Source organism: Parabacteroides sp. D25 (genome assembly GCF_000307475.1).
GTDB lineage: Bacteria > Bacteroidota > Bacteroidia > Bacteroidales > Tannerellaceae > Parabacteroides > Parabacteroides distasonis.
The window spans coordinates 403,701-461,371 of record NZ_JH976502.1; the positions used below are offsets into that span (position 1 = coordinate 403,701).

Here is a 57,671-nt window from a genome sequence, read left to right on the forward strand (position 1 = left end):
GTCGTAACCTCTCCTACGATATCCGATAAATGGAATATACACTCCCGTAAATCTTGCGAGATGAAATCCCCGGAAAGGCTGGAGTTCAAACCTTCTTGTACCCTATGTATAGCTTCCAGCGCATGCGTAAGCGCCTCGAAGTGGCGGGCATTCGTTACGATGATGTCGCTTTGGTGGAGGGTGGGGATGGAAGATACTTCCGTGAGGAGTTGTTGTAGCTCTGCGATATGCAGCTTGCCTTTGGCGGAAATAGCGATTTGATGCCAGCCTTCGGTGGGGAAAGAGAAGGTTGGGAGAGAGGATGTGGGTAATACATCGCATTTGTTCATCGCTAAGATAACAGACTTATTCGTTAATCTCGGAGCTATTTCTTGATAGAAAGCCTCGAAATCCTTGAGGTCACGGGTTAAGTCGTACATGAGGATGACGATTTGCGCTTGGTCTAGAGCCTTGAAACTACGTTCAATACCGAGAGCTTCGATCGCATCGCTTGTTTCACGGATACCGGCGGTGTCGATGAAACGGAAGAGCTGGCCGTTGATATTGATCGTATCCTCGATAACGTCACGGGTCGTTCCGTGGATGTCGCTGACGATCGCTTTATCCTCGTTCAACAAGGCGTTTAGTAAAGTAGATTTGCCGGCATTCGTCTCACCGATGATGGCGACGGGAATACCGTTTTTGATAGCGTTACCTACGCTGAAAGATTGGGCGAGTTTGGAGATGACCTGTTCGATATGATCCGCAAGCGTGCGAAGCTCGCTACGATCAGCGAACTCTAATTCCTCATGGTCACTGAAATCCAGTTCCAATTCCATGAGAGAGGTGAAATGGAGCAGTTGGTTTCGAAGTTCGGCGAGTTCCCTACTGAAACCACCTCGCATCTGGCTTAGAGCCAAACGATGTTGGCCGGTCGAAGTGGAGGCGATTAAATCCGCAACGGCCTCCGCTTGGCTAAGGTCCATCTTGCCATTCATGAAAGCACGTTGCGTATATTCACCCGGTTGCGCTATACGGCATCCGCTGGAGATAAGGGATTGCAGGATTTGTTGTTGGATATACGTCGAGCCGTGGCAGGTGATTTCCACCGTATCTTCCCCCGTGAAAGAATGGGGGGCACGGAAAACAGCGGCGATCACCTCATCTATGGTTTCGTCATTGTTACCGACGATGGAACCATACGTTAAGGTATAAGCCTTTTGGGTAGATAAACTCTTACCTGCCTTCTTCGGCCGGAATATCCGATCACAAATCTTGAAAGCATCCGGCCCGGAGACACGGACCACTGCGATTCCTCCTACTCCCGGAGCTGTAGATATAGCGCAAATTGTACTCATTCCGTCTATTAAACCGTTATTAATTCATACGCTTGAGAACCCAGTCCGATTTCCTCCGCATAACGTAGGCCGGCTTGCCAGTTCGTATCCGGATGAATCAAATGGAATTTATCCTCTCCCTCAAGGTGTTCGTGAGGATGAGTCTCGGCTAATTTATTACCTCCGATGATAGGAGCGTTGATAACCATATCGGCGCAAGCCTTATCCAAGGCCACCGGATCGAAAGACGCGGCGATCCCCAAATCAGGGATGATGGCGGCATCGTTATGATTCCAGCAATCGCATTCCGGAGATACGTTCATGATAAAACTAACATGGAAATGAGGCTTGTCTGCTAATACGGCTTTCGTGTACTCGTCGATCTTGTAATTCAATCGCTCGGAAGTATCACCTTCGCCCATTACGGCACCGTCGTACTGGCAAAGAGCCACACATTGCCCGCAACCTACACAACGCTCGTAATCAATTTCGGCCTTTCGGTTGTTATTCAAATGGATGGCATCGTGAGCGCAGTGCTTTACACAGATGTTACAGCCTTTACAAGCCTCCGTATCGATACGGGGTTGTGAGGCACAATGTAATTCCAGTTTACCGCCTACGCTGGCGCATCCCATCCCGAGGTTTTTCAGCGCACCGCCGAAACCGGCTTGCTCGTGACCTTTGAAATGGTTCATGGAAATGATGATATCGGCATCGGCGATAGCGGCACCTATTTTCGGGGCCTTGCAATATTGCCCGTCAATCTCGATTTCCCGGTAGTCCGTACCTTTCACGCCATCGGCGATGATAACGTTGCAACCGGCGGACATGGGATTGAACCCATTTTCCATGGCGCTTTGAAGATGATCGACAGCGTTGGAGCGGCGGCCCGAGTATAAGGTGTTGCAATCGGTAAGGAACGGTTTCGCGCCTAATTCACGTAACAGGCTCACCAAGCGAGCGGCGTAATTAGGACGAATGTATGCCAAATTCCCCGGTTCGCCAAAGTGGATCTTAATGGCTACAAATTGATTTTTGAAGTCGATATTGGCGATACCGGCACGTTTTACCAGACGTTCCATCTTATCCAGCAGGTTGCTGCTGGGGGTCGTGCGTAAATTAGTAAAGTAGACTTTGGATGTATTCATCTTTTTATTGGTTTAGTGTTGACAAAGGTACGAAAAACACGGAACATTTTTTATATTCGCGTAAAACAGATTTGTATATGGACTTGCTTCAGCGGAATCATCAGCTATTGTTGAAAGGAATAAATTGTACATTCCTGCGTTATTTGCATGCACGGATAGAGTGGGAGGATCGGTTAATCGGCATCTTCGGCTCTCGAGGGGTTGGTAAGACTACCTTGTTGTTACAGCATATTAAGTTGAAATTTGAAGATTCACGGGAAGCCCTGTATGTGAATCTGGATGATTTCTGGTTTGAGACACATTCATTGACCGATGCGGTTAAGGAGTTCCTGCAAGCCGGGGGGCATTATTTGTTTTTGGATGAGATCCATTTCTATTCGGGCTGGATGGAAGAGGTCTCAACTTTATTGGATGCCAACCCCGCCTTAAAGATTGTTTTCGCTACCACTTCTTTGTACTCGCAGACAGAGGTGCGGAACGGGTTAAGGCATGAGGCTGCTTTTTATACCATGCATCCGATGTCGTTCCGTGAATTCCTTTCTTACGAAAGCATTCTGGATAAAGATCCCATTCCGTTGGAGGATATCTTAGCGAACCATCATGATTTGGTGAAGGAGATCAATGCGGAGATGAATATTGTGCCGATTTACCGGAACTATCTGGAACATGGATGTTATCCTTTTTATTGGCAAGACCCGGATATGTATTATTTCCGTCTGCAAGAATTAGTGAGAAAAGAGATTTGCCGGGATTTGCCTTCGGTGGTTTCTATTTCGATGAGTAATCTGGAACGAGCTCAAAAATATTTTATGATGGTGGCTGAGTCGGCTCCTTTACGTCCGAAATCGATTGATGTAACCCGTAAGATAAATATGCTTCGTCAGCAAAGCGATAGCCTGTTGCGTTTCTTCCATGATATGAGGCTTATTTATTACTCGGCAGACCAACTGGGAACCACTCCGGCCAAGCAGAAAGTCTTTATGGGGGATACCAACTTGCTGATCTCTTTTTTCGGAGATAAGGAGAATCGGCAATTGATGTGTGAAACCTATTTCTTAAGCCAGATGCGTTCCGTGGCGAACGTGGAATTCATGGCGAACGGGGATTTCTTGATTGGCGGTAAATATATCTTCGCCGTAGGTGATCCCTTAAGGGGATATGATCGTCTCCGCTTCGTACCCGACGCTTATGCGGCTATCTACGGGTTACCGAAAAGCGTGTTTAACCGTATGCCGGCATGGATATTAGGATTTAGTTATTGAGAATTTAAAAATAGGATTGCTATGTTAGAATGCATGAAGAATAGAAGAAGTATCCGTAAATATACGGATCAGGATATCCCGGAGTCTTTGCTGAATGAATTATTGGAAGTGGCTACTCGTGCCTCGAATACAGGAAATATGCAATTGTATAGTGTCGTGGTTACCCGCGACCCTGCGAACAAGGAGAAACTGGCTCCGGCTCATTTTAACCAGCCGATGATTACGGGGGCGCCTGTCGTACTTACTTTTTGTGCGGACGCGAACCGTTTTGTTAAATGGGCGGAGTGCAGGAAAGCGGAGGCCGGATTCGACAATTTGCAAACGTTTATCGCTTCGACGATAGATGCGATGTTGTTCGCCCAGAGTTTCTGTAATGCCGCTGAGGAAAAAGGCTTAGGCATTTGCTATCTGGGTACGACGGCTTATAATGCGGACCAGATCATTGAGGCGCTTTCTCTTCCCCGTCTGGTTGTCCCGATCGTTACGGTTACGGTGGGTTATCCGGCAGAGCCTATACCCGCTCAAGTAGAACGTTTACCATTGGCGGCTGTGGTACAAAACGAGACTTATACGGACTTTACTCCGGCTTCCATCGATGCCTTGTATAGAGAGAAAGAGGCATTAGAGGTGAATAAGCAGTTTGTAAGGGAGAATAATAAGGAAACACTGGCGCAGGTCTTTACGGACGTACGCTATACGAAGAAAAATAGTGAACATTTCTCCGAGGTGCTCTTGAAGGTATTGAAACAACAAGGATTCATGAAGTAAGCCCTAATACTTCTACCTTATAGTTCATAAAGAGTCCACTCTCGAGTACGCCCGTAATCGACTTGAGAGTGGATTCTGTATTTTCAGGGATATAGTCCATCCATATGTCTAGGATCATATTGCCATTCTCGGTATTTTTATTTTATCTTCCTTATGGGAGATCTGATTCCCCCATTCCAACGTATTGATTAGCGAATGATCCCACTTCATAGTCTTGATATTATTATATACGGTCTAATACAGTTTCAATCAGTTTCTCCAAAGAACCTTTATAATCCGTATTCATATGATTATCCACACGTCCGGCGATAATACAGCATACGGTCATTGCCCGGTGTCCCATAAGGGCGGCCAGACCTGCTAAAGAGGAGCTCTCCATCTCGAAGTTCGTAATCTTTCGCCCGTTGTAATCGAAAGCCTCTATTTTCCGGTTCAATTCCGGATCGGTCAAGGGCAATCGGAGCTCACGTCCTTGCGGCCCGTAGAAGCCATTGGCTGCGATAGTCGTTCCCCGGATAATATCATTACGGGTGATTTGCTCGATCAACGATGGATCTGCCGATACGACATAAGGCCATATGCCGCTAAGCCGCCAATCAAGCTGCTTTATTAATTCAGACTCCAAGTCCGCGTCACGAACGGTATTACTATTTGCGTAGAAATAAATGACCCCGTCGAATCCGATCGATTTCTCCGCTGCCACATAAGTCCCGATCGGGACAAATGGCTGTAACCCTCCGGAAGTCCCGATACGAACCAGGGAAAGTTGCTTGAATTCCGGCTTGATCGTACGGGTTGAGAAGTCTATATTAGCGAGAGCGTCTAGCTCATTTAATACGATATCGATATTATCTGTGCCGATGCCATGGGATACAACCGTGATACGTTTTCCCTTGTACTGGCCCGTGATGGTATGAAACTCCCGGCTGGAAACCTCACATTCCTGAGAATCAAAATAGGAAGCGACGGTTGTAACCCGTGCGGGATCACCAACAAGTACCACACGATCCGCAAGTTGCTCCGGTTTTAAATGCAGATGGAAAACACTGCCATCTGAATGGATCGCTAATTCTGAAGCGGGGATTGTTCTCATATTCAATCAGATAATTAAGTTTATATTATAATCATGAAAGGGCAAGGTATGAACCCTGCCCTTGGAGATAGTTCTATTTATATAACTATTTTAGTCCTTTAATGGTTTTGATGGAGCACCGGTCGGTTTAGCTATCGCTTCACGCATAGAAGTGTCCGCCTCGATGTTCTTCATCTTGTAATAGTCCATTACGCCTAGGTTTCCTGTGCGGAAAGCGTCTGCCATTGCCTTGGGAACTTCCGCTTCTGCCTCGATCACCTTGGCACGGGCTTCTTGAGCTTTCGCCTTCATCTCTTGCTCGAGGGCGACAGCCATCGCACGACGTTCCTCGGCTTTCGCCTGAGCGATATTCTTATCCGCTTGAGCTTGGTCCATTTGCAAGAAAGCGCCGATGTTCTTACCTATATCGATATCGGCGATATCGATGGAAAGGATTTCGAAAGCTGTTCCGGCGTCAAGCCCTTTGCGAAGCACTAATTTTGAGATGGAATCCGGATTTTCCAATACAGTCTTATGGCTTTCGGATGAACCAATGGAAGATACGATACCTTCACCTACACGGGCTAAGATCGTCTCTTCTCCTGCACCACCCACTAATTGCTTGATATTCGCACGAACGGTGACACGTGCCTTGGCGATTAACTGGATTCCGTCTTTCGCAACCGCTGTTACCGGAGGGGTATCGATCACTTTCGGATTTACCGACATTTGTACAGCCTCGAATACGTCACGTCCGGCCAAGTCGATAGCGGTAGCCATCTGGAAAGGAAGGTCGATATTCGCTTTTGAAGCGGAAACCAGCGCATGCACTACTTTCTCGACATGTCCACCCGCTAAATAGTGCGCTTCCAGCTCGTCGCGTGTAAGCGTCTTTATTCCTGCCTTATGCGCTTCGATCATCGCACGAGTGATGATGTAGGGAGGAACTTTTCGGATACGCATCAAGAATAACTGGATCAAGGAGATATTGACTCCTGATACTTTGGCCGAGATCCATAACAGGAACGGCACATAATAGAAAAAGATTGCCAGCAGAAGTACTGCGGCCCCCAATAGGATAAGTGGCAAAAAGGTTATTTCCATATATAAAAAATTAAGCGTGAATATTTGTTTCTTCTTTAGGACGGACAATTACGTTGTAACTGTCTACCCTGATCACTACGATCGGCGTGTTCTCATCGATTAATTCGTCTTGAGATTTCGCTTCCACGTTAATACCTTTAATCCGGGCCTTGCCGATAGGGGCTAAGCGTGAGAGCGTGATCCCCTCGTCTCCGGGTTCTATTCCGAGATCCCTGCTGGATGTCAGCTTGGAATCGATATCTGTCTTTAAAGCGATCTTGTTAAAAGACCGGGAACGCAATAACCAAGCGAAGATTATTCCGAATGTAATGATTGATAAGGATAAAGTCAGATGCCCTACCCATATACCTACCGTATAAGCGAAAACGACTCCGCCGATAGCGAAAATAGCCCCGCCTATACCCGCAAGTGTTATTCCCGGAAGAAGGAATATCTCCGCCAGTATCAGTAGGATGGCCGCTACCATGAGGAAGACGATGATGGCTATGTCCAGTAGCATAGTTCTTCTTATTTATGGTTGTTTCTTAGGTATACGATCTCTGCGTTACGTGCCTTTTTCTCCCATTCGTCCGGTTGGCCGAGCAGGTTGTTTAATTTTTCTTCCGCATCAAGAATCGTAGGCTTCAGTTGTTCTCGCTTCGCCTTGTTCCCTTTGATGTAGCTGGCTCGTAAGCTCTCTAGTTTCTCATTTAACTCCTTGATCTGTTTATGGATGGAAACTACTTTCTCGTAGTAGTTCTTCGCTTCCGGACTTTGGATATCGTCCAAGGTGTAATAAACGATATCATTATGGATCGGGAACGTGAAATCTTTCTTTATCTCTATACGTCCGTAAGGAATCTCGGTATGAGCTAAATGAATAAGCTCTTCGTAATTCGATCCGGGTTTCCATGAATCCTTGATCGAGGCAATAGAGGCCCGGGCACGTTTTAGTTCGATATCCTCGCTATCTACTCGCTCGCGGTTGTCATTCGGAATGAATAGGTATACACAAACTTTTCCTTCCGGTTGATAGCGGTCGGAAACGAACCATCCCAATTGCTTAGCTTCGTCGATCACCATCATGTAATCGTTAAACGGGGAGTTATAGGGCATGCCCAATTGCTCCGGTGTAAGATAAGTATCGGAATTGATGTTGTAACGAGTGACGAATAAATCATATCCGCCCAGAGAGCCGTTCCCTTTGGATGCGTAATAAATCGTTACGCCATCGGATAGCACGAATGGATACCCATCGTCGGCGTCACTATTGATATTCATTGGTAACTGTTTCTCGTCTCCCCATTGATCCATGAGCTTGGATTGGGTAAAAAGACAATTGTGGTTACCGTCTGTCGAGTGGGCGTAATAAATCTTATCCCCCTTCTGGTTCATGTATACCGACGAGTTGCCCGGGTCGTTAGTCTGGAAGAAATCTTGGTAAGTGGTCAACGTACCGCTTTCCTCGCTTAAGGTATAGGCTGATAAGAAATCATCTTTATCAACGACCAAGCTATCGATAATCTGGACATTCTCTACCTTATCAAGCATACGGCTTGCTTTGTTCGCCAAGTCCATACGGATCTGGTAAGGTTCCACATCTTGTTTCTTTTTTGTTAGGAGGGTGATGTATTCGTCGAACATCTCCTCGGCTTCGTTAAAACGATAGGTCTGGTAGTATACTTCTCCAAGGTATCGATAAGCGTCTTGTACCCTACGCTTTACGGCGACCTTAAGATGTTTCTCCGCTCCTGCTAAATCTCCGGTCTCGAAACAGCAAACACCATACCATTGATTATAAGAGGCATTGCTTGGCGCTTGTTTCACTAGTTTCTCGAACACAGGTTTGGCTTCTGCGTATTTCCCGTCGTTATATAATTTTTTTGCCTGATCAAGACTTTGCGCATGTAGTTGCATTCCTCCGCATATGAGTGTAACTCCTAGCGTATAAAGCAGCTTTTTGGATAACCGTTTCATTTTGTCTATTCTAGATTATATATAGTTATGCAGTTTCAAAGATAAGAATATTTTTGTAGAGGCATACAAATCGAAAAGATAAATATATAATTTTGCGCCCGTAAAGGAAGTATATGGCAAAATTGACAGAGGACGAACGTTTGTTTCGCAAGATAGAGGATAAGATAAAGAGAGCGATTTTCGACTATGGCTTGATCAATGATGGCGACCGGATCTTGGTCGGGTTGTCCGGAGGAAAAGATTCCTTGGCCTTGGTGGATTTACTGGGGCGCAGGTCGAAAATCTATTGTCCTCGGTTTGAGGTCGTGGTAGCACATATCGTGATGACGAATATCCCTTATTGTTCGGATCGGGAATATCTTAGAAGTTGCGCAGAGGAGCATGATTTGCCTTTCATTGTCCATGAGACAAGTTTCGATCCTTCTACGGACACTCGCAAATCCCCCTGCTTTTTATGCTCTTGGACTCGCCGGAAAGCTTTGTTTGAGATCGCTAAGGCTCATAAATGCAATAAGATCGCTTTAGGCCATCATCAAGATGATATCCTTGAGACGCTGTTGATGAACCTGACCCACCAAGGGGCTTTCGGGACAATGCCTCCCCGGTTGAGAATGGATAAGTTTGATATGGAGATTATCCGTCCGATGTGTCTGGTGGAAGAGAGGGAGTTGATTCAGGTCGCCGCATGGAAAGGGTACCGGAAACAATTGAAGAACTGTCCTTATGAGTCGGGTTCCAGTCGTTCGGATATGAAAGAGCTGCTGAGAAGTCTGGAAGCGATCAATCCGGAGGCTCGTTACAGTCTTTGGGGGAGCATGACGAATATACAAGAAGATTATTTACCTCGAAAAATAAGATAATATGCAAAGTGTTTATACGATTTTATTGTTGATCGTGTCTAATATTTTTATGACATGCGCTTGGTATGGTCATTTGAAGATGAAGCAACAGTTTAGCTGGTTCGAGCATCTTCCTTTGTTTGGCGTAATCCTGTTTAGTTGGTTTCTCGCTTTTTTTGAGTATTGTTTCCAAGTACCGGCGAATCGCATCGGTTTCCGGGATAACGGGGGGCCGTTCAACTTGATTCAATTGAAAGTGATCCAAGAGGTGATTACGTTGGTGGTATTCGTGGCCTTCAGTACCATCGCTTTTAAGGGGGAGTCGTTTAAATGGAACCATGCGCTTGCTTTCGTATTCTTGGTAGCGGCGGTTTATCTGGTTTTCAAGAAATAAAGTCGTTGCGTTTGGCTTTGATAATCAGCGGAATACCTTGATGCCTATTGTAAGATGCTTACAATGCCTATTCAAGCATGTTTATAATGCCCATTGTAAACACCTTATAATGGGCATTGTTAAAACGCTACATGATCTGTTGGCTCAGATGTGTAAATATAGCTTCGGTCTCATCCGGATGGAACCATGTTATTTCTGGGTCCCGTTTAAACCAAGTCATTTGCTTCCGGGCGTAGACCCGGGAGTTTCGTTTGATTTTCTCCACGGCGAGGTCTAATGTCCATTCTCCGCTGAAGTAATTGAATAATTCTTTATAACCTACCGTGTTCAAGGAATTCAAATGACGGAAGGGATAAGCCCGGCGAGCCTCTTCCAATAATCCTTCGCTCATCATTTGATCTACACGTTGGTTGATGCGGTCGCATAATTCGTCGCGATCTCTATTAAGCCCTACTTTGATGATCCGGAACGGACGCTCTTTCTTAATGTTCGTGCGGAAGGAGGAGTAAGGCTTGCCTGTCATCCGGCAAATCTCTACGGCATGGATCACTCGTTTATAATTATCCCTGTCCACTTCCTCATAATGGACAGGGTCTGCTTCTTTTAATTCAGCGAGGATAGGGGCTAGTCCCTCGGTTTCAAATTGCATGTATAGGGCATCCCGGATCTCCGGTGTAACCGTCGGGATATCGTCAATACCTTTACATACGGCATCGATATACATCATAGAGCCTCCGGTCATTACGACGGTCGGGATCGTTTTATGTAATTCGGATAGGAGGGAGACCACGTCTTCCTCGAAGTTGCTGGCGCTGTAATAATCGGTAAGCGAGAGAGTGCCTACCATATAATGCTTGACACGAGCCATTTGTTCCGGTGTAGGGGCAGCCGTGCCGATCGGAAGGTCTTTATAGAGCTGACGAGAGTCGGAAGAGATAATCGGAGAGCCGAAACGTTCCGCCACTTGGAGGCTTAACTCGGTCTTTCCGACTCCTGTCGGCCCAAGTAATATAACGAGGGAATTCATCAAAAGCGCTCGTCGTCGTAAGGATTATCCATCGGGCCTTCGCCTAAACCGTCGAAGCCGCTTTTGTCTAATTCGTCCATATCGTATTCGGAATCCCCGTAAAAATCTTCTCCTACGTCCGTACTGCCGTTCTTAGCCTCGAACTCATCGAAAGAAACTATTTGGGCGGGAGGCGTACCTACCGATTTGCTGCAAATAGGAGCATCCAAGTCTTTTCCCGGAACGATCTCACGAAGTTCCATGAAGAAGGCACGTTCGGTCATATAATCGAAAACGAAAAGTAGTTTTTGGTGCTCGTCTTCCAACAATTCTTCCAGTTGAGTATCGGCCATGACATAGCTGTCTTCCTCGGAAGAGGTATCCATCTCCACTAATGTGATCTCTGTCTTTTTACTCCAGTCATCGTCACATATGAAGAAAGAGGTCATTTGATCCTTTGTATAACCTACAGAGTCGAGGATGGCGTTTTGCAAATCCAAGAAAGTAGACTCGGAATCAATCTTGATCTCGCGCTTGAAGTCATCTGCTTCATCTGATAGGATTAGAAATCTAAATAGCATAGTCGTTTAGTTTTATTATCGCCTCAAAAGTAGTAAAAATATGGATATACCCAATATACGTCGCTATAAATAATGAAAGAGGGTGTGCGTCTGATCCCTGTATGGGATTTTTGACGCACACCCTGCTTATACATCATCCTCGTTTGTTTATCGTACACTTACCTTCGTCGCGGCATGACGGCCATTGGCGGACAGCTCGATTAGGTAGATGCCTGCCGGGGCGGGTATGCGGGTGATATCGCTGACATTGCCGCTGTAGAGGCAATTACCGGTCACCGCGAAGATACGGATGGAAACCGGTGCGGTCGGTTCTACCATGACAGCCCCGTGGATACCATAGACACGTATGCCCTCGGCGATCTGTTCGATGCTTACCGTGGTGGATACGCTTACGTCGCAGGTGGCGGTCTTGTTACCGTCGTCGGTAGCGACCGTGATCTTGCAAGAACCCACCTTCAAGGCGGTGACGATTCCGTCGGCATCGACCGTGGCGACTGTCTCGTCGCTACTGCTCCAAGAGACGGACTGCATTGTGGCGTTACTCGGCGATACCGTGGCTTTCAAAACGAAAGACTCGCCTACGGCGATGCTCTTGGAGGTAACATTCAGTTTCACGCCTGTTACACGTACGTCGGGTACGACCGGAGTATCCGGGGTGGATTCCTTCATCGTGGCGATGATTGCCAAGGAGCCTTCCACGTTATCGATCTGTGCGGAGTTGCTCGTGTATGACTTTTCACCGATCTGCAAATTCTCCAGTTCATAGCCCTTAGCCGGTTCAACCTCCACGATCAGCTTGCTGCCCGGGGCAACGGCGGTGCCGCTGTTGATCTCGGTCTGCTCGCCGCTCTCGTCTACGGTGTAGACTTTCAGCGTTCCGTTCTCGGGTTGCTCGAAGGTGATGACAGAGGCGCCGGTGCTCTTCACTGTTACCTTGGCGTTTGTCTCGTTGTTCGAATAGTTCGGATCGTAAGAGGTGAACTCCACCTTGTAGGATTGATCGTCACCTACGCCCGGGATCTTGTTAGGCTCTGCCCATTCGAAGATACCGGCTACGGTCGTACCGTTTGTTGAAGCTGTTGAAGCCACGCCACCGGAAAGGATGGACGCGCTCAAAGGTTGTCCCTCGGTCAGCTCGGAAGCGGTAAGGGTGGTGAATGAGTTGATCGTAGCAGGCTTGATCACCAATTTAATATTCACGTCATAGAACTCTTTCCACTCATCGTTACCGGCGAAGCTTACATTGACCATATAAGTTCCTGCGTTCATCGGAGTGGCGGAAGATCCGTCAACATTCGCATATTTCAATACGATCTCATTCTCCGGAAGACCGGTCTCGTTGAACAATTCAGACAATGAGACTACTTGGATCGCACCATCGTAAGACTTTTCAATCAAACGGTTCTTAATGGAGAGTGTCTTTAGGGCCTCGAATACCGGAGTATATGTAGCGTCAGCATTCATGGTAACCTCACGCTCGATATTCGTGTCATTGTCTTCTTTCCACTTAACGAACCGTTGGCCTTCCGGAGCGATCGCTTTCAGCGTAAGTTTCGTACCTTTTGCTATCTCTGTGCTTGTTACCTCTAAGCCGCCGTTTGTTACATAGGTATCCTTAGTTGTCAACGTTACGGGCTCAACATCACCTACTGCAATATAGTAATCTACCGGCTCATAGTTGTTCTCGTCTTTCGGGGTGAAACGGATCACGTTCACTTTGTCGTTGTCAGGAGTACCTGTAGCTGCAGCTCTAAGTTTGGATAGAGTGCTTACAGATTTTGGATTCCAAGCTATACCAGCGATATCTTGTGTCAACTCAGCGGTCACATCATTGCCGTTTAACGTAGGAACACTCTTCAGTGCCATACCTGCCTTATTGATCACCAAGGTAGCGGTCTCGCTTACGGCCTTGTAAAGATCATCCTCCGGACGGGTGATGTTTACGGTGTAAGTACCTGCGTCTTGAGGCAAAGTCTCACCTAAGCTTACGCCATTCTTCGAGTAAGTTACCTGAAAGCCCTTGGCGGCGTGTCCACCTTTCACCTTCACTTCGTAGCTACGAGGTTGCTTGTTGTAGACCAAGGACTGCTGGGCAGTGTTGATCTCCAGCTTAGTCTTCCCGATATAGTTCGCCGCAATCGTCATCGGGCCGGATACCACCAAGGTATCGCCGTCCTTGATCTCGGAGGAGTTCGCGGTCATGCTCTTGAAGCGGTAGCCGCTGTTGGTCGTAACCGTGGCGACTAGTCTCGTCTGATAGTTTACATCTGAACCGGAGGTGACCGTAGCGTTGTCTTCAACCTTCGTCAAAGAGACGGAACCTGCGGTCGGGATATTAGCGGCGGCTGTCACCTTGAATTGAGTCAACCCAAAGTTTACCTTAACATTGGCATCGGCTGTACCTACCGTAAATGTATTGTCCGTAGAGCTATCGGCTGCGTTTTCTACGTTTACGCTGTTCAAGGCATATCCATAATCGGCCTTGCAGATTACTTTCACTATCACTCCTTCAGCGATAGCCGCACCCGGTGTGATCGGGGCTTTGCTCTTATTATCCAGCAAGGTCACGCTACCATGTCCCGAATTGCTTACGTTCACCAAGTGGGTAGCTGCCGGTTTCTCCTCGAAGGAGGCCTCTATCGTGGCGGCTTGGGCCAAGGTATAGGAACCGGTGTTCACCAAGGCTCCGTTCACCTTCACGGACTTAACCATCATATGCTTCTTGTCAGTTGGCGTGGCGTTGATGGTCAATAAAGTGCCTTGCAAGAGTGCCTCGCCATCCTTCACCTCTACACCGTTGGCGTAAACCTCGAGCGTGCCGTTAGCCGGGGTACCAATATTTACCTTGTGTAAGATAGAGTCGAAGCGGGCTACCAATTCCAGATCCTTCGTCGCGGTTAATGTACGAATGGCGGATGTGTTTCCATCGCTCCAGCCGGCGAACGTATAGTTCTTGTCGGCGATCGCCTCGGCTGCTAGCTCATAACCCTCGGCGTAGCGATCGTTTGCGGAACGTCCGGTCAACTTGACCGTACCGAAGTTGGCGGCGGTAACCTTCATCGTATAAACAGGGGTAACCTTTACATTAATAAATGTATCTTTTGCGAGATAAAGTATCGGATCATCCGGCATGAACGTGATACTGTATTTTGTCTTCGTCAAGGAAACCGTGTCGTTCGGGTTCGTCCACACGAACGATCCAGTGGTACCCTCGACGGAGCCACCTTGTAATACGGCTATAGACAACGGCTCGCCCTCCTCGATATATCCGGCGTCGGGTAACTTCGAGATACTTACCTCTTTCTTGCTCTCCACTACCAATGTTGCCGTATCGGAGAGGCTGCGATATGTCAAATCCTCCGGACGGGTAAAACGGGCCTTGTAGGAACCGGCTTTCAGTGTGGAAGGCAATTCCTTGATCCAATTCGTACCATTCACTTGATATTCGATCTCGATATCCTTGATATCGCTCGCTACCGTTACTTGCTTGATAGAGCCTTCCATCTGGGTCAGGTTGTTGGCCACGAACTTCACGGTGTCTTTCGAGATGAACACGAAGGTGTAGCCGGCTCCCGCCGTAAGTTCGGAGGTAGTGTACGTGTAAGAGGTCTTACCGTCGGCATACGTCCCCGCTATCTTGGAGATATCCACATCCGAAGAGCCTTGCTTGATAGCCCCCAGCTTATAATTTGAGTTCGACACGATCGAGAAGACGGCGGCTTTGCCATAAGCGATATCGCCACCACTAACCACGTCTTTACCATCCATCTTGGCAGTAACCGTACCATGTTCTCCCACCGCATAAACCAAGGCGTTGGCACCGGTTACCGTGAAGGTATTCGAGGAATCCGTCAAGGCGGCGTATTCCATCGTCTCCGGACTGATCAAGACAATCTTATAAACGCCTACTTCGGCGGGTAAATCCTTTGTCTCCTTACTATTGACGGCACGATACGTCACGGCTTGTCCGTTCATTTCCGGGGTAAACTTGATTACGGGCAGATTCTGTTTCGCTACCACTTGGTCCTTGGTAGCCGAGGAACCTGTCACCTTAGCGGTCACCTTCATCTTCTCCGTGAACACGACATTTATCGTGGCTGAAGCGGTCAGTTCTCCGGTCGTGTAGGTATAGGAGATCGTATTATCCGTGCTATTGAACTTACCTGTAGGCAAGTTAGCGGGCTTCCCATCGATCTTTATCTCGCTCAACTTGTAGCCGGGCTTGGCGGTAATCGTCAATACGGCGGTTTTGCCATTCACGATATCACCGCCGTTAGCCACGTCCTTGTCGCCCATCTTGGCGGTAACCGTACCTTGTTCCCCCTCTACGCTCCAGCTTAATTTGTTCGCTTGAGAGATCGTGAACTTGTTGCTCTCGTCGGTCAACGCCGCATAGTCCGCGGTCTCCGGACTGGTAGCGACGATCGTATATACGCCGTCAGTGGCAGGGAGCTTATCCATAAGAGTTCCGGAAGCATTCTTGAACTGATACTTCTGGCCGGAAATACTCGGGGTGAAAGTAACAGTTGGCAAATTCTTATCGGCAGCGATCTCATCCCTCGTGGCGGATAGCGGACTGGCCGATACGGAAACGGTCTTCTTTGCGGTGAACTCCACGTTGATAGACATGGCAGTTTTCAAGTTGGCAGTCGTATAAGCCGCATAGGTAGTGACCTTGGTAGTAGCATCGAAAGTACCCTCCGGTAAATTTACCACTTGATTATCTACGGTAAGCTTGCCCAGCACATAGCCGGACTTGGCAGTGATCTTCAACACGGCCGGCTTGTCGTAAGCGATCTCGCCTCCGCTAGTCACCGCCGTCCCGTTCATGGTAGCCGCGACGGTTCCTTGCGTCGCTTCGAAAGTATAAGTCAGCGTATGGGCCGGCAGTATCTCATAATCGAATTTCTTGTCGATGGCGGCTTGCGTGGCCGTCTCTGCCTTGGTTATGAGCACGTTGTACTTTCCTACCGTGACGGGTAAGTCCGTTGTCTCTGTTCCGGTAGCCACGTTCTTATACTTCACTGTATATCCGGTTACATCCTCGGGAGTAAATGCCAGCTTCGGCAAGTTCACCTTCGCTTTCACCTCATCCAGCGTAGCGGAAGCGGGAGACATCGTGACCGTCACAGGGTCTTTTGCCTTGAATGTCGCCTTTATCTCCGTGGCTTTTGCCAAGGCGGGAGATGTATAGGTGTAAGTAGTCGTATTATCCCCATTAAATGTGCCAGTCGGTAACGTGCCGATAGTGGCCGTATTCATGGTTATATCCGCAAGCACATACCCGGCATTCGCCGTGATCGTAAACTTGGGGGCGGTGTTGTATGCCACCTTTGCGCCACTCGAGATGTCGCTGGTTATCGTTCCGCCCTCACTTGCGCTGTAGTTGAGCGTCACCTTGAACGTCGGTAGATCCGGTGCCGAGCGTAAATCTGAATCCTGTGCGTGTACCTGTATTAACGCCATAAGTGCGAGGAACACGGCTGATATTAGTTTTCTCATGTTATTCTGTTTTTAATCGTTACTTAACTCTTACTAATTGACCGTTTACGGCATAGATACCGGCGGGAACCATGACGCGTTGCCCGTCCGTGGCTATTCCCTTGTAGGCGATACGACCGCTCATCTCCACGATCAGTACCTGTACAGGTTCGGCGGTATGGATCATGATAGCGCCACGATCGGTAGTCACGTAATAACCTTCCACCGGCTCAATTTCCTGCGTGCCCGTTACGATATTGTCGCCGAGGCGCAAGGAACGAAGGGTGCTATACGTTGAGGCATCCGTAAAGATCACGCTCTCGAACGGTTTTAAGGTTTTTTCCGTACATTGAACGAACTCATTGCTTGCGGCATTCAGCTTATATACGTATTGGTTCTTCGTAAGTGTCAACTCATCCGTACCCGTATTGGCGAAGATCGTGAAGGTAGCCGTAGTCGGGGCGTCCGGCTCGGTAGCGGCTTTCAGCTCGATAGGATCTGCGGCGGTGGACACGATCGCATACTCACCAGTCGTTGCGGAGAGTAAACCGGCCTGTCCGAATTCGTCTGTCTTGTACTCAAACTCCGGAGAGGAAGTGCCCTTCAAGGTAGCGTACCATGCGCCGGTATTGGCTTTCGGATCCGCCGTAGGTTGGGTGTATTCTGTTGCCGGTTCTGTCGTGCTCTGTACTTTATAAGTACTTGGGAAACCAAATGCTTTCCACTCGCTGTCCTTCAAGGGTGTGTTCAGTTGAAGGGTAGTAGCTGTTATCTTGTCTGTCGTAGTCGCGGGCGAAGTCGGAACCAAGCGTGCGCCTTCTTCCATCGTCACCTTAGCCAAGGCAAGCGGGGCGGTCACGTTCAGCGTACCCGTATTCTCGATGTAGACATTCCGATTGGCATAGGTAACATCGGCTGTTAGGGTTTGGCCGGCGGTCACGATCAGACGTTTCAGCCACATAGCGACGCCTTTAGATTCAGCGGACATTTGTACCAACCGTTCCCATGAATCATCCGGTACGACCACGATCTTCTCTTGGTCATAAAGCTCGGAATAGATCGGGGCTTTCTCGGCGAAAGTAGAGTTCGCGTCAAAAGTGAAGCAAAGCGTAGAATACTCGGGCGTACCTTTATCGATATTGACACCGCCCCAAGCATTACCGCTCGTGTGCATATCGGTAGCGTCCACCTTGGAGTGAACCACTAAGCCTGCAGCCGTATTATCTTTCAACGTAACGAAATCCAGCTTGACAGCCATGGACGTTTGTACGTTCAAACCGTTCCGTTTCGCGTTGCTCGCGGTCAGGTTGGAGATCACTACCTCGCCCCCTTCTGCCGGGGTGATACCTGTAGCGTTCTCGATGGCGATCATGTTCAGATCCGCATTATACGTATGCGCCCAATCAGCGGTACCCGCCTTAATGACCGTCTTGTCCATTCCCGCGCCGTTCAATACCATCGGTTTCGTGATTGTCAACTGGGATGGTAACTCATAGGTACCCTCCACCAACGCGATCTCATCGGCATGGACACTGGCTAAGGCTAATAAGTCGCTAGCGTCGAGAGCGGTAGCGTTTAGGGTGCCTTGTTTTGTGAAGGTCACGCCCTCGGCTATGGAAAGGCCTCCATCCAGATTCCAAGTCTTACCCTCACCTAAAGCGAACTCCGATAAGGTACCGGGAACGGCTGTTCCATCCCGGAAGCTTACCAACGAGGCTTTGGCACCACTCAAATTGATATTCGCTTGATGCAAGCCACGGCTGAACACCATCAGAGGAGTAGCGCTCTTCGAATTGATGAATTCAAAAGAGACCGTCCCGTCTACGGCAGGTGCCGGTCGTCCATTCGTATCGGAATCGGCCCAACCCATGATCGCTCCCAAGGAAGCGTTCATGTTTTCCGGCTCTTGGAACGTACAACCATCGAATTTAAAAGAGGCTGTTCCTACCGCACCTCTGTTGATAGTGGCGAATTCACGATCTTTGATTGCCGTACCATTAATCGAAGTCGGGAACGTACAGCCTGTGACCGTAGCCGTAATCTCATCCGCACGACCATTCGATAACGTGCCATAGAAGGCGGCGATAGTGGCGTTCTGTATCGTGACTGTCGAGACACCGGTATGCGTATATCCGTTTCCTCCACCACAACCGATACCCTCGGCTATCACGCCACCATTCATATTGATCGTGACTGTTTTAACACCATTTACGGATTGATCGAGCGGAGTGTCGATCGTGTTTGTAGTCTTACCGCCATCATCACCTCCGGGATAAAGCTGACTCACCGTTCCCCCTTGAATCTCGATATATACCTCATTCGCTTTCGAGTAACGATATCCACCGCCTACCAACAAATAAGAAACGGTGGCATCTTTCTGGATTTGAATAGAGATCTTGCCGGTAACATCAGCGGGAGTATCTGACTTTGTAGAATTTCCACCGCCTAACATTGTTCTCACCGTTCCACTGATCATATTAATAGATGTGGAAGCAACCGTAGACTCTTTAGCTCCACCATATATCTTAGAGGTAGAAGGAACCTTAAACGCTACTGCGGTTTTCCCTTGTTTCGTGATTTTAACAGAATCGGTTGAATAAGCGGTAATCTCGATAGGCGTTCCATTCGCGTATACGTCATAAGAGGTACCTTTCGGCTGTCTTACCGCTGTTATCGCCGAGACAAGCGTACCGTTATTCGTGAAAGTCACGGCAGTATCAATCACTAAGCCGTCATTGAAAGTCCACGTCTTGTCAGCAGACAAAGTGAACTCAGACAGTCCTTCCGGTATTTTCTTTCCATCCACGAAATGTCTCAAGGAGGCTTTCGCTCCGGTCAGCTCTATATTCGCGTTATCCAAGCCACGCCCCACGGAGAAAGTCGGCGTCTCGGTCTTTGAATTAATGAACTTGTAAGACACATTCCCGTTTACGATTGGCTGTGGCTTTCCATTGGTATCCGAATCGGCCCAACCGTCAACCGCACCCAAACCGGCTACAATACTCTCCGGTTCCTCGAACGAGCAGCCATCAAAAGTGAAAGAGATGTTCTTCACTCCTCCGCGGTTGATCGAAGCCAACTCACGGTACTGGATATCCGAGCCATTGTATTGTTTCTTAAATGTGGTATTTGTCATGTTAACCGTTATATCATCGGCATAACCATTAGATAAGGTTCCGTAGATCGCACCTAACTCGGAATCGGTAACCGTAACAACAGACGTACCCGTATGTGTATATCCCTGTCCACCGCCGGTACCAAGACCTTCCGGTATGGTACATTTCGAGAGGGTCATATTTACGTTTTTTACGCCATTGACGGATGCGTCAACATCGGTGGTCAGCGTATTAGTTGTCTGCCCTTGATCATAGCCTCCAGCATAGATTGCCATGATCGTGGCTTGATCAGCCTTGATATTCACGGTATTGGTCTTTGCGTAATAACGACCACCACCCAACAATAGGTTGCTGACAACCGCACCCGGCTTTATTTCAATACTGACAGCATCGCTTACATCCGCGCTCACGGGAGTGTAATACGATCCGTCACTATTTTTATAGCTATATTTATCCGTGACAGCTTGGGTCGTTTTGCCTGTACCCGCATTGCCGACAAACATGCCACCACCAAATATAGACCGGATACTACCGCTTTCCAACGTGATCGAAGCAGAAGTCACGGCTTTACCTAGGCTACCGCCAAAGACACCGAACTTGCCGGGCTCAAACTGCAAGGTATCCGGAGTCCCGCCATCGGTCTCTATTGTTTCCACGATCATACGACCGCTGGCTTGATTCAAATAAACACGAACCGGATTACCGTTTGCGAAGCAAGAAGGAATGCTTTCTAGAGCCGGGTTTGAAGGTGTCTGCGGCAAAATCATTTTGCAGAGCTTACCACCGGATGAATACACCAATGTGTCCACATCCTGTCCCCAGCCACTGCTTGTCGCCGTCAAAGCGAGCGCAAGCAAATAGAGTAATTTGTGTCTCATAAGCTTATGAATTTAAGTGTTAATAATGTATTAAAATGAATGGTATAGGACCTTTCCGACACCACCCGCTGATGTCTCGAGATATCACCCGCTGATGTCCACAGAGAGCACCGGCTGATGTCCGGAGAGATCACCCGGTGGTGTTGGAAGGGATCACCGGGTGATGCCGGAGGGCCGCCCTTTAGATCTCATCCGGACTCTCCGAGTCGCCGCCTTCGCTACTAGAGTCGTTGACGGGCTTGATCCGTTCGTAGGTCACTTTCGCCCGCATGTCTTGTAGGATCTTGCCGGGAGTATAGACCAGACTCGGCTTCTTCATCATGACCGAGGCGGCGAATTCCTTTTCCGTTACGCTACCCTTACTGCCGACCGCAAGACGCATGCTGCCGAACTCGCCCAGCTGGACGTTGCGGCCCTCTTTCAGGTGACGGGCCAAGATACGCGGCAAACGGTCGAAACAGCTTTTCACGTCGGCACTCGTCAAGGCGGTCTCCTCGGCTATGCTCTCGCAGAGTTCGTCGAAGCTGACGTTTCCGTTGGATAGCATTTGTGCGAAATATTTCTTCGCGTCTTTAGCAGCCCCTTTGGAGAAGTCGGGACGTTGAACTAATTTGTATTTTACACTCATAAGTATTTATGTATTGGTGAACTTGTTTTCACAATTAGTACTAGCAAGTAATTATCCCCTTGACCTAACGACCTTTACTCTGTGGCGATCAATCTCTCTTCCCTATATCCCTCATCATTGGTTGGTGCTCCGCAGCGTAATAGTTATGGTTATCAAATAAAAACGACTAGTTTAAACCAACGTTTGGATCTTGCGTTTTTAGGACTTGGAACGCACCATATATCTCCTTGCGTTAAATAGTTGGTTTATAAGAAAAATAATCAAAGAAAGTGTACCGCTATTTGAAAATAAAGCCTTAAATTTACGACGAATTTAAACGTTGGTTTAGAATAGCCGTTTTTAGCATATGATATAATGTATGTATGTACATTAGTAAGTATTAAAATAGTGGACAATAGGTAATTGTAATATGGGTAAATAATAAAAATCACAGTATCAGATATCAATCTTTTGCATTTCGTCCGAAATGACATATCTTTACGACACCGCCCGCTATTGGGCCGTAACTTAAAACCTATCAACTATGGATAAAAAAAGGAGGATCAACGCATGAAAGAATTAAAAGACCGATACATACGTTTCGATTGGGCGATCAAGAGACTGCTCCGGCAAAAAGCCAACTTCGGTGTGCTGGAGGGTTTTCTCACGGTTTTTCTTGGAGAGAAGATTACCATCGTGGAGCTACTGGAGAGCGAGGGTAATCAACTGTATGAGGATGACAAGTTCAACAGGGTGTACGCCGAGGCACTTAACGACAAGGGCGAGATCATCATCGTGAAAATATAAAATATTCGCAAGCTATATTATCTCGAACAGGTACTCTATGGCGTGGCGAAAACCATAACCGAGTACATATCACTGGGCGAGGACTACCACAAGGTTAAGAAAATATACTCAATCAACATATTCTACTTCGACATCGGACGGGGCGAGGACTACCTTTATCACGGGCAGAATCATTTCATCGGCATACATACCAAGGATCAATTGGTAGTCAACACGAAAGAGAGGAGCGTAATTGTCTCCAAGCTATCCCCCGAGATTTTCCCCGAATATATACTCATACGGACCAATAAGTTCGATAAGATAGCCGTCACTCCCCTAGAAGAATGGATGGACTACCTTAAAAGAGGAACAATTCGTCCTGACACCATGACTCCGGGATTAGGCGAGGCTCGAGAAAAATTGAGATACTACTCCATGACCCCCGAGGATAGATACGCTTACGACGAACACCTGAATGCGGTCATGATACAAAATGACGTATTGGATTCGGCGAAGCTTGAAGGATACCTGGAAGGACTAGCGGAAAGTAGAGCGGAAAATAAGGAGAAAGGTAAGGCGAAAGGACTGGCAAAAGGCGAGACAGAAGCGAACCTCGAAAACGCCAAGAAGATGAAAGCCATGGGGATCGATCTTGAAATGATCCGGCAGATCACGGGAATTACCCTATAAATAACCTTTTGGTGACATAAATAGCGAATCGGCGCAAACCCCTCATCGTAAGATGTGGATTTGCGCCGATTTGTTTTTGGTTGTCCGGATGTTTGTGTCGCTTATTCGTCGATCGAACCTCTTACGATACCCCGGCTGGAAGACTTGATGAAATTGAGGATCAAATCCCGTTCCTCGCTAGGCTCGTACTCGGTCTCGATCGCTTTCAGCGCCTCCGTATTATTCAAGCCTCGGGTATACAGCGTGCGATAGATGTCTTGAATCAAGAATACCTGCTGATTCGTGAATCCCCGGCGACGTAAACCTACGATATTGATACCGCAATAAACGATCGGATCACGGCCGATCAAGGTATAAGGAGGGATATCTTTTCCGATACGAGAACCGCCTTGTACCATCACGTGCTTGGATATACGCGTGAACTGATGCACCAAGGAACCTCCGCTTACGATAGCGAAATCATCAATCTCTACCTCCCCGGCGATTTGCGAAGCGTTACCGATGATAATATGGTCTTTTAAGACGCAATCATGGGCCACGTGCGAATAAGCCATGATTAAGCAATTGCGACCTACCACGGTCTTACCTTTGGAAGCGGTACCCCGGTTGATCGTCACGCATTCGCGAAGCGTCGTGTTATCTCCGATTTCCGCCGTCGTGGTTTCCCCCGCGAATTTCATGTCTTGAGGGATACCGGCAACGACCGCTCCCGGGAAAATATTGCAATTTTTACCAATCCGTGCGCCATCCAAGATAACGGCGTGAGAATATATATGGCAATTATCACCGATTACGACATCTTTCTCAATCACGGCAAACGGATCGATAGTTACATTCTGGCCGATTTGGGCCTCTGGATGAACGACTGCTAGAGGAGATATATTCATTATCGTACTTTATCTTATTATTTGTTTTTTACAATCTGAGCCATGAACTCGGCTTCACTAACCAATTTATCACCAACGAATACATACCCTTTCATGGTAGAGATCCCGCGACGGATCGGTGCCAATAATTCCAGACGTAAGATCAACGTATCGCCCGGAACGACTTTTTGGCGGAATTTCACGCCATCTATTTTCATGAAGTAGGTAGAATAACGCTCTGGCTCATCTACGGAATTCAAGACTAGCAAACCACCTGTTTGTGCCATAGCCTCAACCTGTAGAACTCCCGGCATGACCGGCTCCTGAGGGAAATGCCCTTGGAAGAACGGTTCGTTGGTCGTGATGTTCTTTACGCCTACGATATAGTTCCCGCCAACCTCGATGATCTTGTCAACCAATAAGAACGGATAGCGGTGCGGCAATAATTCACGGATACGGTTGATATCCATCACCGGCTCACGGTTCGGATCGTATACCGGGGCTTGCACCTCGTTCATCTTGATATCCTTGCGGATCATACGAGCTAACTGGTTATTGATCTTATGTCCCGGACGGGTAGCGATCACACGTCCGCGGATCGGCTTACCGATCAAGGCGATATCTCCGATCACGTCGATCAATTTATGACGTGCCGGTTCGTTATCGAATACAAGCGGCTTGTTATTGATATAGCCTAATTCCTGCACGTTCTTGTGAGGGATGTTCAGCATATCTGCCAATTTGTCCAAAGATTCTTGCGGTATCTTTTGGTCGTAGATAACGATCGCGTTGTCTAAATCGCCACCCTTGATCAAGTTATTGTTGAGCAACATCTCCACTTCGCGTACGAATACGAACGTACGTGAAGCCGCCAATTCTGTCGGGAATTCGCTGAGATCGTTCAACGTGGCGAATTGGTTGGAAAGCACGGGCGAATCGAATGAGATCAATACGTTCACGCTGAACTTATCATCCGGAAGGATGATCAACGAAGAACCGGTTTCCTCATCTTTTACCTCGATCTTGTGCTTTACGATATAATAATCCTTCGGAGCGTTTTGCTCAACAACCCCTGTCTTTTGGATTTCCTCGGAGAAGAAGCGAGAACTTCCGTCTAGGATCGGAAACTCGGGTGCGTTTACCTCGATCAAGCAGTTATCGATCTCATAAGCGTATAAAGCCGCCATCGCGTGCTCGATCGTACTTACTTGAACGCCATTCTTGCTAAGCACCGTACCCCGTTGTGTATTAACCACGTTCTCGGCCAAGGCGTCAATCGTCGGTTGGCCTTCCATATCGACACGTTTGATCTTGTATCCATGGTTCTCGGGTGCGGGATTAAACGTAATCTCTATATCTAATCCGGTATGCAACCCTTTTCCTTTCAAGGAGAAACTTGCCGCAAGCGTTTTCTGTTTTTGCATAGGTCTTTATTGTTTATTAATTTCTTTCTTGAGTTGTTCGATCTCCCGTTGCATTTGCCCCAGCGAGCGGTATATATCCGGAAGACGGTTGAAGATCGCGCTGGAACGCATGAAGTTCTTAGCGTTGATCGCCGGCGCCCCGAGCAATGTCGTCGCTTCCTTCACGTCGCTGATAACGCCAGCCTGAGCTCCGAATACGACGTGGTCCGCCACATGGATATGTCCGGCCAAACCAACTTGTCCGCCAAACATACAATGCTTTCCTACTTTTACGGAACCGGCGATGCCGACTTGCGCCGCCATCACGGTATTCTCGCCTACCTCCACGTTATGAGCGATTTGTACGAGATTGTCCAGCTTAACGCCTCGGTGAATGATCGTAGAATCCATCACCGCACGATCAATTGTCGTATTGGCTCCGATCTCTACATCATCCTCGATAATAACGTTGCCTAATTGCGGGATTTTCTTGTAAGTCTCACCTTCGGGAGCGAATCCGAAACCGTCAGCCCCGACTACGCTACCGGCATGAAGGATACAATTATTGCCGATTATACAATTCTCGTAAACGGTGGCATGCGGATAGAATACGCAGTTATCTCCTACCGTCACGTGATCACCGATATAAGCGTGCGGGTATACCATACAGTTCTTACCCATTTTTACGCCTTCTCCGATGTAGGCGAAGTTACCGACATAACAATCGTCGCTCACGGTCGCGGAAGCGGCGATAAAAGCGGTAGAATCAACCCCCTTCTTTTTGCTCTTCGATTGCTCTACCAAATTTAATAACATCGCGAGCGCCGCATAAGCGTTCTCTACTTTTACAAGTGTGGCTCTTATCGGTTGTTCCGGTTTGAAATCATTATTCACCAAAACAATGCTTGCCTCGGTATTATAAATATGATGCGCATATTTAAGATTCGCCAAAAAGGTCAATGTACCTGGCTTTCCTTCTTCTATTTTAGAGAAGTTGCTGACTTTAACGTTCGGATCTCCTTCAATCGTTCCGTTCAGGAAGCCGGCAATTTGTTGGGCTGAAAACTCCATTACTTATTCAATTATATATGTATCTTCGTTGACTGTCCGCTGTTTATAGACAGTTAGTTTGCAAAAATGGTGAAAATTCTTTATATAGCCTATGCTTTGCAGGGAATAATTCCCTTATCATGTAGATAACCGGCCATTTCTTTCTGTACGGCATGTGCCGCCTCACGGGCTACGTTGGCGAAAGCCTCCGTCTTATCCGCGTAAATAATCGCACGGGAAGAATTTACCAAAAGACCGCATTGGTCGTTCATCCCGTATTGAGCTACTTCCGCCAAGCTTCCACCTTGAGCGCCTACGCCCGGAACTAACAAGAAATGATTCGGGGCCTGTTTACGGATATCAAGGAACATCTTGCCTTGGGTAGCGCCCACTACATACATCATTTGCTCATCGTTAGCCCATTCTTGCGATTTCTTTAGTACTTTCTCGAAAAGACGTTCACCATTTGCGTCTTCCGTCATTTGAAAATCATGTGAGCCTTTATTGGAGGTCAAGGCCAATAAGATTACCCAAGCCTCCGGGTAGATCAAGAATGGTTTTACGCTATCCTCGCCCATATAGGGAGCGACCGTTACGGCATCTACCTTGATATGATCGAAGAAAGAACGGGCATACATCTCGGAGGTATTTCCGATATCACCACGTTTCGCGTCGGCGATGATAAATTGATCGGGATAATTCTCCCGTAAGTAAGCCACAGTCTTCTCAAAAGCCATCATACCCTTTGTGCCGAGGCTCTCGTAAAAAGCCAGATTCGGCTTGTAAGCGACACAATAATCGGCGGTAGCGTCGATGATCGCTTTATTGAACGCGAAAATAGGATCTTCTTCCGACAATAGATGTTGCGGGATCTTTTTTATATCTGTATCTAATCCGACACAAAGGAAGGATTGTTTCTTTTTAATATTCTCGAATAGCTGTTGTTTGTTCATTTTCTTATTCAGTATGAAATGATTGGATGTGTTTACAATTCAGACTCTTTCAGTCGCTCAGCGTTCTCCGCTACGATCAGGTGATCCAAGCAATCTTGAATTTCACCGTCCATAAAGGCTGAAAGATTATAGATCGTGTAATTGATACGGTGATCCGTGATACGCCCTTGCGGGTAATTGTACGTACGGATCTTCGCGGAGCGGTCACCGGTAGATACCATGGTCTTACGCTTGCTGGCGATATCGTCCAAGTATTTCTGGTGTTCCTTGTCATAAATGAACGAACGAAGACGGGTAAGCGCCCTTTCTTTGTTCTTCGGTTGGTCTCGTGTCTCCGTACATTCGATCAAGATTTCCTCACTCACACCTGTAATGGGGTTCTTCCAGACATAACGCAGACGGACACCTGATTCCACCTTGTTTACGTTCTGACCACCGGCCCCACCGGAGCGGAAGGTATCCCATTTAATCTCCCCTTCATTAATCTCAACATCAAATTCATCCGCCTCAGGCAATACGGCAACTGTAGCGGCGGAGGTATGTACACGTCCTTGCGTCTCCGTAGCCGGTACACGCTGTACACGGTGTACACCGGACTCATACTTCAACGTTCCGTATACTTTCTCGCCCGATACCGTGAAGATGATTTCCTTAAAACCGCCGGACGAGCCTTCGCTAAAGCTAGACACGCTTATTTTCCATCCCTTCAGTTCGCAATACTTCACGTACATACGATATAGATCACCGGCGAAAAGGGCGGCTTCGTCACCTCCCGTTCCTCCTCGTATCTCAACGATCGCGTTCTTGTCGTCTTGCGGATCAGCGGGAACGAGCAATAATTTTATCTCTTCTTCCAAAGCGGGAATACGTTCGTTGCAGGTATCCAGCTCCTCACGGGCCATTTCCCGCATTTCCGGATCTTGCTCGGACTCAAGCAAGGCTTTCGCTTCCTCGATCCCGTTCAATACTTTCACGTATTCCGAACGAGCTCCCACAATTTTCTCCAAATCACGGTACTCTTTGTTCAGTTTTACGAACCGTTTCATGTCGGCGATCACCGCCGGGTCGGTAATAAGGGTACCGACTTCCTCGAAACGGCTCACTAATCCGTCTAATTTACCAAGTAAACTATTTTCGGCCATTTATCTTTATTAATAGGTGAAGCGACCTTTCTCGCTTTCGATAATCAATTCATTTTTATCAGCTTCCTCTACGAAGCCCACGATTTGCGCATCAATACCAAAGCTTTTTGAGATGCCGATTACTTCTTCCGCATGCTCGGGAGCGATGTATATCTCCATCCGGTGTCCCATATTGAATACCTTGTACATCTCGCTCCAGTCCGTACCGCTCTGCTCCTGAATCGTGCGGAATAACGGTGGGATAGGGAAGAGATTGTCCTTAGTTACACGCTTGTTCTCTACGAAATGCATGACTTTTGTCTGGGCCCCTCCCGAACAATGTACCATACCATGGATTTGAGAGCGTAGTTTATCAAGCAATACCTTAATTACCGGCGCATAGGTACGTGTAGGCGAAAGCACCATCTTTCCGGCATCGATCCCTAATTCCTCGATCTTATCCGTAAGTTTCAATCCTCCGGAGTAAACCAATTCTTCGGGAACGGCGGCATCGTAGCTTTCCGGATATTTTTTCGCTAAATACTTAGAGAAAACATCATGGCGGGCAGAGGTCAAGCCGTTGCTACCCATACCTCCATTGTATTCTTTCTCGTAAGTGGCTTGTCCGGAAGATGCCAGACCTACGATCACGTCTCCTCCTTGGATATTCTTATTATCGATTACGTCCGAACGTTTCATGCGGCAAGTGACCGTACTATCTACGATGATGGTACGAACTAAGTCGCCAACGTCTGCGGTCTCGCCACCTGTCGCGTAGCAACCAACGCCCATCTCACGTAACTCTGCCAGCAACTCATCTGTTCCATTGATGATCGCCGAGATCACCTCGCCCGGAACCAACAGCTTGTTACGTCCAATTGTAGAAGAGACCAAGATATTGTCTACGGCACCTACGCAGAGCAGGTCGTCGATATTCATGATAAGAGCGTCTTGGGCGATACCTTTCCACACCGAAAGATCTCCGGTCTCTTTCCAGTACATATACGCCAAGGACGATTTGGTACCGGCGCCATCCGCGTGCATAATATTACAATATTCAGGATCACCGCCTAAGATATCGGGGATGATCTTACAGAACGCTTTCGGAAAAATTCCCTTATCGATGTTCTTTATCGCATTGTGAACATCTTCTTTTGAAGCGGAAACGCCTCGCAGGTTATAACGTTGATCACTCATTGTACTATATTATTTGAACCGCAAAGGTAATACTTTTTTATGTTACTTATCTAAGTTTTAAGACATCTCCTTCCTCCGGGATGTAATCTTTGTCTTTTTTATTCATTTTATACAGACTCTTGATCTGGATTCCGTACATCTGCGCAATACTGTGCATAGACTCTCCGACTTGTACCACATGGTCGTAATTCGGCTTGTCCGCTTTCTTCTTTTTCTTTTCCAGATATACGATATCGCCTGCCTGCAACGGGAAGTCCTCAGGCACCTCGTTGAATTTCATCAACTGCTTGGCCTTGAATCCCATGCTTCGGGCGATCTGGTCGAAACTGTCGTTATCCTTAGCGTATACATAGATCAAACCGTGGGTACGATAGACTTGATAATTGAACACCGGAAGATTTTGCTTCTTGGTAGAGGTCTTCTTTTTTCTCTTACCGGAGTCAAAGCGGTATAACTCATAATCTTCGATAACCTTGATTAATTTATTCGCGTAAGCACGATCGGTGGCGTAACCGCATTTTTGTAGTCCTTTGGCCCAGCCTTTGTAATCCTTGATGTTTAATTTGAACAGGCGTTCGTAGCGGGAGCGTTCGGCGAGGAAGCGGGAATGGTCATCATAAGAATCCTCTACTCGTTTGTATTTCCGGAAGCACTCTCCCCGCAGGTCGTCGTCGTGATAGACCCTGCCGCCTCGCCAGTCCGAATGGCATTTGATACCGAAGTGATTGTTGGAGCGTCTGGCCAAGTCGCTTTGCCCAGCTCCGGATTCCAGTAATCCTTGCGCTAAGGTGATACTTGCCGGAATGCGATATTTCTTTTGGTGTTGAATCGCCAAATCACTGTATTTACTGATGTATTTTTGATAGGAAGTCAGCTTCCGCTGGCTTTCCGCCCCTGCGCTTAAACAGACGAGGGACAATAATAATATACCTAAAAAATGAAGGGATAAACGCATAACTGTTCTTTTCGATCCGATTTTACCGGACAAATATATAAAAGAAAATACATATCTACCGGGAATTGATGGGTTAAAAATAGGAGATACGGGCTAGATAATCGTAATGCTCCCCATTTTCTATTTTTTCCGCTTTAAAGCCGGCTTGCCTTGCGTATAGATTCAGCGTGTTGAAATCTATATATAACCAATCAAATGAATCCCCTTTGATACTTTTATATTGCATGCGGAAATCGATCTCTCCGAAATAATCATCCTCGGGGGCGATATCCAGATTCCCGTCTTCATCTTCAAATAAATAACTTAAGTCGCTAGAGTCAAGTAAAAGCTGTCCGTCCCGGGCTAGAACCTCTTTTAAGCGGTGAAAGAAAGCCGGGAGATTTTCCAGTTTACCGATAATCCCGGAACCGTTCATTAAGAGAAGAATGGTATCGAATGGTCCGGTTAAGCTCCTGTCAAAAAAATTCTGTAAGCGGGCGTCTTTTACGCCCCGTTTGTTCATGGCCTCTACGGAAAGAGGGGATATGTCGATAGCGGTAACCTCTTTACCCATTTCCTGTAAAGCCAAGGTGTGGCATCCACTTCCGGCACCAACATCCAATATTTTGCCTGTACTGAGTTGAAGGGCTTTCTGTTCCAAGGAGGGCATTTCTTGGAAAGTCCGGAATAATTGATTCACGGGAATCTCATCTTCATCGAACATGGAGGAGAATACACGGAGTTTACTCGCTTTTCCATGTGCGAGATAATCGATGATAGCGGCGCCCATCGGGTCTTTATCGGATGTAAGAAGCATTGAATGCATATGTCTTTATTCTATATATAAGGTATATTCTATGATGTGGGTGCGAAATTAATATATTCTTTTTATATTTATAGCCTATAAGAATTATAGTTATGTTTCTTTCAAAACATTAAAACAATCAAGAAAATGAAAGAATTGAAATTAGAGACCCGGGTAGAGGTCTATGCGGTAGGAGAATTGGACAATATATATAGGCAATTGTACGAGGCCGCTTTTGAAGCCTCGAAAAAAGCTTATGCTCCTTATTCCAAGTTTCATGTGGGAGCGGCGGTTCTATTGGAGAATGGGGAGATACTTTCCGGAAATAATCAGGAAAACGCAGCCTATCCGTCTGGGCTTTGTGCGGAGCGGACCACCTTATTTTATGCGGGAGCACGTTATCCGGATGCGGCAGTTCAGATTTTGGCGATTGCGGCTATGAAGGATGGGGAACGTGTGGATCTTATCACGCCTTGTGGTGCCTGCCGGCAAGTGATGTTGGAAACCGAGCAACGTTATAACAAACCTATGAAAGTCCTTCTTTGTGGAAAAGAGGAAGCGTATCTCGTTCCGAGCGCAACGGCCTTGTTGCCGTTTTGTTTCAGTAAGTCTGATTTGATCTGATAGAATAAAAAGAGGCAAGAACGATTCTCGCCCTTGCCTCTATATGTAATAATTAAGTTCGATTAGATCCCTAAAGAAGCCTTGATCTGATTGATCTTTTCTTCTGCCGCTTTCTCTGCCTCCGGCAATTCATCGATACTCTTTACCTTGGAGTGAACCTCGCAATAGAATTTGATCTTCGGTTCTGTTCCGGAAGGACGGATAGATACTTTTGTATTATCTTCCGTGAAGTATTGAAGCACATTAGAGGTAGTAGGCATATCTAATGTAACGGTTTCGTTCTCTGCATAGTCCTTACCTTTCAATGTAGAGTAATCGTAGAAATAAGTTACCTTAGAGCCTGCGATCTCTGTCAACGGGTTCTCACGGAACTTTTTCATCATAGCCTCGATCTCCTCCGCTCCACTCTTGCCTTTCTTCACGACAGAGATACCTTTCTCCTTAGAGAAGCCGTATTCCACGTAAATCTTCTGAAGCAATTGATACAAACTCAAACCTTGATCTTTTGCCCAAGCTGCGATCTCGGCTAAGATAACGCAAGCGGAAACAGCGTCTTTATCGCGAACGAAGTCCTCGCAAAGGAATCCGTAGCTTTCCTCGCCACCACCGATATAGTTTTTCTTGCCTTCGTTCTCACGCATAACGTTAGCGATCCATTTGAAGCCTGTATAAACATCGTACATTTCTACGCCATTACGCTCGGCGATCGTCTTGATCGTCTCTGTCGTAACGATTGTCTTTACGATATATTCTTTACCATTGATCTTACCTAACTCTTTCCAGCGAGTGATTAAATAGTAAACGAACATCAAAGCGGTTTGGTTACCATTCAAAAGTACCCATTCGCCTTCGTTATTCTTAACGGCGGCACCTACACGGTCTGCGTCCGGATCGGAAGCCATTACCAATTCAGCGTCAGTCTCTTTTGCTTTCTCTACAGCCATAGCTAAAGCAGCCGGCTCTTCCGGGTTCGGAGAGATAACCGTCGGGAAATCACCGCTAACAACATCTTGTTCCGGTACATGGATAATGTTCGTGAATCCGTAAGCTTTCAAAGCGGCAGGAACCAATTTAACACCTGTTCCGTGAATTGGAGTATACACGATCTTCATATCCTTATGGCGGGAAATAGCCTCCGGAGACAAAGAAATCGTTGTTAATTCCTTGATATATTCATCATCGATCGCTTGTCCGATGATCTCGATCAATTCTTTATTTCCTTTGAATTTAATCTCGCTAGCGTTACGGATCTTGTTAACCTCGGCGATCGTATTCTTATCGTGCGGGGCGATCATTTGTGCGCCATCATCCCAATAAGCCTTGTATCCGTTGTATTCTTTCGGATTGTGAGAAGCCGTCAAGATGATACCGCTCTGGCATCCCAGTTTACGGATAGCGAATGACATTTCCGGAGTCGGACGTAGGTCTTCGAATAAATAAACCTTGATGCCGTTAGCGGAGAAGATATCGGCTGATATTTCCGCGAACTTACGGCTGTTGTTACGGCAATCGTGGCCGATGACAACCTTTATCTGTTCTAAATCCGCAAATTCCTTTTTCAGATAGTTGGATAAACCTTGGGTAGCTGCGCCAACTGTATATATATTCATACGATTTGAACCTACCCCCATGATTCCGCGCAATCCACCTGTTCCGAATTCTAGGTCTTTATAAAAACACTCGATTAACTCAGTAGGATCTTCGTTGTCAAGTAACGCTTGAACTTGAGCACGAGTTTCCGCATCATAACTTTTCGTAAGCCATCCTTGTGCCTTACTTCTTACCATTTCTAATAAGTCGTTGTTTTCCATGTTTATAATATTATTGTGTTTATTGTTGAGCAATCTACTCAATACGATAAATATACAAGAAACAAATATACGAATTTCTTAAAGTAAAGCAATCAAAGGACTTATATTTTGCCTAAAAAATACGATAAATCGTCCTACCAAGTAAACGGATGTGTATAAATCGACTCATTTCCGCAAGCATCCGTTACGATTAATTTAAGTTCATGCTTGCCTCTTTGCAACCTCTCTTTATCGAAGCGATAGGTAATAACCGATTTATTATTCATCTCGAATAAGACAAACTGCCCGTCTATTTCTCCCCGGTAGGTTTGTACCCCGCTTAAGTTATCGGACAAACGGAATATGAAGTTCTGTTTGCTGACCCACGTCTGTTGGTTGATCGGCGTGATAACCGGAGCCTTTGTATCTTGTTGTATCTTATAACTGCCCAATTCCTTGATATTTGCGTCGATCCAGCCATTACGGTATGTACCGCCCATCCAAGAGGCACGTCCGTTTTGTAAGCGAACCACACCATATTGTTGTTTATTCTCAAGCGTATCGCTTTGCAAGAATAGTGATAACTGGGCCGTTCCATGCAAAGGAATTGGCTTATCGTGCAATATGTGGGTGGCTGATAATGAGGTACTATCTTCTTTCACCGAATAGCGGAAGTAGAGGTCATTATATAGATTACCTTTAGGCATGACGAGACGGATGCCTTTAGCGCCGAACCTATTCTCGCTACCCCAATGGAATAATTCTGTATGAGTCGTATCGATCTGGGGGATCTCTTGTTTCTTTCCCTCGATCCAGATGGATAAACGGGTGGCATTGCCGAAAGCGTCAGCAAGTGTATACGTCAAATGATAGGTACGAGGTTCATCTATACGCAAGATTCCCCGGTTTACGCTTTCAAGGAAGCGTAGACGGTTTCCCGGCTCGATGAAACTACGCATATAGAAAGAGCGATGATCTTTCCATTCTTCGTAATCTGTGAATGTGTTCAGATAACGGGTCTCGTCAAATGCGAACTTATCAAGATTACTATGGAAAATCACTTGGCTGTCTGCCGTGAGCGTGATTTCTCGTACGCCATAAATGTTAGTCGTATTATCCATATAATCATAGGCTTTTACAGCGAGCCCTATTTCTCCCCATGCCTCGATTTTTCCAGTGATTGTCTGTTTCCCGTTTTTCGCCGTGACGGGTTTTATCTCAAGCTTCTTGCTTTTGCCGTTTACTACGCCTTTTCCTTCGATGGGGACGATCTGTATTCCTTGGATTTTAGGAGGACGGGTATCGGTTATCCGATCCGAGAAATAATCCAAGGGGTCCATGACTTCCTCGGTCTCGGTGTCTCGTACCTCAAAATGGAGATGAGGTCCACCAGAGCTTCCGGTATTGCCGCTTAACGCTACGACTTCATTTTTCTCGACAGGAAGCAAATCCGGCGTAAGGAAGAGATTTACATTGAAACTTTCTTGTGCGTATTGTTGCTCTTTTACATAATTCGCTATTTTCTTCGAGAATTTTTGTAGATGGCCGTATACGGTGGTCGTTCCATCCGGGTGTGTGATGTAAAGCCCGTTACCGTAGCCCCATGGACTTACGGATATACGTGATACGTATCCTTCTTGTACCGTATGTACGGGTTTACCTTCTACCCCTTGTGTCTTGAAGTCTATTCCGGAATGGAAATGATTGCTTCTTAACTCACCGAAGTTCCCGCTCAGTAAGATCGGGAAATCGAAAGGATTCCTAAGTTGCTGGGCGTTTGTGTTGATTATGTGGGAGCCGATGATTGCGAATAGACCGGCTAGATATATGGATCTAATATTCATAGGTATTACGTATTTTGACAGACAAAGATAATCGTTTTCGATGAATTATCTATCTCTTATCCTTTGGTATCGGACTTGTACCTGATTTCATGGGGCGAGCCTTTCTTTTTTCCAATGGCCGTCCGGTTGAAGGGTATATACTATGCGATCATGAAGCCGGTTGGGCCTACCTTGCCAGAACTCGATACGTTCGGGAATGACGGCATACCCGCCCCAGTGAGCCGGACGCTCCACTTCTTTTCCAATCCAACGAGCTGCCTCTCTAATGAAAGCTCGTATAAGTTGCATACGGCTGCCGATGGGTTGACTTTGTGGGGATATACGAGCTCCGATCCGGCTTTTATACGGGCGTTTTTTGAAATATTGATCCGATTCATCCGGGGGGACTTTTTCAGCCGTACCTTCGATATGTACCTGCCTTTCTAATTGATGCCATACAAACGAAAGAGAGATTGCCGGGTTTTGTGCCAGTTGCCTGCCTTTTCGGCTTTCGTAGTTGGAGTAGAAAATAAACTTATCATCATGCAGGTCCTTTAATAAGACGGTACGGGTGGAAGGTTTGCCTTCTGGAGATACGGTCCCTACTAGCATGGCCGTGGGTTCATCTACTTTGCTGTCTATAGCCTCTTGTAACCATTGACTGAAAAGCAAGAATGGGTTATCCGGAAGTTCGCTTTCCCTTAATCCTCCTTTTGTGTATTCTTGCCGGATTGAGGCGAGATTTATTTCCATATGTGTTCTGTTTGCTTGTTGACTACATAGCTTTTCTTCTTTAATAGGATAACAAGAGATCGGAAAAAAGGTTTCAAGGTTTTCTTTTCAGCGTTTGATCTGAGAACGTATTAGAAAATCGACTGTTAATGGTAAATGGTCACTAAAACCGCCCTCATATTTAAAGCCGTAATAGGTTCGAAAAGGACGTACCCCCCGCCATGTTTTATCCTTAGTCAATAAAAAATCAGGAGCGAATATGTGGATGCTTTCCGGAATGATATGCATGGAAGACTCTTGCGTGATGAGATCCCGGTTTACGATTATTTGATCGAGTTGGCTCCATTCGCCTTGGTATTTATGACTACCCGGGAATTGAGTTATATGGGGGCTTGCGAACAAATTATAATAGGTACAAGATGTGGAATCTGTGATCTGCGTATTTTCAGGAAAGGCTTGGGCAGCGAATATCTCGGAAATACTTCTGTCTTGAGGGGTATCATTGAAGTCTCCCATAATGAGTATCTGCGGCTTTTCTCGTATCAGTAACAGGGAATCGCTAGATCCCCGTAAAGTGCGGGCCGCGTCAAAACGATCCTTTTCACTTTCTTTTTCTCCTCCGTAGCGGGAGGGGAAATGACACACGAAAACATCTAAGGTATCGCCTGTTATGATCTTTCCATATACGTGTAGGATATCTCGGGTTAATTTGTGTTTGTTCCCGGAAAAACGAATTGGAATGGATTCATGTCGTAAATAAAAGAATTGATCTCGTTGATAAAGAAGAGCGACATTAATACCTCTGGGATCGGGGCTTTGAGTGATAATATATCGGTAATCCTGCCAGCGGAGCGGTGTGCGACGGGTAAGATGAGACAGGACGGAGTCATTCTCGACTTCGCAAAGAGCTATTAAGGCCGGTGTGCTCCATTCCCCGGCAGCGCTTATTACTTTCGCTATTTGTTGTAGCTTATGATAGTAGCGGCTTTGTGTCCAGTACCGGTTGCCGGAAGGTAGAAATTCATCGTCATTCTTGGTTGGATTATCCCTTGTGTCGAAAAAGTTCTCCACATTATAGGTCATGACTTTGAACGTAGCTTGGGCAAATAACGGAGGGGAGGCAAAGAATAAAAGAAAAAACATAAAAATCTTCATAGTTAAAGCTTTGATTAATTGTTAATATGTAATGTATTCTTATTCGTTTGAATCTTCGGTCTCTTCCTGAACAAACTCGTAGGCTCCTATGGTCGGGCCGTTCGAACTGGTTAGCCGGTTGACACCGTAACGATCGATCGGATAATTCTTCGTTATCTCGGGATCTGCTTTTCCGACTCCGGTAGTCGATACGGAATCTGGCCGGAAATCATAGGTGTATTTATTTTGCTTGCCTCCTACTTTCCGATAGGAAGGAGTCTTTTTGATAAACAAGACCTCCTTGAAGTGATCGCTGGAGGATTCTTTGGCTTTAAGCGCACAGTGATTGAACCGATAATCGAAATCTGTACTGCCATCTGCTTTTAATTCGACATCGTAACTTCCATCGATAGTGCAATTGTCAAAATAAGCTTGCGTGATAGGATACGGGCCATTTCCGTCTACTGTTACGTTATTGAGCAAGTACAGGCATTTACTATCCAAAGGAACAGTCTCGCTGGCCATTTCCCTTTTGGTTAAACTCATGTAATTAGCCATCGTACAGTGAGCGAAGTAATATTTACCACCGACTAAAGTGAGTACACTTCCTCCGGCATTGCTGAATTCCGTATTTGTAGCGATAACATCACAATTGATGGCGAAGAATAGATCGCTCCCCATATTCGTGATCTGTGAGTTGTTTATCTTGATCTTTGGCCGGTCCGGGGTGGAAGGCTCGCAATATACACCGGAGGTACCATTACGTACGATTACATTATCCCAGACATTCCCGTAGCTATCCGCCTTAAAGGTAATGCCTCCCCATTGTCCGGGAGTCCGGTCATACGGTAATATATCATTTAGTATATAATCCAAACGGTCGCCTCGGAAAGTGATAGGCTCATCCAAGGTGCCTAAAGCGTTCATGGAGCCGTGAACGATCAGGCTCGCTTTATCATGCATATAGAAAGTAGCCCCCTTCTCGATATTCAATGAAACCCCTTTAGCGATAACCAAACTATCGTAGATCAAATAAGGACGATTGGCCGTGAGGATAGAATCTTTTGTAATCGTAACACCGCCTTTGTAAAGATTAACATCCTGCCCATAGGCTTCCAATAATACGGATTGACGGATGCCATTCACGGTGAAAAGTACGGAATCCTGTATCAACAGAGGTTGATTGCCCCCATTCGGATCGACCGTTACTTCCACGAATACATACATGCTGTCGTTGGCGAGTATTCCTACATTATTAAATGAGCTACCTTTGCGTCCATCCACATTCATGCGGAAGCCGGTAGACTCTCCACTGGCCAGCATGATGGACTCAATGCTCAGAGGTTCACTATTTTTATTGTAGATCATAAATTGACGGGTGGTAGAACCGATCGTACTGAAGATCGTGTCAAAAGCGAGCGTGTCTGTCGAGAAGCTTAGCCGGTAAGTCGGGTTAGTGGAATAATGATCATCCAAACCGTCGCATGCCGGAAGCATGTTCAACAGAAGCGTCGCGAGTATAAATAGCGTTATCGTTAATCTTTTCATTTTCGTAAATGTTAACTGTAAATATCTTGTGTTCTTGTTTCAATAGATAAACAAAATTATCATAAAAAAGTTGCAAGACATTAACATAAAAAAAGAGGATAGACACGGTTATCGTGTCTTTCCTCTTTTTATAACGCAAAAAACGTTGGTTTATTTTGCGGGGATGCTCTTTAATAATTCAAGAAGGTGGCTCCACCATAAACCGACCGTAGCGATCTCGATACGCTCGTTGGGTGAATGTACGTCACGCAAAGTAGGCCCGAAAGAGATCATATCCAGTTTCGGATATTTTTCCAAGAACAAACCGCACTCTAATCCGGCGTGGATGGCCATGATCTTGGCGTCTTTGTTGAATAGGCGTTTGTAAGTCTCCTGTGCAATCTTCAAGATCTTAGAGTCGGGGTTCGGGGCCCATCCCGGATAGCCGTCGCCATGTTTTACATCTGCTCCAGCCAATAGGAACGTGGAGGCTACCGTATTGGCGATAGCGATCTTGCATGATTCGATAGAGCTACGCTGGCTGGTACCGATCAAGATCGTATTGCCTTCTTTCATCTTTATGGAAGCAAGGTTGGTAGAAGTCTCTACCAAGCCTTCTATATCGTGGCTCATACCGATTACGCCGTGCGGACAAGCGTGTAAGGCGTAGATTAATTTCTCGGCGGTGGCATTGTCTATATGGTACTCCGGACGATCCGTGGACTCCATCGCTAACTGAACGTTCGGATCTACATGTTTCAACTCATTTTCAACGTCGGCGGCGAAATGGTTCAGCAAGATACGTACATCCTCCTTATTTTCCGGATGCAAGCCGATTACGGCGTGTGCCTCGCGAGCGATTGCGTTACGTAAGTTTCCTCCATCGATAGAGCAAAGAACGAAATCATATTTCTTTTTCAATAAGAATAAGAAACGAACCAAGATCTTGTTGGCATTGCCTAATCCTTTGTGGATCTCGCCACCGGAGTGACCGCCATTCAGCCCTTTCACGTCGATACGGAAATACTGCATCTTATCGGACGTAGGAACTGGCTCGTAATGGAAAGTCGCTTGTGTGTCTTTACCTCCGGCGCAACCCATAAAGATCTCTCCCTCGTCCTCGCTATCGAGATTTAACAAGATATCTCCGGTCATGAAACCTTCTTTCAAGGCTTTCGCTCCAGTCAAACCTGTTTCTTCGTCTACCGTGAACAAACATTCGATCGGACCGTGTTGGATATCATCGGAGGCAAGCAAAGCCAACTCGGCCGCTACACCGATACCATTATCGGCTCCCAAAGTAGTGCCGTTGGCACGCAGCCATTCGCCGTCGACGATCGTCTCGATCGGATCATTGTCGAAATCGTGTTTCGTACCGTTATTTTTCTCGCAAACCATATCCATGTGAGACTGCAATACGACTACCGGACGATCCTCCATTCCCGGAGTGGCAGGCTTTGACATTAAAAGGTTGCCGGCTTCATCTTTCTTGATAGCTATTTTGTACTCTTTCGCGAATGATTCTAGGAATTCAATCATTTTGCCTTCCTTTTTTGAGGGGCGAGGCACTTGGGTTACTTGATGGAAGAACTTCCATACGATAGTAGGCTTTAAATCAGTAATCTTCATAATGTTACAATGTATTATAGATGTTACTCTAAAGTTAATAAAACCGCAACTGAAAGAGCTTAGTTCGAAAAAAAGTAGAATAAAATGCCAAAAAGACACTTAGTAATCACTTAAACTCTTATATTTGCGTCCACAAATATAGAGAAAATGCTTACAACGTTATTATTTACGGTCATAATTCTTGTTATCAGCGTCGTGTTGCTATCGATAAAAGTGCTGTTGAAAAAGGGAGGAAGGTTCCCGAATACGCATATCGAAGGAAACAGGGCGTTGGGTAAGAAAGGTATATTTTGTGCGAAGACCATGGATCGTATGGCGGTGAAGCAAAAGGGACTCTATGACATCATGAACGAAATAAAAGAATAAAAAAATAAGATTTAAATTGCACTTTATGAAGAACATTAACTACGTTATTAACGGTGTGCTAGCGGTGGCTGTCGTAATCTTGTATATTATGCAATTTTCCGGCAAGAAAGAATCAAGCGTAACAAGAACATTCGCGTCAGCGGGAGACACAACGGCCTTACTTCCGATCGCTTATGTAAATGTGGATTCCCTGTTACTTAATTACAATTATTCCAAGGATCTGAACGAGATCATCTTGAAGAAACAAGAGAATTCCCGTGCTAACATCACCCAGAAAGCCCGTAGTTTACAAGGCGAGATGCAAGATTTCCAGCGTAAGGTAGAAAATAACGCTTTCCTTACCCGTGAGAGGGCGGAGCAAGAGCAACAACGTTTATTGAATAAGCAACAAGAGTTGCAGAACTTAGATAACCAATTGGCTCAAGAGTTGATGCAAGAGCAGCAGAAGTTGAACGAGCAATTACGCGATACGGTTGTTTCTCAATTGAAGGCTTTCAATCTGGGTAGAGGCTATCAAGTGGTATTCAGCAATACGGTAGGAGATAATATCCTTTTGGCTGGCGATTCCTATGATATCACAGGCGAATTGCTGGAATACTTGAATAAGAATTATTCCTCTCCGGCCAAGTAAGCTATTAATAGAATTTATAAAAGAAAGGGTGTATCAAAGGAACGTTTGATACACCCTTTTTTTAACGGTGCTTACCGGGGACTTTATAGAAGATATACTGTATCTGCAAAGTAATATATACTGCGTTGGCCTGGTCAGTATATATTCATCGGTCGGGTCAGTAGCACTGCGTTTTGCGGCCAATTACTCTTTAGGAGTAACGAAAGCGGTATATATCTGTAAGATAGCGGCTACGCTCAAGCAAAGGATCCACTCGGTACGGTTGTTGAACATAAAGCCGGAAGATACGATCATTAGAAGTCCGGCGAATACGTTGAAACGGTGGAGCCGGCGGCGACGAAAGTCCAAGTCCTTAACCGGAAGGGTCAGATAGCAAACGGCTATACCCGCCGCACCGACAGCGAATAAATAAGGGGCGACAGCCCAATGAGTAAGAAACAATATGGCACCGGCTAATACGAGTAATCCCGCTACGCCGAAAATAATCGATCTGATTTGTTGATTCATTTATTTGTCCTTGATAATAAAAACATCCTCGTTCGACCTTTTCATGAAATACTCTTCACGGGCGAAACGTTCCAGTCCCTCCTTGTCCGTATGAAGGTCGTTTAATTTCTTGCTGTTGATCTCGATCTCCTTTTGGTAATGTTTGATCTCTTTCTCCAAACCGCGTATTTTCTCGTCGTACGTATAGCGTTTATACAGGCTGCTATCGCCCACCGTAAAGGTGACGATAAGGAACACGATGGTAACCAACCAATAAGCGTTGATCCACGATAGATACTTTATGTAAAACTCTTTTATGCGTGACATCAGAACATCGTTTTCGCGAAGATAATGAATTATTTTGTTTATCTTTGTCTTATCAATAAAAAGCAGAGAATGGATAATTATATTGTATCGGCAAGAAAATATCGCCCGTCCACTTTCCGGAGTGTAGTAGGGCAGAAGTCTCTTACCACTACGCTGAAAAACGCGATACAAAGTAACAAATTAGCGCATGCTTACCTGTTTTGCGGTCCTCGTGGAGTAGGAAAGACCTCGTGTGCCCGTATCTTTGCGAAGACGATCAATTGCTTGAATCCGACGGCGGATGGCGAGGCTTGCAATGCGTGCGAGTCGTGCCGGGCTTTCAATGAGCAGCGTTCTTACAATATCCATGAACTGGATGCCGCCTCGAATAACTCGGTGGACGATATCCGTACCTTGATCGACCAAGTGCGTATCCCGCCTCCAATCGGTAAATACAAAGTCTTCATTATTGACGAGGTCCATATGTTGACAACCGCCGCTTTCAACGCATTCTTGAAGACATTGGAGGAACCTCCGCATCATGCTCTCTTTATCTTGGCTACGACCGAGAAGCACAAGGTGCTTCCCACGATCCTTTCCCGTTGTCAGATCTATGATTTCTCCCGTATATCCATCGCCGACATGGTGGAGCATTTGCAATATGTCTCTTCGCAAGAGGGGGTAACAGCGGAACCGGAAGCCTTGAACGTGATCGCTCAGAAGGCGGATGGAGGTATGCGCGACGCTTTGTCTATCTTTGACCAAGTGGTAAGTTTCACGAATGGCAATATCACGTATCAAGCGGTTATCGATAACTTGAACGTGCTGGATTATGAGTATTATTTTCGTCTGACAGATGCGATCTTATCCGGCAATGTGCGGGCTTCTTTATTGATCTTGAATGAGATATTAGGCAAAGGATTCGACGGGCAGAATATCATAACCGGTTTGGCTGGGCATTTCCGGGACTTATTGGTATGCCGGGATGAGTCCACCTTGGTGCTATTCGAGGTGGGTGCTTCTATACGTGAACGATATAAGGAGATGGCGAAACATTGTCCGGATCAACTTCTGTTCAAGGCGATAGAGCTGGCGAATACGTGCGATTTGAATTATCGTGCCAGCCGCAATAAGCGTCTTTTATTGGAATTGACGTTGATTCAGCTCTGTCAATTAACACAGGTAGCCGCCGACGATAAAAAAAAAGCGTTAATTGAGCCGATTGCTGGGACGAATCCGTCTTCTCAAGCGGTGAATAGCGGGAAGCCTCAACAGCCGCCTCAAGCTCCTTCAGTTACGGCAGCGGCCGGTGCTCCACAAGTTATGAGTACGCACATGCCGAGCTCGGTTCCTGCGCCACCTCCGTCTACAGCGCCTAATTCGGTTCGTAGAACGGCTCGTCCGATGGGAATCTCCATGAAGGAGATCGGAGTGGAGAAGCCTAAGCAACAAACCGTTCAACAAGCGACAACGAACGTAAAGGAGGTAGTAACTCCCTTTGACAATGATTCCTTGGTTCGTGAATGGGATAATTACGCCGCAACGATTGACAAGAAAGTGTATCTTAAGAATACGATGATCAATTGCAAGCCTACCTTGCAAGAGAATTATTATTTCGAGGTAGCCGTACATAACCCGGGGCAGCAAGAGGAATTGATCAATAATGCGATCCATATCCTGCCATTTCTCCGCCAGCATCTTACTAATAGCCGTATCCAGATGCGTGTCCGGATCGTAGAGGGAAATGAGAAGCATTTGGCTTATACATCCACGGAGAAGCTAGAGTTGCTGATGAAGATAAATCCTACCTTGGGTCGTTTGAGGGATGAATTTAATTTGACGTTAGATTAAGTAGATATGCTAAAGATCCCAAGAAGGGATCTTTAGTCTTATTTTTTATTCCTTTGTCTCAAGATAAACCACTTGAGTTTGCAAATACTCCTCAAGTCCATGTTTTCCATCCGCGCCACCGATTCCGGATTTACGCCATCCTGCATGGAAGCCTTGCATAGCCTCAAAATTCTCACGGTTAATATAAGTCTCCCCGAATTTTAAGGAACGCATTACCTTGAATGCGTTATCCAAGTTTTGTGTATATACGGAAGATGTCAATCCATATTCGCAATCATTCGCCCATGCGATAGCGTCGTTGATATCTGAATATTCGACAACCGGCAGTATGGGGCCAAAAGTCTCTTCTTGTATGATATCCATTTTCTGTGTAACACAATCCAAAACGGTCGGTTCGAAGAAATATCCTTTTGTACCGATCCTATGGCCACCACACAGTAGCCTAGCACCTTGTTGGATCGCTCTCTCTACTTTTTTCTCCATAGACTCCAACGCGCTGGCTTCAATAAGCGGTCCCATATCCAGATCCGCGACCTCATTGGGATTTCCTACTTTTACCTGCTTCATGCCGGCGACTAGTTTTTCCATGAAGGTCTCTTTTATCGCTTTGTCTACATAAACCCGTTCGGCACAATTACATACCTGTCCGGTATTGATCACACGAGAGGCAATAATAGACTTAACAGCAAGATCGATATCTGCGTCCTTCATCACGATAGCCGGGGCTTTACCTCCTAACTCCAGAGAAACTTTCGTGATATTAGGAGCGGCAGCTGCCATGGTTTGTTGTCCGGCTCTCACGCTTCCTGTCAGACTAACCATACCTACTTTCGGATTCGCCGCGAGTTCATGCCCAATCACGCTACCCCGTCCATTTACCAGATTGAAAACGCCGGCAGGCAAACCTGCCTCCTCCACGATCTGTGCGAATACGTATGCGTTCTCTGGCGTAAGCTGGCTAGGTTTTATCACGATCGTATTTCCGGTGATCAAGGCCGGAGCGGCTTTACGAGCGACTAGAAAGAATGGGAAATTCCAAGGTAGGATACCTGTCGTTACTCCAATCGGTCTCTTAAATAAGAAAATGTTTTCATGAGGGCGGTCACTGGGAATGATTTCCCCTTCGTACCGACGGGCCCAGCCTGCCATGTAATCCATATAATCTGCGGTAAAAAGAACTTCAACATTGGCGAGTCCTTGGGTTTTGCCTCCTTCACGGACGATGATGTCGGTCAGTTCCTTCTCTCTCTTACGGATGCCTGCCGCTATCTTTGTCAGATAAGCCGCCCTTTCTATAGAGGGTGTTCTTTCCCATTGATTCTGCGCTTTCTCTGCGGCATCGATTGCTTTTCTGGCATCTTCAACCGTCCCGTCAGGCATCAGTGAAATAACCTCTTCGGTAGAAGGATTCAATACCTTGATCCATTTCCCAGACTCATTCTCAATGAATCTGCCATCTATAAACATTTTCAATTCTTTCATGATACTATTTTTAGGTTGAATAATTTGTTCTTAAAAGTACGGGAAAGGAAGGAATGGCAATGTTTTAAAAATGATAATAGTTCTATCAGAAATGATAGTGAATCAAGATAATAGGGTAGATATAGGAAAAACAGCCTCAAGAAGTTGATCTTCTCAAGGCTGTTTTTTTATAGAATGATCGTTTTTCGTTTTAGCAGGCTTTGAAGCTCATGTCCAAGCTCTTCACGGAGTGAGTCAAAGCCCCTACGGAGATGAAGTCTACGCCACATTCTGCGTAATCACGTAATGTGTCGAACGTGATACCGCCGGAAGACTCTACCTCAAAACGTCCGTTGATGCGGCGAACCGCTTCTTTTGTATTCTCGATATTGAAATTATCCAACATGATACGATCGATACCGCCTACTTTCATGGCTTGTTCCAACTCGTCGAAGTTACGAACCTCGATCTCGATCTTTAGGCTCTTTCCTTTCTCTTTCAGATAGTTTTGCGCACGTGTGATCGCTTGCTCGATGCCGCCGGCGAAATCCACATGATTATCTTTCAATAAGATCATATCGAACAAACCGATGCGATGGTTCATGCCGCCACCGATACGTACGGCCTCTTTCTCGATCATACGCATACCGGGAGTTGTCTTGCGAGTATCTAGAACGTGTGTCTTGGTGCCTTCTAACGCCTTGGCGTATTTACGAGTCGTAGTAGCGATACCGCTCATGCGTTGCATAACGTTCAGCATCAACCGCTCGGTCTGCAATAAGGATTGGATCTTACCTTCCACCACGAACGCTATATCCCCTTTTTTCACTTCGGCTCCGTCTTGTATAAAGACCGTCATTTTCAGTTCCGGATCGAAGTCGTGGAAGATACGTTTAGCCATTTCCACGCCGGCCAATACGCCATCTTCCTTGATGATCAGCTGGCTTTTCCCCATCGCTGTCTCGGGGATGCAACATAAGGTGGTATGATCGCCATCGCCAATATCCTCGGCAAACGCTAATTTGATTAAGTCGTCAATAAGTTTGTCCATCTTTTATTCTATTCTGATTGATTGTATGATCGCTGTATTCCCTTCGGCACGGTACGTGATGTTTACACGGTACTCACCGGAAGACGTCGGAAGCTTTCCGACAAGGAAACCGCTTTCCTTTTTATCCGCATGATGTACGACCGAGAATCCGGAAGGCTTATTCGAACTGAAAAATGAGGACAACATAGAGACGGCCTCACTTCCGTTACATTTCTTAGAGGAACTGGGCAAGGCTACATCCACCACCTTATCCATAGCACCGGATAGAGAGGAGGCATTTCCTGCCTTGAAAGCATTTGATATACTGGTAATATCCGCCGCCTGCGCACATACGAACGCGAATATCAAGGCGAATGTAAGTAAGAGTCGTTTCATAAGCTTTCTTTATTTTATTGAGTAATTAGTGGCAAAGGTATGTATTTTTCTTGTAACTTAGCCTTTCTAAACATGTAAATGTAAGTAGATGAAGATTGGACTGATTGTGATTGGTAAGACGGATGCCGGTTATTTTGTGGAGGCTATCAATGAGTATAAAAATCGCTTGACACATTATATACCCTTTGAAATGGAAGTCATACCGGATATAAAGAACGTGAAGAATCTCTCTGAGGCGCAGCAAAAGGAGAAGGAGGGAGAATTGATTTTAAAGGCCTTGCAGCCCGGCGATTATTTGGTGTTGCTGGATGAGAAAGGGAAGGAGTTTACCTCCATGCAATTTTCTACTTATCTGGAAAAGAAAATGCATACGGTCCCGAAACGCTTGGTATTTGTGGTAGGCGGTCCTTACGGTTTTAGTGAAGCTGTGTATAAGGCGGCATCGGAAAAGATCTCGTTGAGCAAGATGACTTTTTCCCACCAGATGATCCGACTGATCTTTATCGAGCAGATTTACCGGGCAATGACGATCTTGAATAACGAGCCTTATCATCACGAGTAGTTGCGTCGGTTAACGGCAGTATAGGCGTAGCCCTATACCTATACTGCCGTAAGCTCACGCCTATACTGGCGTAGCCTTACGGCAATACTGGTGTTTTTTTACCCGGATTAATGGACTAATTTCAACCCGACGATCCCTATCAATATCAAAGATAAGAACAATAACCTGAATATATTTGCGGAATCATGGAAAAACAAGATTCCAAGAAGAACAGTCCCTATAGCCCCGATCCCGGTCCAGATTACATAAGCCGTACCGATTGGGATGCTTTTCTGGGCGAGATATAAGAAATAGCCGCTTAAGCCCATGGATAAGATCGATAAACCTATAAACCAAATAAAATATTTGGAATGCATACTTGCTAATTTAAAGCCCAGCGGCCAGCCGATCTCGAATAATCCGGCTATAATTAACAGAATCCAAGCCATATAGAATTAGTCTTAAAAGTTTTCCCGTGTCTTTTGGATCAATAAATAATCCAATAAAGTCATGGCGGTCATAGACTCGACGATAGGTACCGCACGAGGCAATACGCATGGATCATGACGTCCGCGTGCCTTTAATATCGTATCCTCTCCCTCCATATTAACCGTTTCTTGTTCCATCAAGATCGTAGCGACCGATTTAAAGGCTACCCGGAAATAAATATCTTGTCCGTTGGATATCCCTCCTTGGATACCGCCGGAATTATTGGTACGAGTATTGATATGCCCGTTATCATTGAAAAAGCGATCGTTCCTTTCCGATCCGCGGAAGAAGGCGGCGTTGAATCCGTCTCCATACTCGAAGCCTTTCACGGCGTTGATCGTAAGCATCGCATGTCCCAACGCGGCATGTAACTTGCCGAACACAGGCTCTCCCAATCCGACGGGAACCCCTTTCGCCACACAGGTAATAACACCGCCGATCGTATCTCCTTTTGATTTGACCTCAGCGATCAAGGTTTCCATCTCTGAGGCGGTCTTCGGGTCCGGGCAACGTACATCGCTCTTTTCCGTCAAGCTTAAATCATAATCTTGGTAACTACCCGCTAATTTGATCGGGCCGACCTGCGAGGTATAAGCTTGAATCTGTATGCCGTATTGCTTAAGGGCGAGTTTAGCGATAGCCCCAGCCACGCAACGAGCGATCGTTTCCCGGGCGGACGAACGTCCACCTCCACGGGGATCACGGATTCCATATTTCGTTTGATAGGTATAATCAGCATGGGAAGGACGGTAAACCGTTTTCATATTGTCATAGTCAGAGGAATGTTGGTTTTTGTTCCAGATGATGAAACCTATCGGCGTACCGGTTGTCTTTCCCTCGTAGATACCAGAAAGAAACTGTACCTCATCATCCTCTTTACGGGGGGTCGTGATACGGGATTGTCCCGGTTTACGACGGTTCAGCTCTTGCTGGATGAATGCCGTATCTAATTCGATCCCGGCTGGGCATCCGTCGATCACGCCGCCGATACCGGGGCCGTGCGATTCGCCGAACGATGTTAATCTATAAATATTACCAAAAGTATTCACCGTTTTGTCTAATTGAAAATTGAAAACTGAAAATTGAGAATCAAAAGCCGATGATTAGGCACTTCTCCTAATTTTCAATTTTCAATTCTCAATTTCCCTTTATTTAGTGGCATCCACCACAACCGCAGCCACCCTCGTGGTTATCGCCACAATCGCTACCGCAATCGTCGCAACCGCAACTGCATCCACCTGCGGGAGCGGAGAAGGCAGCGATCTCTTCCGCTGTCGGTTCGTGTACGTCGATTACCTCGCCGCTGAAATGCAAAGTCTCGCCAGCCAACGGATGGTTGAAGTCCATTACCACGATATCATCCTTCACTTCCAATACGGAGCCGTTCATACGGTTGCCATTAGAATCCATCATCGGTACGGTATTACCTTCCTTGATCATCTCGGCGTCGAATTTACCGTCTACCTCGAAGATATTCTTCGGAAGATCCAATACGTGCTCCTCGTTATATTCGCCATAAGCCTCGGCTGGCTCGATGGAGAAGTTGAACGTGCCACCTACTTCCAGCCCGTTCAAGGCTTTCTCGAATGCCGGAAGCATCATGCCTGTTCCGTAGATGAATTTCAAAGGAGCCTCGACCGTCGCTTTTTCCATTAACTCACGTTCTTCACCTTCGCCAACGTTCAGGTCGTATGTAACCGCAACGTATTTGTTTGCTGTAATTTTCATTTGTCTTGTATTTTAAATATGTATAGAAATGCTCGCAAAGATACGATTTTATTTCTTATCCACCGCCTTTTTAAGAGCGTTCATCGCTTTATCTAAAACAGAGCGGGGGCAGCCAATGTTCAAACGCATATGGCCTTCTCCCCCGGGGCCGAAGATACTTCCGTCGTTCAACGCTAGTCCGGCTTTGTCTTTGAACAGGTGTACTAGTTCATCTTGACTTAATTTCAGTTCCCTGCAATCCAACCAAACGAGGAAGGAGGCTTGGGGTTGGTAGACTTTTATCTTGGGGAGATGCTGTTTCATAAACTCTTCCACGAAACGTACATTCTCCATGATATACATTCGCATTTGTTGCAACCATTCGGCGCCATAGGTATAAGCGGCGGTCGTCGCTGTATAAGCGAAGATCGTGCCATCGCCAAACTCTCCGGCCTCAAGGAAAGAGTAAAATTCTTCCCGGATGCGATCATTGGGTACGATTGCGTAGGAAGTCACGATACCGGCGATATTGAACGTCTTGCTCGGTGCCATGAAAGTCACGCTGCAGGAAGCGGCGGTATCCGATACGGAGGCGAACGGGTAATGCGTGTACTGAGGATAGGCCATTTCCGCATGAATCTCATCGGAGATAACCAAAATATTGTGCTTGGCGCAAATATCGGCCAAGCGGACCAAGGTTTCCTTTTTCCAGACGATCCCACCCGGATTGTGAGGGTTGCAGAGGATCAATACCTTGCATTTATCATCTATAATAGATTCAAGATGATCGAAATCCATCTCATAAACACCATCTACCATCTTTAGCGGATTATAAACGACCTCACGCTTCATTTTTTCCGGAACGATGCGGAACGGATGATAAACAGGGGGCTGGATGATGACCTTATCTCCTTTTTGCGTAAAGCATTGGATAGCGAAAGCGATTCCCTTTACGATTCCCGGGATATAGCTGATCCATTCCCGTTGTATTTTCCAGTTATGTTTGTAGTGTACCCAATTGATGATACTCTCGTAATACTCGTCGGAGCCGAATGTATAGCCGAATATCTCGTGCTCACAACGTTTCTTCAGGGCCTCTACAATAAAGTCCGGTGTGCGGAAATCCATATCCGCCACCCATAGTGGTATCAGATTCTCGTCACCGAACATCTCTTTCAAACGGTCGAATTTCACGCAACTCGTCCCATGCCGTTCGATAACTTCGTCGAAGTTGTAGTGTTTCATATTTTTATTAACGATCAGTTTCTTAATTGCTATTGGGGTCAAAGATACAAATTATTATATTTATTGTTTATCCAAATCAAAATATGAAATGCTGTGTATTAGGAAATCGGCGATATATTTAATGAACCGTTTACTTAAACGGCTTATCAAACCGTGAACTGACGAAATGTCAAAGTGCTATTATTGCTCTCTGTGGGTGATGAATTATGGGGGGGCTTGGTCGTGCGAAAAAAAACGCGAGCATTTGATAGTTGCGTAAATCAGAATGATGTTTAAATGAATGTGTTGCCGGTCTTTTTTAGGATTAATGCTTGCTGGGCTGTCTGTCAGTTATCTGTTTGAGGCTATCTTTGTCTAAAAGTCATTTTGAAAATGTCTTTCCTTGGGCTGCTTCTAGCGTGAATTATGCCGGATTTAGTCTTGATTTCAGGTGATTTTCATTCGAATGTTAACAAAATTTAGTCCGATACTAGATGAAATTTCTTCCTTATGTTCTTCAGAAAACTTCCTTATGTTTTTTCTAGAACATTATTATGAGTTTTATCAAGGCTATTTATAGCCTATAAGTGTTAATAAATATGCGATTTGGAGTTTATATGTATCTTTTTTATCGCTAGAATGGGATTTTCTTATGAGATACGTGTAATCGTAAGTCGTATTATCTGATAAAAATGTTATCTGAAATTTATTCTAGATGACATTTTTCTTTTCGCTGTCCTTAGTAGGAAATCGAAGTTTTTTCCCTTCTATACCTTCCGATTCCTAAGTAATACACTCTTGCTCCTATTAAAATGCAATCCTAAGATGGTATTTGCTTGAGAATTGAAAGAAAAATGAAGAATTTTCTTTTAAATCCTTTGCGCATATCAATTATTGTTCTACATTTGCAGCGTCAAACAAACAAAGACAATAAGAAAAGATGATGAACAACGTATTGCATATTATTCTCGTGGTGGTCCTTCTAGTCATTAGTAGGTAAGGAGAAAGGTGTGTAAGAAGTTGTGAAGTCGTAGAGATATTTCTTAAGCCTTTCTCCATATAGGGAAAGGCTTTTTTTATTATAAATAATTCAAGGTAGAGGCGTGGATAAAGCGCTCTACGAACAAAAAATAGGAAAGAGATGAAGAATCCGTTAAGAAGCTCATTTAGCACCGAAGGTCGTAGGATGGCCGGAGCCCGTGCGCTATGGCGTGCCAACGGGATGAAAGAGGAACAGTTCGGCAAGCCTATTATCGCTATCGTAAATTCATTTACCCAGTTCGTGCCGGGGCATACGCATTTGCATGAGATCGGGCAACTGGTCAAGGCCGAGATCGAGAAACAAGGTTGTTTCGCCGCTGAATTTAATACGATCGCTATCGATGACGGTATCGCTATGGGGCACGATGGGATGCTTTACTCGCTTCCTTCACGCGACATTATCGCGGACAGCGTGGAATATATGGTAAATGCCCATAAGGCGGACGCTATGGTTTGCATCAGCAATTGCGATAAGATCACGCCGGGTATGCTTATGGCTTCCATGCGATTAAATATCCCGACGGTGTTCGTGTCCGGTGGCCCGATGGAGGCAGGTGAGCTGGATGGCCGCCATCTGGATTTGATCGACGCGATGATTGAGTCCGCCGATACATCGGTAAGCGATGAGCGTATCGAGCAGGTGGAACGCCATGCGTGTCCGGGTTGCGGTTGTTGTTCCGGTATGTTTACCGCTAACTCTATGAACTGCTTGAACGAGGCGATCGGTCTGGCGCTTCCGGGGAACGGGACGATCGTGGCTACCCATAAGAACCGTATCCAACTTTTCCGTGATGCGGCTAAGCAAATCGTTGAGAACGCTTACAAATACTATCGTGACGGGGATGATTCCGTGTTACCTCGCAACATCGCTACCCGTCAGGCTTTCTTGAACGCCATGTCGCTGGATATCGCCATGGGGGGGTCTACCAATACGGTGCTTCACTTATTGGCCGTGGCACAAGAAGCCGGCGCCGATTTTCATATGGAGGATATCGATATGTTATCCCGCAAGACACCTTGCCTGTGTAAGGTAGCCCCGAATACGCACACTTATCATGTACAAGACGTAAACCGTGCCGGTGGAATCCTCGGTATCATGAACGAGTTGATGAAAGCCGGGCTTGTGGATGGCAGCACGAGACGTGCGGACGGCCTGACCTTGGCCGAGGCTGTTGATAAATACGCCGTCACTTCCCCGAACGTAACGGAGGAGGCGATCCGTAAATACAAGAGCGCTCCCGCTCATCGGTTCAGTATCCAGATGGGTTCCCAAGAATCTTATTATAAGGAATTAGATACGGATCGTGCCGAAGGTTGTATCCGTGACGTGGAGCACGCTTATTCCAAGGATGGCGGCTTGGCTGTTTTGAGAGGGAATATCGCCTTGGACGGATGTGTCGTAAAAACCGCCGGCGTGGATGAGAGTATTTGGAAATTCTCCGGCCCGGCGAAAGTCTTCGATTCACAGGATGCCGCTTGCGAGGGCATTTTAGGAGGCAAGGTCGTTTCAGGCGATGTGGTCGTCATCACGTATGAGGGTCCGAAAGGAGGGCCGGGAATGCAAGAGATGTTATATCCTACCTCTTATATAAAGAGCCGTCACTTAGGTAAGGAGTGCGCCTTGATCACGGATGGTCGTTTCAGTGGCGGTACGTCCGGTCTTTCTATCGGGCATATCTCTCCTGAGGCCGCTTCCGGTGGCGCTATCGGACTGGTGAGAGACGGGGATATCATCGAGATCAATATCCCGGAACGTTCCATCAACGTGCGGCTGAGCGACGAGGAGTTGGCCGAGCGCCGTAAAGCGGAAGAGGCGCGTGGAAAGAAAGCCTTTACGCCGCCGACGCGTCAGCGTGAGGTCTCGAAAGCGTTGAGAGCGTACGGGAAGATGGTTAGCTCCGCCGATAAGGGAGGTGTAAGGATTGTTGAAGATTAAAGCCAATAATATACATTAAACACGTTATTTCTTATGGAGAAACAAAAGATAACCGGTTCGGAAGCTTTGCTGAAAGCGTTGATTGCTGAAGGAGTAGATACTATCTTCGGTTATCCCGGCGGACAGGCGATACCTATTTACGACAGTTTATATGATTATAGGGACCAGTTGAGGCATGTATTGGTGCGCCACGAGCAAGGCGCTACCCATGCGGCTCAAGGCTATGCTCGTGTATCCGGCAAGGTAGGAGTGACGTTGGTTACTTCCGGCCCGGGCGCTACGAATACCATCACGGGTATCGCTGACGCGCTGATGGATAGTACGCCAATGGTCGTAATCGCCGGTCAAGTACCCTCGCCGTTGTTGGGAACCGATGCTTTTCAGGAAGTCGACGTGATTGGCATCACGCAACCGATCACGAAATGGGCTTATCAAATCCGCAAGCCGGAGGAGATCGCATGGGCTGTTTCTCGTGCTTTTTATATCGCTTCTACAGGCCGTCCGGGTCCAGTTGTGCTGGATTTAGCGAAGGACGCGCAAGTAGGGCTGGTGGACTATGAATATAAGAAGGTAGATTACGTACGTAGTTATCAGCCGGAGCCGGATATCAAAAAGGATCGTATCAAGGCCGCCGCCGATTTAATCAATGAGGCGAAGAAACCCTTCTGTCTGGTCGGGCAGGGAGTATTGTTAGGCGGTGCGGAAGAGGAATTGAAAGCGTTTCTCCAAAAGAATGATATACCTGCCGGATCTACGGTATTGGGCTTATCTGCGTTGCCAACCGATTTCCCATTGAACAAGGGAATGCTCGGTATGCATGGAAACGTAGGGCCGAACCGGAAAACGAATGAGTGTGATGTATTGATCGCTATCGGTATGCGTTTCGACGACCGTGTGACTGGCGATTTAAAGACATACGCTAAGCAAGCCAAGATTATCCATCTGGATATCGACAACTCGGAAATCGGTAAGAACGTCCCCGTAGATGTAAAGGTGCTGGGTAATGCCAAGCACACGATACCGATGATCACGGCGTTGTTGGAAGAACGTAAACGTCCGGAATGGAATGCCGAGTTCGATCGGGACGAGAAAGAGGAATACGATAAGGTAATCGAGAAGGAATTGTATCCGACCGAGGGCCAACTGAAAATGGGCGAGGTAGTCCGTAAGGTTTCCGAGGCGACCGGTAACGACGCTGTATTGGTGACCGACGTTGGGCAGAACCAGATGATGGGTGTCCGCTATTTCAAATATAAACAAACCCGTAGCGTGGTGACTTCCGGTGGTTTAGGTACGATGGGATTTGGTCTGCCGGCCGCTATGGGCGCTAAGTTCGGGGCTCCAGACCGTACGGTCTGCTTCTTTACCGGTGATGGGGGTATGCAGATGACGATTCAGGAATTGGGTACCATCATGCAGGAGAAACTGAACGTGAAGATTATTATTCTTAATAATAACTTCTTAGGTATGGTACGTCAGTGGCAAGAATTGTTCTTCCACGAGCGTTATTCAAACACCATCATGGAGAATCCGGATTTCGTGGCGATCGCTAAAGCCTATGGTATCGCCAGCCGTGCCGTTGAAAAGCGGGAGGAATTGGACGACGCTATCGCCGAGATGCTAAACCACGACGGCGCTTACGTGTTGGTCGCTAACGTGGAGACTTGCGGAATGGTGTATCCGATGGTTCCTGCCGGGGGAAGCGTGACAAACATGATTATGGGAGACGAGAAATAAGGAGGAGATGAAGCTATGACAACAAAGAAATTATATACCGTTATTATCTTTTCAGAGAATATCGTAGGTCTTTTGAACCAGATAACGATTATCTTTACACGCCGACAGCTGAACATCGAGACTCTGTCCGTCTCTCCGTCCGCTATCAAGGGCATCCATAAGTTTACGATCACGACATTCGCCGATGAGGATATGATCGATAAGGTGGTGAAACAGATCGATAAACGTGTGGATATCTTGAAGGCTTATTATAATACGGATGAGGATCTGGTTTATCAAGAGATCGCTCTTTATAAGCTAAGTACCGAGCTTTTCATCAAGATGGGAACCGTGGAGGGATTGATCCGTAAATACAACGCCCGTATCTTGGAGATGAACGAGACCTGCGTGGTATTGGAGAAGAGTGGCCACTATGACGAGACACAGGCCTTGTTCAATGAGTTGAGCGAGACGATCGGTGTCCTGCAATTCATCCGCTCCGGACGTGTGGCTATCACGAAGAGCAAGGTGGAGCGCTTGAGCGATATGTTGGCCGATATGGAGCGAAAGTTACAGGAAAAGCAACAATAATAAGATATGGAGAAAGTAGGATTATTTCATTTCGTGGCGGAGCCATATTTGATGGATTTTAGGGGACGTGTAACGCTCCCTATGATTGGTAACTATTTGATTCACGCCGCTTCCAGCCATGCCGGAGAGCGTGGGTTCGGTTTCAATGATATGTCGGAGCGTCATACGGCTTGGGTGTTGTCCCGTCTGGCTATCGAGATGAAGGAATATCCTACCGCCTTCGATAAGATTAATTTATACACTTGGATCGATGAGGTCGGACGCCTTTTCACCAGCCGTTGTTTTGAGCTGGCGGATGAGAATGGGAAAACCTTTGGATTCGCCCGTTCTATTTGGGCGGCTATCGACGTGGAGACCCGCCGTCCTACCTTATTGGATATAGAGGCATTGGGCAAATATATCGACGAGCGTCCGTGCCCGATCGAGAAGCCGGGCAAGATCATGCCGGCGGAGAATAAGGCGGAGGGAATCCCGTATTCGATCAAATACAGCGACTTGGATATCAACGGTCACTTCAATAGCGTGAAGTATATCGAGCACCTGCTGGATTTGTTCGATATCGACCAGTTCAAGACCCGTGAGATCGGCCGTCTGGAGATCGCCTACCAATCCGAGGGCAAACAAGGTATGCCGCTTACGCTTCATAAGGCGGAGTCCGCTCCCGATAAGCAAGACATGGCTATTTGCCATGAGGGAAAGGCGATCTGTCGTGCGGCGGTTACTTGGAGATAATAAAAGAGATACATAAATAGGTTTTTAAACATTAATAGTTAAAAAGAAAATGGCACAAATGAATTTTGGCGGTGTTGTAGAGAATGTAATGACCCGCGAGGAATTTCCGTTGGAAAAGGCAAGAGAGATATTAAAAGATGAGACAATCGCTGTTATCGGCTATGGCGTACAGGGACCGGGACAGTCATTGAACCTTCGTGACAATGGCTTCAACGTAATCGTTGGTCAGCGCCAAGGTAAGACTTACGAGAAAGCGGTTGAGGACGGATGGGTTCCGGGTGAGACTCTGTTCGGTATCGAGGAGGCTTGCGACAAGGCCACGATCATCATGTGCTTATTGTCCGACGCTGCCGTAATGTCTGTATGGCCTACGATGAAGCCTTATTTGACAGCTGGCAAGGCCCTGTATTTCTCTCATGGCTTCGCGATCACTTGGAACGATCGTACAGGTGTTGTTCCTCCTGCGGATATTGACGTGATCATGGTCGCTCCGAAGGGGTCTGGTACGTCTTTGCGTTCCATGTTCCTTGAGGGGCGTGGCTTGAACTCTTCTTTCGCTATCTATCAAGACGCTA

Annotated in this window: 50 protein-coding genes and 1 pseudogene (2 of these 51 cut by a window edge); 16 read left to right on the top strand and 35 right to left on the bottom strand. The window is 46.5% G+C overall.

The features are described from left to right. Both mnmE and HMPREF0999_RS08620 read right to left on the bottom strand, forming a co-directional pair. Window positions 1-1,337, bottom strand: partial view of a tRNA uridine-5-carboxymethylaminomethyl(34) synthesis GTPase MnmE gene (gene mnmE / locus HMPREF0999_RS08615; RefSeq protein WP_009275722.1) — the 5' portion only. It extends 49 nt beyond the left edge of the window; 1,337 of the gene's 1,386 nt are visible here — the first part of the coding sequence; the start codon lies at window positions 1,335-1,337; the stop codon falls past the left edge of the window. An 8-nt stretch (window positions 1,338-1,345) separates the two neighbouring features. After that, on the bottom strand, window positions 1,346-2,464 hold the full coding sequence (locus HMPREF0999_RS08620) for a DUF362 domain-containing protein (RefSeq protein WP_008773563.1): 1,119 nt from the start codon (window positions 2,462-2,464) through the stop codon (window positions 1,346-1,348). 77 nt (window positions 2,465-2,541) lie between these two features. Here HMPREF0999_RS08620 and HMPREF0999_RS08625 point away from each other — a divergent pair, with 77 nt between their 5' ends. Beyond that, window positions 2,542-3,726 carry an ATP-binding protein gene (locus HMPREF0999_RS08625; protein ID WP_009275723.1) on the top strand — a complete coding sequence of 395 codons (1,185 nt, stop codon included), beginning with the start codon at window positions 2,542-2,544 and terminating at the stop codon, window positions 3,724-3,726. A 21-nt stretch (window positions 3,727-3,747) separates the two neighbouring features. Beyond that, on the top strand, window positions 3,748-4,494 hold the full coding sequence (locus HMPREF0999_RS08630; protein ID WP_009275724.1) for a nitroreductase family protein: 747 nt from the start codon (window positions 3,748-3,750) through the stop codon (window positions 4,492-4,494). Here HMPREF0999_RS08630 and HMPREF0999_RS21845 read toward each other — a convergent pair. The 5 genes and pseudogenes from HMPREF0999_RS21845 to HMPREF0999_RS08650 form a co-directional block, all read right to left on the bottom strand. Further along, a pseudogene (locus HMPREF0999_RS21845) lies at window positions 4,484-4,627 on the bottom strand (ribose-5-phosphate isomerase A); the annotation flags it as partial. The gene HMPREF0999_RS08630 and the pseudogene HMPREF0999_RS21845 sit on opposite strands and share 11 nt — an antisense overlap. Window positions 4,628-4,717: 90 nt before the next feature. Beyond that, window positions 4,718-5,587, bottom strand: a complete 870-nt coding sequence (locus tag HMPREF0999_RS08635; RefSeq protein WP_009275727.1) for a nucleoside phosphorylase — start codon at window positions 5,585-5,587, stop codon at window positions 4,718-4,720. A gap of 90 nt (window positions 5,588-5,677) precedes the next feature. Next, window positions 5,678-6,670 carry a flotillin-like protein FloA gene (gene floA, locus HMPREF0999_RS08640; protein ID WP_008780036.1) on the bottom strand — a complete coding sequence of 331 codons (993 nt, stop codon included), beginning with the start codon at window positions 6,668-6,670 and terminating at the stop codon, window positions 5,678-5,680. 10 nt (window positions 6,671-6,680) lie between these two features. Next, entirely contained in the window at window positions 6,681-7,169 is a 489-nt protein-coding gene (locus HMPREF0999_RS08645) for an NfeD family protein (RefSeq protein WP_009275728.1), read from the bottom strand. Between the two features lie 8 nt (window positions 7,170-7,177). Then, on the bottom strand, window positions 7,178-8,626 hold the full coding sequence (locus HMPREF0999_RS08650) for a tetratricopeptide repeat protein (RefSeq protein WP_005854363.1): 1,449 nt from the start codon (window positions 8,624-8,626) through the stop codon (window positions 7,178-7,180). Between the two features lie 113 nt (window positions 8,627-8,739). Here HMPREF0999_RS08650 and HMPREF0999_RS08655 point away from each other — a divergent pair, with 113 nt between their 5' ends. Both HMPREF0999_RS08655 and HMPREF0999_RS08660 read left to right on the top strand, forming a co-directional pair. Continuing rightward, window positions 8,740-9,486, top strand: a complete 747-nt coding sequence (locus tag HMPREF0999_RS08655) for a tRNA 2-thiocytidine biosynthesis TtcA family protein (RefSeq protein WP_005854364.1) — start codon at window positions 8,740-8,742, stop codon at window positions 9,484-9,486. 1 nt (window position 9,487) lies between these two features. Beyond that, entirely contained in the window at window positions 9,488-9,859 is a 372-nt protein-coding gene (locus HMPREF0999_RS08660; RefSeq protein ID WP_005854365.1) for a DMT family protein, read from the top strand. A 127-nt stretch (window positions 9,860-9,986) separates the two neighbouring features. Here the strand turns inward: HMPREF0999_RS08660 and miaA are convergent, their stop codons facing one another. The 5 genes from miaA to HMPREF0999_RS08685 form a co-directional block, all read right to left on the bottom strand. Further along, complete coding sequence (gene miaA, locus HMPREF0999_RS08665; protein ID WP_009275729.1) at window positions 9,987-10,886, bottom strand: tRNA (adenosine(37)-N6)-dimethylallyltransferase MiaA; 900 nt, start codon at window positions 10,884-10,886, stop codon at window positions 9,987-9,989. Next, a complete protein-coding gene (locus tag HMPREF0999_RS08670) occupies window positions 10,886-11,446 on the bottom strand; it encodes an IS1096 element passenger TnpR family protein (protein WP_005854369.1) in 561 nt (186 codons plus the stop codon). The genes miaA and HMPREF0999_RS08670 overlap by 1 nt, the downstream gene beginning before the upstream one ends. 147 nt (window positions 11,447-11,593) lie before the next feature. Beyond that, on the bottom strand, window positions 11,594-16,948 hold the full coding sequence (locus tag HMPREF0999_RS08675; protein ID WP_009275730.1) for an Ig domain-containing protein: 5,355 nt from the start codon (window positions 16,946-16,948) through the stop codon (window positions 11,594-11,596). Window positions 16,949-16,967: 19 nt separating this feature from the next. Then, window positions 16,968-20,921 carry a hypothetical protein gene (locus HMPREF0999_RS08680; RefSeq protein WP_009275731.1) on the bottom strand — a complete coding sequence of 1,318 codons (3,954 nt, stop codon included), beginning with the start codon at window positions 20,919-20,921 and terminating at the stop codon, window positions 16,968-16,970. Between the two features lie 181 nt (window positions 20,922-21,102). Next, window positions 21,103-21,549: an HU family DNA-binding protein gene (locus HMPREF0999_RS08685; protein WP_009275732.1), complete on the bottom strand. Its 447-nt coding sequence runs from the start codon at window positions 21,547-21,549 to the stop codon at window positions 21,103-21,105. 549 nt (window positions 21,550-22,098) lie between these two features. Here HMPREF0999_RS08685 and HMPREF0999_RS22900 point away from each other — a divergent pair. Continuing rightward, window positions 22,099-22,335: a hypothetical protein gene (locus tag HMPREF0999_RS22900; protein ID WP_009275733.1), complete on the top strand. Its 237-nt coding sequence runs from the start codon at window positions 22,099-22,101 to the stop codon at window positions 22,333-22,335. 3 nt (window positions 22,336-22,338) lie between these two features. Next, entirely contained in the window at window positions 22,339-23,004 is a 666-nt protein-coding gene (locus HMPREF0999_RS08695; RefSeq protein ID WP_083865946.1) for a PD-(D/E)XK nuclease family transposase, read from the top strand. A 101-nt stretch (window positions 23,005-23,105) separates the two neighbouring features. Here HMPREF0999_RS08695 and lpxA read toward each other — a convergent pair whose 3' ends face one another. From lpxA to HMPREF0999_RS08735, 8 genes are all read right to left on the bottom strand, one after another. Next, a complete protein-coding gene (gene lpxA, locus HMPREF0999_RS08700; RefSeq protein ID WP_009018102.1) occupies window positions 23,106-23,891 on the bottom strand; it encodes an acyl-ACP--UDP-N-acetylglucosamine O-acyltransferase in 786 nt (261 codons plus the stop codon). Between the two features lie 17 nt (window positions 23,892-23,908). Then, window positions 23,909-25,294: a bifunctional UDP-3-O-[3-hydroxymyristoyl] N-acetylglucosamine deacetylase/3-hydroxyacyl-ACP dehydratase gene (locus HMPREF0999_RS08705; RefSeq protein WP_005854379.1), complete on the bottom strand. Its 1,386-nt coding sequence runs from the start codon at window positions 25,292-25,294 to the stop codon at window positions 23,909-23,911. Between the two features lie 6 nt (window positions 25,295-25,300). Next, entirely contained in the window at window positions 25,301-26,344 is a 1,044-nt protein-coding gene (gene lpxD / locus HMPREF0999_RS08710) for a UDP-3-O-(3-hydroxymyristoyl)glucosamine N-acyltransferase (RefSeq protein ID WP_009275735.1), read from the bottom strand. An 89-nt stretch (window positions 26,345-26,433) separates the two neighbouring features. Further along, the gene (gene pyrF, locus HMPREF0999_RS08715; RefSeq protein ID WP_005854382.1) at window positions 26,434-27,276 is read right to left on the bottom strand and encodes an orotidine-5'-phosphate decarboxylase; all 843 of its coding nucleotides are present in this window, start codon (window positions 27,274-27,276) and stop codon (window positions 26,434-26,436) included. 32 nt (window positions 27,277-27,308) lie between these two features. Further along, entirely contained in the window at window positions 27,309-28,418 is a 1,110-nt protein-coding gene (gene prfA / locus HMPREF0999_RS08720; protein ID WP_005854384.1) for a peptide chain release factor 1, read from the bottom strand. Window positions 28,419-28,427: 9 nt separating this feature from the next. Continuing rightward, on the bottom strand, window positions 28,428-29,594 hold the full coding sequence (locus HMPREF0999_RS08725; RefSeq protein WP_005854386.1) for an AIR synthase related protein: 1,167 nt from the start codon (window positions 29,592-29,594) through the stop codon (window positions 28,428-28,430). A gap of 46 nt (window positions 29,595-29,640) precedes the next feature. Next, complete coding sequence (locus tag HMPREF0999_RS08730) at window positions 29,641-30,549, bottom strand: glucosaminidase domain-containing protein (protein ID WP_009275736.1); 909 nt, start codon at window positions 30,547-30,549, stop codon at window positions 29,641-29,643. Window positions 30,550-30,622: 73 nt separating this feature from the next. Continuing rightward, entirely contained in the window at window positions 30,623-31,354 is a 732-nt protein-coding gene (locus tag HMPREF0999_RS08735; protein ID WP_009275737.1) for a class I SAM-dependent methyltransferase, read from the bottom strand. A gap of 126 nt (window positions 31,355-31,480) precedes the next feature. Here HMPREF0999_RS08735 and cdd point away from each other — a divergent pair, with 126 nt between their 5' ends. Continuing rightward, window positions 31,481-31,957 carry a cytidine deaminase gene (gene cdd, locus HMPREF0999_RS08740; protein ID WP_005864357.1) on the top strand — a complete coding sequence of 159 codons (477 nt, stop codon included), beginning with the start codon at window positions 31,481-31,483 and terminating at the stop codon, window positions 31,955-31,957. A gap of 62 nt (window positions 31,958-32,019) precedes the next feature. Here cdd and HMPREF0999_RS08745 read toward each other — a convergent pair whose 3' ends face one another. From HMPREF0999_RS08745 to HMPREF0999_RS08770, 6 genes are all read right to left on the bottom strand, one after another. Continuing rightward, entirely contained in the window at window positions 32,020-33,768 is a 1,749-nt protein-coding gene (locus tag HMPREF0999_RS08745; RefSeq protein ID WP_008780043.1) for a phospho-sugar mutase, read from the bottom strand. A gap of 134 nt (window positions 33,769-33,902) precedes the next feature. Further along, the gene (locus HMPREF0999_RS08750; protein ID WP_005854402.1) at window positions 33,903-35,591 is read right to left on the bottom strand and encodes a M23 family metallopeptidase; all 1,689 of its coding nucleotides are present in this window, start codon (window positions 35,589-35,591) and stop codon (window positions 33,903-33,905) included. 87 nt (window positions 35,592-35,678) lie between these two features. Beyond that, window positions 35,679-36,323 (bottom strand): pyridoxamine 5'-phosphate oxidase, encoded by a 645-nt coding sequence (pdxH, locus tag HMPREF0999_RS08755; RefSeq protein WP_005854404.1) that lies wholly within the window; start codon window positions 36,321-36,323, stop codon window positions 35,679-35,681. An 87-nt stretch (window positions 36,324-36,410) separates the two neighbouring features. Further along, a complete protein-coding gene (locus HMPREF0999_RS08760; protein WP_005854406.1) occupies window positions 36,411-37,457 on the bottom strand; it encodes an endonuclease/exonuclease/phosphatase family protein in 1,047 nt (348 codons plus the stop codon). Between the two features lie 39 nt (window positions 37,458-37,496). Beyond that, on the bottom strand, window positions 37,497-38,984 hold the full coding sequence (locus HMPREF0999_RS08765; protein WP_005854408.1) for a hypothetical protein: 1,488 nt from the start codon (window positions 38,982-38,984) through the stop codon (window positions 37,497-37,499). 150 nt (window positions 38,985-39,134) lie between these two features. Beyond that, entirely contained in the window at window positions 39,135-40,592 is a 1,458-nt protein-coding gene (locus HMPREF0999_RS08770) for an aminoacyl-histidine dipeptidase (RefSeq protein WP_009275738.1), read from the bottom strand. A 147-nt stretch (window positions 40,593-40,739) separates the two neighbouring features. Here HMPREF0999_RS08770 and HMPREF0999_RS08775 point away from each other — a divergent pair, with 147 nt between their 5' ends. Together HMPREF0999_RS08775 and HMPREF0999_RS08780 are read left to right on the top strand one after the other, a co-directional pair. Beyond that, window positions 40,740-40,958, top strand: a complete 219-nt coding sequence (locus HMPREF0999_RS08775) for a hypothetical protein (RefSeq protein WP_005854411.1) — start codon at window positions 40,740-40,742, stop codon at window positions 40,956-40,958. Window positions 40,959-40,983: 25 nt separating this feature from the next. After that, on the top strand, window positions 40,984-41,589 hold the full coding sequence (locus HMPREF0999_RS08780) for an OmpH family outer membrane protein (protein WP_005854413.1): 606 nt from the start codon (window positions 40,984-40,986) through the stop codon (window positions 41,587-41,589). Between the two features lie 183 nt (window positions 41,590-41,772). Here the strand turns inward: HMPREF0999_RS08780 and HMPREF0999_RS08785 are convergent, their stop codons facing one another. Both HMPREF0999_RS08785 and HMPREF0999_RS08790 read right to left on the bottom strand, forming a co-directional pair. Continuing rightward, complete coding sequence (locus tag HMPREF0999_RS08785) at window positions 41,773-42,096, bottom strand: hypothetical protein (protein ID WP_005854416.1); 324 nt, start codon at window positions 42,094-42,096, stop codon at window positions 41,773-41,775. After that, window positions 42,097-42,402 (bottom strand): FtsB family cell division protein, encoded by a 306-nt coding sequence (locus HMPREF0999_RS08790; RefSeq protein WP_005854418.1) that lies wholly within the window; start codon window positions 42,400-42,402, stop codon window positions 42,097-42,099. 69 nt (window positions 42,403-42,471) lie between these two features. Here HMPREF0999_RS08790 and HMPREF0999_RS08795 point away from each other — a divergent pair, with 69 nt between their 5' ends. Further along, a complete protein-coding gene (locus HMPREF0999_RS08795; protein ID WP_005854421.1) occupies window positions 42,472-44,232 on the top strand; it encodes a DNA polymerase III subunit gamma/tau in 1,761 nt (586 codons plus the stop codon). Window positions 44,233-44,277: 45 nt separating this feature from the next. Here HMPREF0999_RS08795 and aldA read toward each other — a convergent pair whose 3' ends face one another. The 3 genes from aldA to HMPREF0999_RS08810 all read right to left on the bottom strand — a co-directional run bounded on the left by aldA (window position 44,278) and on the right by HMPREF0999_RS08810 (window position 47,119). After that, window positions 44,278-45,714 carry an aldehyde dehydrogenase gene (gene aldA, locus HMPREF0999_RS08800; protein WP_009275739.1) on the bottom strand — a complete coding sequence of 479 codons (1,437 nt, stop codon included), beginning with the start codon at window positions 45,712-45,714 and terminating at the stop codon, window positions 44,278-44,280. A 190-nt stretch (window positions 45,715-45,904) separates the two neighbouring features. Next, window positions 45,905-46,744 (bottom strand): carboxylating nicotinate-nucleotide diphosphorylase, encoded by an 840-nt coding sequence (gene nadC / locus HMPREF0999_RS08805; RefSeq protein ID WP_005854425.1) that lies wholly within the window; start codon window positions 46,742-46,744, stop codon window positions 45,905-45,907. Window positions 46,745-46,747: 3 nt separating this feature from the next. Then, the gene (locus HMPREF0999_RS08810) at window positions 46,748-47,119 is read right to left on the bottom strand and encodes a DUF4783 domain-containing protein (RefSeq protein WP_005854427.1); all 372 of its coding nucleotides are present in this window, start codon (window positions 47,117-47,119) and stop codon (window positions 46,748-46,750) included. A gap of 88 nt (window positions 47,120-47,207) precedes the next feature. On the opposite strand from HMPREF0999_RS08810, the gene rlmH reads away from it, so the two are divergent. Continuing rightward, window positions 47,208-47,681, top strand: coding sequence for a 23S rRNA (pseudouridine(1915)-N(3))-methyltransferase RlmH (rlmH, locus tag HMPREF0999_RS08815; protein ID WP_005854430.1), 474 nt, complete (start codon window positions 47,208-47,210; stop codon window positions 47,679-47,681). Window positions 47,682-47,788: 107 nt separating this feature from the next. Here the strand turns inward: rlmH and HMPREF0999_RS08820 are convergent, their stop codons facing one another. The 4 genes from HMPREF0999_RS08820 to HMPREF0999_RS08835 all read right to left on the bottom strand — a co-directional run bounded on the left by HMPREF0999_RS08820 (window position 47,789) and on the right by HMPREF0999_RS08835 (window position 51,101). Then, window positions 47,789-48,109, bottom strand: coding sequence for a DMT family transporter (locus tag HMPREF0999_RS08820; protein WP_005854432.1), 321 nt, complete (start codon window positions 48,107-48,109; stop codon window positions 47,789-47,791). Window positions 48,110-48,121: 12 nt separating this feature from the next. After that, window positions 48,122-49,198, bottom strand: a complete 1,077-nt coding sequence (gene aroC / locus HMPREF0999_RS08825; protein WP_005854434.1) for a chorismate synthase — start codon at window positions 49,196-49,198, stop codon at window positions 48,122-48,124. A gap of 103 nt (window positions 49,199-49,301) precedes the next feature. After that, entirely contained in the window at window positions 49,302-49,877 is a 576-nt protein-coding gene (locus tag HMPREF0999_RS08830; protein WP_005854436.1) for a peptidylprolyl isomerase, read from the bottom strand. Window positions 49,878-49,925: 48 nt separating this feature from the next. Then, a complete protein-coding gene (locus HMPREF0999_RS08835; protein ID WP_010183873.1) occupies window positions 49,926-51,101 on the bottom strand; it encodes a MalY/PatB family protein in 1,176 nt (391 codons plus the stop codon). Window positions 51,102-52,221: 1,120 nt separating this feature from the next. On the opposite strand from HMPREF0999_RS08835, the gene ilvD reads away from it, so the two are divergent. The 5 genes in view from ilvD to ilvC are tightly spaced (at most 49 nt apart) and all read left to right on the top strand, a layout consistent with a single transcriptional unit that may run on beyond the window. Next, the gene (gene ilvD, locus HMPREF0999_RS08840) at window positions 52,222-54,057 is read left to right on the top strand and encodes a dihydroxy-acid dehydratase (RefSeq protein ID WP_005864376.1); all 1,836 of its coding nucleotides are present in this window, start codon (window positions 52,222-52,224) and stop codon (window positions 54,055-54,057) included. A 33-nt stretch (window positions 54,058-54,090) separates the two neighbouring features. Next, window positions 54,091-55,794: a biosynthetic-type acetolactate synthase large subunit gene (gene ilvB, locus HMPREF0999_RS08845; RefSeq protein WP_005854459.1), complete on the top strand. Its 1,704-nt coding sequence runs from the start codon at window positions 54,091-54,093 to the stop codon at window positions 55,792-55,794. Between the two features lie 15 nt (window positions 55,795-55,809). Then, window positions 55,810-56,364: an acetolactate synthase small subunit gene (ilvN, locus tag HMPREF0999_RS08850; protein ID WP_005854462.1), complete on the top strand. Its 555-nt coding sequence runs from the start codon at window positions 55,810-55,812 to the stop codon at window positions 56,362-56,364. Window positions 56,365-56,370: 6 nt separating this feature from the next. Further along, on the top strand, window positions 56,371-57,096 hold the full coding sequence (locus HMPREF0999_RS08855; protein ID WP_005864388.1) for an acyl-[acyl-carrier-protein] thioesterase: 726 nt from the start codon (window positions 56,371-56,373) through the stop codon (window positions 57,094-57,096). A gap of 49 nt (window positions 57,097-57,145) precedes the next feature. Then, window positions 57,146-57,671, top strand: the 5' portion of a protein-coding gene (gene ilvC / locus HMPREF0999_RS08860) for a ketol-acid reductoisomerase (RefSeq protein ID WP_005854467.1). Its footprint extends 518 nt past the window's final position; 526 of the gene's 1,044 nt are visible here — the first part of the coding sequence; it begins with the start codon at window positions 57,146-57,148; its stop codon lies off the right edge, out of view.

Coding starts and splice junctions, on each gene's coding strand:
- HMPREF0999_RS08620 (WP_008773563.1), bottom strand. CDS start 2,464: ATGAATACATCCAAAGTCTACTTTACTAATTTACGCACGACCCCCAGC.
- HMPREF0999_RS08625 (WP_009275723.1), top strand. CDS start 2,542: ATGGACTTGCTTCAGCGGAATCATCAGCTATTGTTGAAAGGAATAAAT.
- HMPREF0999_RS08630 (WP_009275724.1), top strand. CDS start 3,748: ATGTTAGAATGCATGAAGAATAGAAGAAGTATCCGTAAATATACGGAT.
- HMPREF0999_RS08635 (WP_009275727.1), bottom strand. CDS start 5,587: ATGAGAACAATCCCCGCTTCAGAATTAGCGATCCATTCAGATGGCAGT.
- floA (WP_008780036.1), bottom strand. CDS start 6,670: ATGGAAATAACCTTTTTGCCACTTATCCTATTGGGGGCCGCAGTACTT.
- HMPREF0999_RS08645 (WP_009275728.1), bottom strand. CDS start 7,169: ATGCTACTGGACATAGCCATCATCGTCTTCCTCATGGTAGCGGCCATC.
- HMPREF0999_RS08650 (WP_005854363.1), bottom strand. CDS start 8,626: ATGAAACGGTTATCCAAAAAGCTGCTTTATACGCTAGGAGTTACACTC.
- HMPREF0999_RS08655 (WP_005854364.1), top strand. CDS start 8,740: ATGGCAAAATTGACAGAGGACGAACGTTTGTTTCGCAAGATAGAGGAT.
- HMPREF0999_RS08660 (WP_005854365.1), top strand. CDS start 9,488: ATGCAAAGTGTTTATACGATTTTATTGTTGATCGTGTCTAATATTTTT.
- miaA (WP_009275729.1), bottom strand. CDS start 10,886: ATGAATTCCCTCGTTATATTACTTGGGCCGACAGGAGTCGGAAAGACC.
- HMPREF0999_RS08670 (WP_005854369.1), bottom strand. CDS start 11,446: ATGCTATTTAGATTTCTAATCCTATCAGATGAAGCAGATGACTTCAAG.
- HMPREF0999_RS08675 (WP_009275730.1), bottom strand. CDS start 16,948: ATGAGAAAACTAATATCAGCCGTGTTCCTCGCACTTATGGCGTTAATA.
- HMPREF0999_RS08680 (WP_009275731.1), bottom strand. CDS start 20,921: ATGAGACACAAATTACTCTATTTGCTTGCGCTCGCTTTGACGGCGACA.
- HMPREF0999_RS08685 (WP_009275732.1), bottom strand. CDS start 21,549: ATGAGTGTAAAATACAAATTAGTTCAACGTCCCGACTTCTCCAAAGGG.
- HMPREF0999_RS22900 (WP_009275733.1), top strand. CDS start 22,099: ATGAAAGAATTAAAAGACCGATACATACGTTTCGATTGGGCGATCAAG.
- lpxA (WP_009018102.1), bottom strand. CDS start 23,891: ATGAATATATCTCCTCTAGCAGTCGTTCATCCAGAGGCCCAAATCGGC.
- HMPREF0999_RS08705 (WP_005854379.1), bottom strand. CDS start 25,294: ATGCAAAAACAGAAAACGCTTGCGGCAAGTTTCTCCTTGAAAGGAAAA.
- lpxD (WP_009275735.1), bottom strand. CDS start 26,344: ATGGAGTTTTCAGCCCAACAAATTGCCGGCTTCCTGAACGGAACGATT.
- pyrF (WP_005854382.1), bottom strand. CDS start 27,276: ATGAACAAACAACAGCTATTCGAGAATATTAAAAAGAAACAATCCTTC.
- prfA (WP_005854384.1), bottom strand. CDS start 28,418: ATGGCCGAAAATAGTTTACTTGGTAAATTAGACGGATTAGTGAGCCGT.
- HMPREF0999_RS08725 (WP_005854386.1), bottom strand. CDS start 29,594: ATGAGTGATCAACGTTATAACCTGCGAGGCGTTTCCGCTTCAAAAGAA.
- HMPREF0999_RS08730 (WP_009275736.1), bottom strand. CDS start 30,549: ATGCGTTTATCCCTTCATTTTTTAGGTATATTATTATTGTCCCTCGTC.
- HMPREF0999_RS08735 (WP_009275737.1), bottom strand. CDS start 31,354: ATGCATTCAATGCTTCTTACATCCGATAAAGACCCGATGGGCGCCGCT.
- cdd (WP_005864357.1), top strand. CDS start 31,481: ATGAAAGAATTGAAATTAGAGACCCGGGTAGAGGTCTATGCGGTAGGA.
- HMPREF0999_RS08745 (WP_008780043.1), bottom strand. CDS start 33,768: ATGGAAAACAACGACTTATTAGAAATGGTAAGAAGTAAGGCACAAGGA.
- HMPREF0999_RS08750 (WP_005854402.1), bottom strand. CDS start 35,591: ATGAATATTAGATCCATATATCTAGCCGGTCTATTCGCAATCATCGGC.
- pdxH (WP_005854404.1), bottom strand. CDS start 36,323: ATGGAAATAAATCTCGCCTCAATCCGGCAAGAATACACAAAAGGAGGA.
- HMPREF0999_RS08760 (WP_005854406.1), bottom strand. CDS start 37,457: ATGAAGATTTTTATGTTTTTTCTTTTATTCTTTGCCTCCCCTCCGTTA.
- HMPREF0999_RS08765 (WP_005854408.1), bottom strand. CDS start 38,984: ATGAAAAGATTAACGATAACGCTATTTATACTCGCGACGCTTCTGTTG.
- HMPREF0999_RS08770 (WP_009275738.1), bottom strand. CDS start 40,592: ATGAAGATTACTGATTTAAAGCCTACTATCGTATGGAAGTTCTTCCAT.
- HMPREF0999_RS08775 (WP_005854411.1), top strand. CDS start 40,740: ATGCTTACAACGTTATTATTTACGGTCATAATTCTTGTTATCAGCGTC.
- HMPREF0999_RS08780 (WP_005854413.1), top strand. CDS start 40,984: ATGAAGAACATTAACTACGTTATTAACGGTGTGCTAGCGGTGGCTGTC.
- HMPREF0999_RS08785 (WP_005854416.1), bottom strand. CDS start 42,096: ATGAATCAACAAATCAGATCGATTATTTTCGGCGTAGCGGGATTACTC.
- HMPREF0999_RS08790 (WP_005854418.1), bottom strand. CDS start 42,402: ATGTCACGCATAAAAGAGTTTTACATAAAGTATCTATCGTGGATCAAC.
- HMPREF0999_RS08795 (WP_005854421.1), top strand. CDS start 42,472: ATGGATAATTATATTGTATCGGCAAGAAAATATCGCCCGTCCACTTTC.
- aldA (WP_009275739.1), bottom strand. CDS start 45,714: ATGAAAGAATTGAAAATGTTTATAGATGGCAGATTCATTGAGAATGAG.
- nadC (WP_005854425.1), bottom strand. CDS start 46,744: ATGGACAAACTTATTGACGACTTAATCAAATTAGCGTTTGCCGAGGAT.
- HMPREF0999_RS08810 (WP_005854427.1), bottom strand. CDS start 47,119: ATGAAACGACTCTTACTTACATTCGCCTTGATATTCGCGTTCGTATGT.
- rlmH (WP_005854430.1), top strand. CDS start 47,208: ATGAAGATTGGACTGATTGTGATTGGTAAGACGGATGCCGGTTATTTT.
- HMPREF0999_RS08820 (WP_005854432.1), bottom strand. CDS start 48,109: ATGGCTTGGATTCTGTTAATTATAGCCGGATTATTCGAGATCGGCTGG.
- HMPREF0999_RS08830 (WP_005854436.1), bottom strand. CDS start 49,877: ATGAAAATTACAGCAAACAAATACGTTGCGGTTACATACGACCTGAAC.
- HMPREF0999_RS08835 (WP_010183873.1), bottom strand. CDS start 51,101: ATGAAACACTACAACTTCGACGAAGTTATCGAACGGCATGGGACGAGT.
- ilvD (WP_005864376.1), top strand. CDS start 52,222: ATGAAGAATCCGTTAAGAAGCTCATTTAGCACCGAAGGTCGTAGGATG.
- ilvB (WP_005854459.1), top strand. CDS start 54,091: ATGGAGAAACAAAAGATAACCGGTTCGGAAGCTTTGCTGAAAGCGTTG.
- ilvN (WP_005854462.1), top strand. CDS start 55,810: ATGACAACAAAGAAATTATATACCGTTATTATCTTTTCAGAGAATATC.
- HMPREF0999_RS08855 (WP_005864388.1), top strand. CDS start 56,371: ATGGAGAAAGTAGGATTATTTCATTTCGTGGCGGAGCCATATTTGATG.